The organism is Nitrincola lacisaponensis (assembly GCF_000691225.1).
GTDB classification, from domain to species: Bacteria; Pseudomonadota; Gammaproteobacteria; order Pseudomonadales; family Balneatricaceae; genus Nitrincola; species Nitrincola lacisaponensis.
In genome coordinates this window covers 230687-287444 of record NZ_JMSZ01000032.1, presented here as the reverse complement: position 1 = coordinate 287444, position 56758 = coordinate 230687, and the positions used below count along the sequence as shown (strand labels likewise).

General features: G+C 52.1%; 57 protein-coding genes and 5 tRNA genes (2 of these 62 cut by a window edge). 19 read left to right on the top strand and 43 right to left on the bottom strand.

All coding sequences use genetic code 11. The features are described 5' to 3' along the window. Positions 1–166, top strand: partial view of a protease HtpX gene (gene htpX / locus ADINL_RS11445; protein ID WP_036547918.1) — the 3' end only. The gene continues 719 nt to the left of window position 1, outside the view; 166 of the gene's 885 nt are visible here — the last part of the coding sequence; the start codon falls outside the window, past its left edge; the stop codon is at positions 164–166. Positions 167–229: 63 nt separating this feature from the next. Here htpX and ADINL_RS11440 read toward each other — a convergent pair whose 3' ends face one another. Then, complete coding sequence (locus ADINL_RS11440; RefSeq protein ID WP_036547916.1) at positions 230–1054, bottom strand: ATP-grasp domain-containing protein; 825 nt, start codon at positions 1052–1054, stop codon at positions 230–232. Between the two features lie 201 nt (positions 1055–1255). On the opposite strand from ADINL_RS11440, the gene ADINL_RS11435 reads away from it, so the two are divergent. Further along, positions 1256–3508 carry an arginine/lysine/ornithine decarboxylase gene (locus ADINL_RS11435; protein WP_036547914.1) on the top strand — a complete coding sequence of 751 codons (2253 nt, stop codon included), beginning with the start codon at positions 1256–1258 and terminating at the stop codon, positions 3506–3508. Positions 3509–3550: 42 nt separating this feature from the next. On the opposite strand, the gene ADINL_RS11430 is transcribed toward ADINL_RS11435, so the two are convergent. Beyond that, positions 3551–4684 (bottom strand): DUF5610 domain-containing protein, encoded by a 1134-nt coding sequence (locus ADINL_RS11430; protein WP_051632755.1) that lies wholly within the window; start codon positions 4682–4684, stop codon positions 3551–3553. Positions 4685–4736: 52 nt separating this feature from the next. Continuing rightward, the gene (locus ADINL_RS11425; protein ID WP_036548757.1) at positions 4737–5300 is read right to left on the bottom strand and encodes a DUF1285 domain-containing protein; all 564 of its coding nucleotides are present in this window, start codon (positions 5298–5300) and stop codon (positions 4737–4739) included. Positions 5301–5395: 95 nt separating this feature from the next. On the opposite strand from ADINL_RS11425, the gene ADINL_RS11420 reads away from it, so the two are divergent. Further along, positions 5396–6352 (top strand): hypothetical protein, encoded by a 957-nt coding sequence (locus ADINL_RS11420; protein ID WP_036547911.1) that lies wholly within the window; start codon positions 5396–5398, stop codon positions 6350–6352. Here the strand turns inward: ADINL_RS11420 and ADINL_RS11415 are convergent. Together ADINL_RS11415 and ADINL_RS11410 are read right to left on the bottom strand one after the other, a co-directional pair. Continuing rightward, positions 6306–7052, bottom strand: coding sequence for a retropepsin-like aspartic protease family protein (locus ADINL_RS11415; RefSeq protein ID WP_036547909.1), 747 nt, complete (start codon positions 7050–7052; stop codon positions 6306–6308). The two genes, ADINL_RS11420 and ADINL_RS11415, sit on opposite strands and share 47 nt — an antisense overlap. A gap of 65 nt (positions 7053–7117) precedes the next feature. Continuing rightward, positions 7118–7735: a LysE family translocator gene (locus ADINL_RS11410; RefSeq protein ID WP_036547905.1), complete on the bottom strand. Its 618-nt coding sequence runs from the start codon at positions 7733–7735 to the stop codon at positions 7118–7120. Between the two features lie 165 nt (positions 7736–7900). On the opposite strand from ADINL_RS11410, the gene ADINL_RS11405 reads away from it, so the two are divergent. The 3 genes from ADINL_RS11405 to ADINL_RS11395 all read left to right on the top strand — a co-directional run bounded on the left by ADINL_RS11405 (position 7901) and on the right by ADINL_RS11395 (position 13022). Then, positions 7901–9322: an aminotransferase-like domain-containing protein gene (locus ADINL_RS11405; protein ID WP_161667749.1), complete on the top strand. Its 1422-nt coding sequence runs from the start codon at positions 7901–7903 to the stop codon at positions 9320–9322. 94 nt (positions 9323–9416) lie between these two features. Then, positions 9417–10523: a lipid A deacylase LpxR family protein gene (locus ADINL_RS11400; RefSeq protein WP_036547902.1), complete on the top strand. Its 1107-nt coding sequence runs from the start codon at positions 9417–9419 to the stop codon at positions 10521–10523. Between the two features lie 213 nt (positions 10524–10736). Then, complete coding sequence (locus ADINL_RS11395; RefSeq protein WP_036547899.1) at positions 10737–13022, top strand: putative bifunctional diguanylate cyclase/phosphodiesterase; 2286 nt, start codon at positions 10737–10739, stop codon at positions 13020–13022. A 28-nt stretch (positions 13023–13050) separates the two neighbouring features. Here ADINL_RS11395 and ADINL_RS11390 read toward each other — a convergent pair whose 3' ends face one another. The 7 genes from ADINL_RS11390 to ADINL_RS11360 are packed head-to-tail and all read right to left on the bottom strand — an operon-like array spanning position 13051 to position 18401. After that, positions 13051–13425: a translation initiation factor Sui1 gene (locus tag ADINL_RS11390; protein WP_036547895.1), complete on the bottom strand. Its 375-nt coding sequence runs from the start codon at positions 13423–13425 to the stop codon at positions 13051–13053. Positions 13426–13439: 14 nt separating this feature from the next. Beyond that, the gene (locus ADINL_RS11385; protein WP_036548751.1) at positions 13440–14771 is read right to left on the bottom strand and encodes a deoxyguanosinetriphosphate triphosphohydrolase; all 1332 of its coding nucleotides are present in this window, start codon (positions 14769–14771) and stop codon (positions 13440–13442) included. Positions 14772–14788: 17 nt separating this feature from the next. After that, the gene (locus tag ADINL_RS11380; protein ID WP_036547892.1) at positions 14789–15148 is read right to left on the bottom strand and encodes a HopJ type III effector protein; all 360 of its coding nucleotides are present in this window, start codon (positions 15146–15148) and stop codon (positions 14789–14791) included. A gap of 14 nt (positions 15149–15162) precedes the next feature. Then, positions 15163–15681, bottom strand: coding sequence for a retropepsin-like aspartic protease family protein (locus ADINL_RS11375; RefSeq protein WP_036547890.1), 519 nt, complete (start codon positions 15679–15681; stop codon positions 15163–15165). A gap of 46 nt (positions 15682–15727) precedes the next feature. Beyond that, positions 15728–17137 carry a deoxyribodipyrimidine photo-lyase gene (phrB, locus tag ADINL_RS11370; RefSeq protein WP_036547887.1) on the bottom strand — a complete coding sequence of 470 codons (1410 nt, stop codon included), beginning with the start codon at positions 17135–17137 and terminating at the stop codon, positions 15728–15730. Between the two features lie 8 nt (positions 17138–17145). Continuing rightward, the gene (locus ADINL_RS11365; RefSeq protein ID WP_036547883.1) at positions 17146–17799 is read right to left on the bottom strand and encodes a ChrR family anti-sigma-E factor; all 654 of its coding nucleotides are present in this window, start codon (positions 17797–17799) and stop codon (positions 17146–17148) included. Continuing rightward, positions 17796–18401, bottom strand: a complete 606-nt coding sequence (locus tag ADINL_RS11360) for a sigma-70 family RNA polymerase sigma factor (protein WP_036547880.1) — start codon at positions 18399–18401, stop codon at positions 17796–17798. The genes ADINL_RS11365 and ADINL_RS11360 overlap by 4 nt, the downstream gene beginning before the upstream one ends. A gap of 141 nt (positions 18402–18542) precedes the next feature. On the opposite strand from ADINL_RS11360, the gene ADINL_RS11355 reads away from it, so the two are divergent. Genes ADINL_RS11355 through ADINL_RS11335 form a run of 5 tightly spaced genes read left to right on the top strand, consistent with a single transcriptional unit; the run spans position 18543 to position 23817 of the window. Beyond that, on the top strand, positions 18543–19913 hold the full coding sequence (locus ADINL_RS11355) for an NAD(P)/FAD-dependent oxidoreductase (protein ID WP_036547878.1): 1371 nt from the start codon (positions 18543–18545) through the stop codon (positions 19911–19913). After that, the gene (locus tag ADINL_RS11350; RefSeq protein WP_036547876.1) at positions 19910–20713 is read left to right on the top strand and encodes a DUF1365 domain-containing protein; all 804 of its coding nucleotides are present in this window, start codon (positions 19910–19912) and stop codon (positions 20711–20713) included. Before ADINL_RS11355 ends, ADINL_RS11350 begins: the two co-directional genes overlap by 4 nt. After that, positions 20710–21951: an SAM-dependent methyltransferase gene (locus tag ADINL_RS11345; protein WP_036547874.1), complete on the top strand. Its 1242-nt coding sequence runs from the start codon at positions 20710–20712 to the stop codon at positions 21949–21951. The genes ADINL_RS11350 and ADINL_RS11345 overlap by 4 nt, the downstream gene beginning before the upstream one ends. Further along, complete coding sequence (locus ADINL_RS11340) at positions 21948–23306, top strand: MFS transporter (protein WP_036547871.1); 1359 nt, start codon at positions 21948–21950, stop codon at positions 23304–23306. Before ADINL_RS11345 ends, ADINL_RS11340 begins: the two co-directional genes overlap by 4 nt. Next, on the top strand, positions 23251–23817 hold the full coding sequence (locus ADINL_RS11335) for a DUF3833 domain-containing protein (protein WP_084154487.1): 567 nt from the start codon (positions 23251–23253) through the stop codon (positions 23815–23817). The genes ADINL_RS11340 and ADINL_RS11335 overlap by 56 nt, the downstream gene beginning before the upstream one ends. A gap of 4 nt (positions 23818–23821) precedes the next feature. On the opposite strand, the gene ADINL_RS11330 is transcribed toward ADINL_RS11335, so the two are convergent. From ADINL_RS11330 to ADINL_RS11315, 4 genes are all read right to left on the bottom strand, one after another. After that, positions 23822–24268, bottom strand: coding sequence for a nuclear transport factor 2 family protein (locus ADINL_RS11330; RefSeq protein ID WP_051632754.1), 447 nt, complete (start codon positions 24266–24268; stop codon positions 23822–23824). An 11-nt stretch (positions 24269–24279) separates the two neighbouring features. Continuing rightward, positions 24280–25050 (bottom strand): SDR family NAD(P)-dependent oxidoreductase, encoded by a 771-nt coding sequence (locus tag ADINL_RS11325; RefSeq protein ID WP_036547865.1) that lies wholly within the window; start codon positions 25048–25050, stop codon positions 24280–24282. Continuing rightward, the gene (locus ADINL_RS11320; RefSeq protein ID WP_036547862.1) at positions 25043–25723 is read right to left on the bottom strand and encodes a DUF6134 family protein; all 681 of its coding nucleotides are present in this window, start codon (positions 25721–25723) and stop codon (positions 25043–25045) included. Before ADINL_RS11320 ends, ADINL_RS11325 begins: the two co-directional genes overlap by 8 nt. Before the next feature lie 65 nt (positions 25724–25788). Next, positions 25789–27468 (bottom strand): methyl-accepting chemotaxis protein, encoded by a 1680-nt coding sequence (locus tag ADINL_RS11315; RefSeq protein WP_036547858.1) that lies wholly within the window; start codon positions 27466–27468, stop codon positions 25789–25791. Positions 27469–27579: 111 nt separating this feature from the next. On the opposite strand from ADINL_RS11315, the gene ADINL_RS11310 reads away from it, so the two are divergent. Beyond that, the gene (locus ADINL_RS11310) at positions 27580–28155 is read left to right on the top strand and encodes a peptidylprolyl isomerase (RefSeq protein ID WP_051632753.1); all 576 of its coding nucleotides are present in this window, start codon (positions 27580–27582) and stop codon (positions 28153–28155) included. 11 nt (positions 28156–28166) lie between these two features. On the opposite strand, the gene ADINL_RS11305 is transcribed toward ADINL_RS11310, so the two are convergent. The 6 genes from ADINL_RS11305 to ADINL_RS11280 all read right to left on the bottom strand — a co-directional run bounded on the left by ADINL_RS11305 (position 28167) and on the right by ADINL_RS11280 (position 32852). Further along, on the bottom strand, positions 28167–28640 hold the full coding sequence (locus ADINL_RS11305) for a YiiD C-terminal domain-containing protein (protein WP_036547856.1): 474 nt from the start codon (positions 28638–28640) through the stop codon (positions 28167–28169). Beyond that, positions 28637–29194, bottom strand: coding sequence for a nitroreductase family protein (locus tag ADINL_RS11300; protein ID WP_036547853.1), 558 nt, complete (start codon positions 29192–29194; stop codon positions 28637–28639). The genes ADINL_RS11305 and ADINL_RS11300 overlap by 4 nt, the downstream gene beginning before the upstream one ends. A 12-nt stretch (positions 29195–29206) precedes the next feature. Beyond that, on the bottom strand, positions 29207–30034 hold the full coding sequence (gene queF, locus ADINL_RS11295) for an NADPH-dependent 7-cyano-7-deazaguanine reductase QueF (protein WP_036547851.1): 828 nt from the start codon (positions 30032–30034) through the stop codon (positions 29207–29209). Continuing rightward, the gene (locus ADINL_RS11290; RefSeq protein WP_036547849.1) at positions 30034–30807 is read right to left on the bottom strand and encodes an ABC transporter permease; all 774 of its coding nucleotides are present in this window, start codon (positions 30805–30807) and stop codon (positions 30034–30036) included. Before ADINL_RS11290 ends, queF begins: the two co-directional genes overlap by 1 nt. Beyond that, the gene (locus ADINL_RS11285) at positions 30804–31739 is read right to left on the bottom strand and encodes an ABC transporter ATP-binding protein (protein ID WP_036547846.1); all 936 of its coding nucleotides are present in this window, start codon (positions 31737–31739) and stop codon (positions 30804–30806) included. Before ADINL_RS11285 ends, ADINL_RS11290 begins: the two co-directional genes overlap by 4 nt. Before the next feature lie 63 nt (positions 31740–31802). Next, positions 31803–32852 carry an SO_0444 family Cu/Zn efflux transporter gene (locus ADINL_RS11280; RefSeq protein WP_036547843.1) on the bottom strand — a complete coding sequence of 350 codons (1050 nt, stop codon included), beginning with the start codon at positions 32850–32852 and terminating at the stop codon, positions 31803–31805. A 90-nt stretch (positions 32853–32942) separates the two neighbouring features. Between ADINL_RS11280 and ADINL_RS11275 the strand changes: the two genes are divergently transcribed. Next, on the top strand, positions 32943–33401 hold the full coding sequence (locus ADINL_RS11275) for a MerR family transcriptional regulator (protein WP_051632752.1): 459 nt from the start codon (positions 32943–32945) through the stop codon (positions 33399–33401). 25 nt (positions 33402–33426) lie between these two features. Here the strand turns inward: ADINL_RS11275 and ADINL_RS11270 are convergent. The 6 genes from ADINL_RS11270 to ADINL_RS11245 all read right to left on the bottom strand — a co-directional run bounded on the left by ADINL_RS11270 (position 33427) and on the right by ADINL_RS11245 (position 36550). Then, positions 33427–33502 (bottom strand) — tRNA-Glu (locus ADINL_RS11270). An 18-nt stretch (positions 33503–33520) separates the two neighbouring features. Continuing rightward, positions 33521–33596: transfer RNA gene (locus ADINL_RS11265), tRNA-Gly, on the bottom strand. Between the two features lie 115 nt (positions 33597–33711). Beyond that, positions 33712–36039, bottom strand: a complete 2328-nt coding sequence (gene metE, locus ADINL_RS11260; protein ID WP_051632751.1) for a 5-methyltetrahydropteroyltriglutamate--homocysteine S-methyltransferase — start codon at positions 36037–36039, stop codon at positions 33712–33714. 225 nt (positions 36040–36264) lie between these two features. Then, positions 36265–36340, bottom strand: a tRNA-Gly gene (locus ADINL_RS11255). Between the two features lie 18 nt (positions 36341–36358). Next, positions 36359–36434: transfer RNA gene (locus tag ADINL_RS11250), tRNA-Glu, on the bottom strand. Positions 36435–36474: 40 nt separating this feature from the next. Continuing rightward, a tRNA-Glu gene (locus ADINL_RS11245) sits at positions 36475–36550 on the bottom strand. A 225-nt stretch (positions 36551–36775) separates the two neighbouring features. Here ADINL_RS11245 and ADINL_RS11240 point away from each other — a divergent pair. Then, positions 36776–37492 carry a hypothetical protein gene (locus ADINL_RS11240; protein ID WP_036547840.1) on the top strand — a complete coding sequence of 239 codons (717 nt, stop codon included), beginning with the start codon at positions 36776–36778 and terminating at the stop codon, positions 37490–37492. Here the strand turns inward: ADINL_RS11240 and ADINL_RS11235 are convergent. After that, the gene (locus ADINL_RS11235) at positions 37465–38316 is read right to left on the bottom strand and encodes a pirin family protein (protein ID WP_036547838.1); all 852 of its coding nucleotides are present in this window, start codon (positions 38314–38316) and stop codon (positions 37465–37467) included. The two genes, ADINL_RS11240 and ADINL_RS11235, sit on opposite strands and share 28 nt — an antisense overlap. A gap of 13 nt (positions 38317–38329) precedes the next feature. Next, positions 38330–38929, bottom strand: coding sequence for an FMN-dependent NADH-azoreductase (locus ADINL_RS11230; protein ID WP_036547835.1), 600 nt, complete (start codon positions 38927–38929; stop codon positions 38330–38332). A gap of 109 nt (positions 38930–39038) precedes the next feature. Between ADINL_RS11230 and ADINL_RS11225 the strand changes: the two genes are divergently transcribed. After that, positions 39039–39926, top strand: a complete 888-nt coding sequence (locus ADINL_RS11225) for a LysR family transcriptional regulator (RefSeq protein ID WP_036547832.1) — start codon at positions 39039–39041, stop codon at positions 39924–39926. A gap of 93 nt (positions 39927–40019) precedes the next feature. Further along, positions 40020–40541, top strand: coding sequence for a glutathione peroxidase (locus ADINL_RS11220; RefSeq protein ID WP_204368236.1), 522 nt, complete (start codon positions 40020–40022; stop codon positions 40539–40541). A 38-nt stretch (positions 40542–40579) separates the two neighbouring features. On the opposite strand, the gene ADINL_RS11215 is transcribed toward ADINL_RS11220, so the two are convergent. Further along, a complete protein-coding gene (locus tag ADINL_RS11215; protein WP_036547827.1) occupies positions 40580–40894 on the bottom strand; it encodes an HPF/RaiA family ribosome-associated protein in 315 nt (104 codons plus the stop codon). A 197-nt stretch (positions 40895–41091) separates the two neighbouring features. Between ADINL_RS11215 and ADINL_RS11210 the strand changes: the two genes are divergently transcribed. The 3 genes from ADINL_RS11210 to ADINL_RS11200 are packed head-to-tail and all read left to right on the top strand — an operon-like array spanning position 41092 to position 44332. Then, positions 41092–41838, top strand: coding sequence for an ATP-dependent zinc protease family protein (locus ADINL_RS11210; RefSeq protein ID WP_036547825.1), 747 nt, complete (start codon positions 41092–41094; stop codon positions 41836–41838). 29 nt (positions 41839–41867) lie between these two features. Beyond that, on the top strand, positions 41868–43379 hold the full coding sequence (locus tag ADINL_RS11205) for a UUP1 family membrane protein (RefSeq protein WP_036547822.1): 1512 nt from the start codon (positions 41868–41870) through the stop codon (positions 43377–43379). Continuing rightward, complete coding sequence (locus tag ADINL_RS11200; protein WP_036547820.1) at positions 43379–44332, top strand: alpha-L-glutamate ligase-like protein; 954 nt, start codon at positions 43379–43381, stop codon at positions 44330–44332. Before ADINL_RS11205 ends, ADINL_RS11200 begins: the two co-directional genes overlap by 1 nt. Here ADINL_RS11200 and ADINL_RS11195 read toward each other — a convergent pair. The 12 genes in view from ADINL_RS11195 to ADINL_RS11140 are tightly spaced (at most 24 nt apart) and all read right to left on the bottom strand, a layout consistent with a single transcriptional unit that may run on beyond the window. Beyond that, positions 44329–44784, bottom strand: coding sequence for an ATP-dependent zinc protease family protein (locus ADINL_RS11195; protein WP_036547818.1), 456 nt, complete (start codon positions 44782–44784; stop codon positions 44329–44331). The two genes, ADINL_RS11200 and ADINL_RS11195, sit on opposite strands and share 4 nt — an antisense overlap. A 24-nt stretch (positions 44785–44808) precedes the next feature. After that, positions 44809–45411 (bottom strand): chemoreceptor glutamine deamidase CheD, encoded by a 603-nt coding sequence (gene cheD, locus ADINL_RS11190; protein ID WP_036547816.1) that lies wholly within the window; start codon positions 45409–45411, stop codon positions 44809–44811. 20 nt (positions 45412–45431) lie between these two features. After that, entirely contained in the window at positions 45432–47153 is a 1722-nt protein-coding gene (locus ADINL_RS11185; RefSeq protein WP_036547814.1) for an ATP-binding SpoIIE family protein phosphatase, read from the bottom strand. Then, entirely contained in the window at positions 47150–47422 is a 273-nt protein-coding gene (locus tag ADINL_RS11180) for an STAS domain-containing protein (protein ID WP_036548736.1), read from the bottom strand. The genes ADINL_RS11185 and ADINL_RS11180 overlap by 4 nt, the downstream gene beginning before the upstream one ends. Before the next feature lie 24 nt (positions 47423–47446). Then, positions 47447–48598: a methyl-accepting chemotaxis protein gene (locus ADINL_RS11175; RefSeq protein ID WP_051632750.1), complete on the bottom strand. Its 1152-nt coding sequence runs from the start codon at positions 48596–48598 to the stop codon at positions 47447–47449. An 11-nt stretch (positions 48599–48609) separates the two neighbouring features. Continuing rightward, positions 48610–49668, bottom strand: a complete 1059-nt coding sequence (locus tag ADINL_RS11170) for a protein-glutamate methylesterase/protein-glutamine glutaminase (protein ID WP_036547811.1) — start codon at positions 49666–49668, stop codon at positions 48610–48612. Continuing rightward, entirely contained in the window at positions 49668–50282 is a 615-nt protein-coding gene (cheD, locus tag ADINL_RS11165) for a chemoreceptor glutamine deamidase CheD (protein WP_051632749.1), read from the bottom strand. The genes ADINL_RS11170 and cheD (ADINL_RS11165) overlap by 1 nt, the downstream gene beginning before the upstream one ends. Continuing rightward, entirely contained in the window at positions 50279–51124 is an 846-nt protein-coding gene (locus ADINL_RS11160) for a CheR family methyltransferase (RefSeq protein ID WP_036547809.1), read from the bottom strand. Before ADINL_RS11160 ends, cheD (ADINL_RS11165) begins: the two co-directional genes overlap by 4 nt. Beyond that, a complete protein-coding gene (locus ADINL_RS11155; protein WP_051632748.1) occupies positions 51125–53347 on the bottom strand; it encodes a methyl-accepting chemotaxis protein in 2223 nt (740 codons plus the stop codon). Positions 53348–53362: 15 nt separating this feature from the next. After that, positions 53363–55753: a methyl-accepting chemotaxis protein gene (locus tag ADINL_RS16790; protein WP_036547806.1), complete on the bottom strand. Its 2391-nt coding sequence runs from the start codon at positions 55751–55753 to the stop codon at positions 53363–53365. Between the two features lie 18 nt (positions 55754–55771). Continuing rightward, positions 55772–56263 carry a chemotaxis protein CheW gene (locus tag ADINL_RS11145; protein WP_036547803.1) on the bottom strand — a complete coding sequence of 164 codons (492 nt, stop codon included), beginning with the start codon at positions 56261–56263 and terminating at the stop codon, positions 55772–55774. A 9-nt stretch (positions 56264–56272) separates the two neighbouring features. Then, positions 56273–56758, bottom strand: the 3' end of a protein-coding gene (locus ADINL_RS11140; RefSeq protein ID WP_036547801.1) for a chemotaxis protein CheW. 1665 nt of this gene lie beyond the right edge of the window; 486 of the gene's 2151 nt are visible here — the last part of the coding sequence; its start codon lies off the right edge, out of view; it ends in the stop codon at positions 56273–56275.

Sequence of the window (56758 nt, the reverse complement as noted above, 5' to 3'; positions counted from 1 at the left end):
CGCACTGCAACGCCTCAAGGCAGAACAGGGCATCCCCGATCAGATGCCGGACCAGATGCTGGCGTTCGGTATTAACAGCCATCTCAAGGACGGCCTGATGCGCATGCTGTCTACCCACCCACCGCTTGATGACCGTATTGCTGCCCTGATGCAGCGTAATCGCTGATCAGCACAGAAAATACAACAGGGCGCTTTAAAGCGCCCTGTTTTTTTATGCCATGCCTGCTTTTTATACTGCTATAGGCAATGGAGGTTGGGGTCGATCCGGGTCCTGAGGATCATCATCTTTTTCCACCTGACTATTCAGATACTGCTGGATGGCATCCGCCACCCGAACATGCAGATCCGCCAACCCGGTATTACCAAAGAGACGATTAAACTCCAACACATAAGGGTGATCGCCCACCATGGCAATATCGAAACCGGCATGATCGAGATCCAGCTTTTCTGCCAGTTCAAGCGCCAGCGAAACCGCAGCCGGATGCAGCGGGCTCACATCCACCTGCCCGCCACGCGAGACGTTGTTATGAAAACCATCCACCCCCTGTAGTCGCCAATAACCGGCAACCAGCTGTTTACCCACGATGATGATGCGCATATCCCGGTCAATCGGCAGATACTCCTGGGCATAGATCACGTCGGTACGTGCCAGGTATGCGTTCCAGTCAGCCCTGTTTTCAATCAGGAACACCCCCTCCCCCATGCTGCTTTTGGGGATTTTGGCCACGAACGGCAGATCCATCATCTCCCAAACAGCTTCGGCACGTGAAGGTGTGTTGGCATGAATCTCAGTAGAAGGAGTATGCTGGGGGATGAGCATACGAAAAGCACGCGTCATCTCAATTTTATTATGTCCCAGCAAGTAAGATGACAAGCTGGGGAATATTTTCTTTTTCAGTCCGAACACCAGTGCATTCACCTGCCAGTACTCCGGGAAAAGCACCCAGTCAGCAGCCAGAATTTCATCTTTTTGTCGGAACATGTTTTCAGGTTTGAGGATACTCACGCCAGAAAGACGCAGTGTGCGAAACGCATCAAAGGATACGAGCTTCATTCAGGATCATTCGGTAGTTGAATTGCGCGGATTTTACTGCCAGTTTTGTACGGCGTCGATCATTTTTTGCACTGGCCGTACAGTCTCGTATCTCTTACAATAGTGGCTTGCAGGAATCAGCCGGCCACGCGCCTCCCGCAACAGCATTGTCACACCCCGGTGCGACAATCTTCACTCACTTTGAACCACAGGCTGCCATTCATGAAGTTCCGTTTTCCCGTCATCATCATCGATGAAGATTTCCGTTCTGAAAACATCTCCGGTTCCGGTATCCGTGACCTTGCACATGCCATCAGCAATGAAGGGATGGAGGTTGTAGGCTTCACCAGCTACGGTGATCTGACCTCCTTTGCCCAGCAAGCCAGTCGCGCATCCTGCTTTATTCTGTCGATTGATGACGAGGACTTTGCCGAAGCCGGTGAAGACCCCTCTGGCTGTGCCTTGAATGCAGTACGTGATTTCATTATTGAAGTCCGCAAACGCAATGCTGACATTCCAGTGTTTCTGTATGGCGAGACACGTACATCACGCCATATCCCGAATGACATCCTGCGTGAACTGCATGGCTTCATTCACATGTTCGAAGACACGCCTGAGTTTGTTGCCCGTCACATCATTCGTGAAGCACGCAAATACCTGGAAAATCTGGCGCCACCCTTCTTCCAGGCGCTGATGGACTATGCCAGTGACAGCTCCTATTCCTGGCACTGTCCCGGTCATTCAGGCGGTGTTGCGTTTCTGAAAAGCCCGGTGGGGCAAATGTTCCATCAGTTCTTTGGCGAAAACCTGCTGCGTGCCGATGTCTGCAATGCGGTTGAAGAACTGGGACAGCTGCTGGACCACACCGGTCCAGTATCTGCCAGTGAGTCCAATGCAGCACGTATTTTCAATGCCGATCACCTGTTTTTTGTCACCAACGGCACCTCCACCTCCAACAAGGTGGTGTGGCATTCAACGGTCGCCCCGGGTGACATAGTGGTCGTGGACCGTAACTGCCACAAATCGATTTTGCACTCGATCATCATGACCGGCGCCATTCCGGTATTCCTGATGCCAACCCGTAACCATTACGGCATCATTGGTCCGATTCCAAAATCCGAGTTTGACCCCGAGACTATTCAGCGCAAAATCGAACAGAACCCGTTCGCCCGCGAAGCGCTGAATAAAAAGCCCCGTATTCTGACCATTACCCAAAGTACCTACGACGGGGTGTTGTATAATGTGGAAACCATCAAGTCCATGCTCGGTGACACCATCGACACGCTGCACTTTGATGAAGCCTGGCTGCCACACGCCTCCTTCCACGAGTTCTACAAGGATATGCATGCTATCGGCGCGGATCGACCACGCTCAGAGAACTCTCTGGTGTTCGCGACTCAATCCACGCATAAGCTGCTGGCAGGCCTGTCACAGGCATCCCAGATTCTGGTTCAGGACGCCAGCTCACGCAAACTGGATACGCACCGTTTCAATGAGTCCTACCTGATGCACTCCTCTACCAGTCCTCAGTACGCCATCATTGCATCCTGTGATGTCGCGGCTGCCATGATGGAGCCACCAGGAGGACATTCCCTGGTTGAGGAGTCGATTCTTGAAGCACTGGATTTCCGCCGTGCCATGCGCAAAGTCGATGAAGAGTTCGGCAGTGACTGGTGGTTCAAGGTTTGGGGACCAGACTATCTGGCCGAAGAAGGCATCGGAGATCGTGACGACTGGGTCATTCATGCAGGCGACACCTGGCATGGCTTTGGTGAAATCGAATCAGGCTTCAACATGCTGGATCCGATCAAAGCCACTATCATTACACCGGGGCTAAACCTCGCCGGTGAGTTTGATGAACAGGGCATTCCGGCTGCCATAGTCAGCCGCTACCTGGCGGAACACGGTATTATTATCGAAAAAACCGGCCTTTACTCCTTCTTTATCATGTTCACCATTGGTATCACCAAAGGGCGCTGGAACTCCATGGTGACCGAACTGCAGCAGTTCAAGGACGACTATGACCGCAACTGCCCACTCTGGCGCGTCATGCCGGAATTTGCGCAGAAGTATCCCAACTATGAGCGTATTGGCCTGCGGGATCTGTGTAACCAGATCCACTCGGTGTATAAAGCCTATGATGTCGCCAAAATCACGACTGAAATGTATCTGTCAGATATCGAGCCTGCAATGACCCCGGCGGATGCCTGGGCGCGCATGGCGCATCGTGATGTCGAGCGTGTTTCGATTGATGAGCTGGAAGGCCGTGTCACCGCCATGCTGGTCACGCCTTACCCACCGGGGATTCCACTCCTGGTACCAGGCGAACGCTTCAACCGGACGATTGTGCGTTACCTGCAGTTTGCCCGCGATTTCAACGCCCTGTTCCCTGGTTTTGAAACCGATGTACACGGATTGGTGAGAGAAAAAACCGCCACAGGCGACGCCTACTTCATTGATGTCGTAAAAGACTGAAGTGCCTGGACCGGCTTGCAATCGGCAAGCCGGTCCAGATATTCAGGAAGCAGATGTCTGATCCAGAGTCTGCAATAAACGCCCGAGATTATCCTGATATTTTGCCTGCTGTGGCGCATCAGCCTGCTTGAATCGAACATCCTGCTCTACCAGCGACTGCATCAGCGATTTGCCAAAACCTACCTGCTGCTCCACAAAAGCCAGTAATGGACTGTTGATCTGCTCTTTAAGCTGCTGCATCAATTGCCCCAGTCGGCGACCAGGACGCTCTTCTGCATCTGCATCAGTGAGCTGCTGCGTTTGCTGATATTGAGCAGCAACACTGCGCACCTCTGTACGCGACAGGCTTAAACTGAATGCACTGAGCTGGGTTGTATCCAGTGTTAATTCACCGACTTGCTCAAACGCACCCTGTACATCGCCTTTGAAGAAATCATCCGCCAGCTGACCGATATCACGTATCAGGTTCTGAATTGCGTCGATCTCTTCAACACTCAGGTTGCCTTCCACACTAAAGGAAAAACCGGAGCTTTGTGTACGACTCATATCAAACACCATCGCGGCATTACCCTGACCGTCCATGGCAGCTCCAAAGCCATATTGGAAACTGTCACTGCGATCAAAGCGAATACGAACTTCATCTCCTTCACGGGTGGTAATATTCAGCTCAAAGCTGTCTGCTCGCTCGTACCGCTGTGCGACTGACAGAGAGACCATCTCCATTGCCGTACGCTGTTCCGGTGACAGCGCCCGCAGCTTTTCAAATGTCAGCTCTTCTGTGCGTGCAACATCAGTTGCAATTTTGCCCTGCAACACCCCGAGCCCATTCAGAATTTCTTTTGCTTCACGGAATCCCTGTTCTACACCTTTCATGGCACGGTCATAGAGCTGCTGGATTTTCTCTTCAGACTCGCCACGCGCACGTGCCAGCTCCATACCATTGGCCACAAACTGGCTGATACGTTCAGCCACTTTTTCAGGTGTAAACTGGTTGGCATCCAGCTTTTTCATGCCATCCAGGCTCATGCCCGGTATATGCTGTGACAGGGTTTCCAGAATCTGTGTCTGTAACTGATTCAGTACCGGCCCGGAACCCGTGCGGTTTGCTGCAACAGCTGACTGCTTGCCATCGCCACTGCGCAAAAGGCTCGGTTGGTACGCATTGATATTGGTCATGACGCTACCCTCAGATTATCTATCAGGGTTATCGGCCGGCAGGCCTCACGCTTTAACCTTCTCCCAGATTAAACTGAACACCCTCACTGCTAACAGTCCAGACCTGGCGGCCATTAATCCTGTGAGACTCGGCCCACTCTGCCAGTTGATAAAACACGTTGCGCTGAAGGCGTCCCTCCATACCATAGCGAATCAGCAAATAAGGTGAGGGTTCTCCGGTAAGCGGATCCAGCTCAACACGAATCGGGTGCACTTTGCCAGCAACCACCTGTTCACCGGTTGAGGTCGTGAAGCTCAAGCACTCAGGTGACGCGCCGGTACGCTCGACAGAGATCACCTGAAAAGGCACGTCTTCCACTTCGATCCCGACCTTCTCGACCGGTGTTTTCAAAAAATAGCGATCCCCTTCCTTCCAGAGAATGCGGGAAAACATTTTTACCATCGCCGGACGGCGAATTTCACCGCCCTGATAGAACCAACGCCCATCCCGAGTGATGCGCATGGGGATATCACCACAGAAGTCCGGATTCCATTGTTCAAGAGGCGGTAGCGGGCGATCCGTATCTATCTGCTGTAACAGGGCTTCGGGTGATGAAACTGGCTCATTTTTACTCATAAACATTTCAACACAAAAGTGGGTTTATTGAATGCGATTCATTGATACACTAATCACGACTGAAACTTAATCCATTACGACAGATAGAGTAACACATGAAGCGCAGCCTTTCGGAAACACTTCAAGATCCCCAGCAGGGGGTTTATTTTATTGGTACCACACCTCCTCGTGCTGGCACTGATGATGAAATGATGGCCGAAATTGCGCAAAAGCTGCTCGGCCGTCTTAACAGTATTGAATACGATGGCGTTGTCGTCTACGACATTCAGGATGAAAGCAGCCGCATTGAACAACCACGCCCTTTTCCATTTATGGAAACCCGTGACCCGCGCGAATATGCCTGGCTGCTCTCCCGTCTGTCAGGTCGTGAAACCATCACCTATAAAAGCGTTGCCCAGCGGGACCGCAGCAGTTTTGAAGCCTGGCTGAAAGAAACACATGAACAATTCAGCCAGCAGCATCTGGTTCTGGTGGGTGCTCCCTCTTCAGAAGGCCAGGTGCATCTGAGCCTGAACGAGGCCTATAGTGCCCTGCGCGAAAGCGGTTTGCCCTTTAATCTTGGGGGAGTCACAATCGCGGAACGTCATGCTGTCAAAGGCAATGAGCACCTGCGCTTATTACAGAAAAGCGCCCAGGGTTGTGAGTTTTTCATTTCTCAGGCGGTATATAACCCGCAAGCCACCATCGACCTGCTGACCGGCTATGCGCGCGAATGCCGTCAACGTGGCGAAACGCCCAAACGGGTGATTCTGACCTTCACACCCTGTGGCAGCCAGAAAACCCTGGAGTTCATGCACTGGCTGGGTATTTCTGTGCCTGCAGCAACACGCTGGCGTATTCTGGATGCCGAAGCACCCTTGTCAGAATCCATTCGTATCTGTCAGAACAGTCTGGAGCAGATTCTCGAAGCCTGCCTGCCTCTGGGACTGCCACTCGGCCTGAACATCGAAAGTTTGACCAACCGCAAGGAAGAAATTGACGCCTCAATTCAGCTTTTCCGGCTGCTCAAGGCGACTCTGGAGCTTCAGCTGGCTCAGCGGTCGCTGTCATAGCTGCTTCCATTTCCTCTCGCATCTGTTGCAACGAAGCTAATCGGGCCGGATCCCAGATGATCCGGCTTGATTCAAAATCAATACGGTATTCAACCTGCCGCAGAAAATCCATGCCCAGCAAGCCATCATGCGCGGCAGCCCCCTGAAAATCGATCACCTCGGCACGTACACCATTCAGCTGGTATGGGCCTATCTCAATACGATCAAAGGGTGCGGAAAAGGTTTCAATCAGATCCCCACTGGCAATCTGGGCATAGCCGGATGGGCGTGCGTCCAGTGGCAACCCTGCCAGACGGGCACGATGAAACACGGTTGAGGTCGCACCTGTATCGAGTACCATCTGTGTTTGCGCACTGCGTCCTCGTACGGTCACCCTGACAGGTACCAGTACGGTATTACCTCGCAGATTAACCGGTGTTTGCAACGAGGCAATCAACTGATCCAGCTCACGTAACTGCTGCTGTTGCTGCTGCAGACTCAAGCGCTCGGTGCGCTGTAACTCAAGCGCTTCACGGCGCTCCGGTGTCATCGCCGAACCACGTACTTCCAGCTGATCACGGTAAGCCTGAGGCACTCTGGAAATGTGGTCAACATAGATACGACGCCCTGTTTCGTCGACATAATGATAAATCTGTGCCGACAGGGATACTGATACCAGACATCCGCAAAGTAACAGGATGCCTCTGTAGACTCGATTCATATTACCCCCATCAGGATCTTGACCTGATGGGGTTATAGCCCAGGCACCACTGCTTTACCAGTGATCTAGATCAAAATCATCACCACGCAGGATGCTGTCAACCCACCCATCAGTCGATTGAAGGTGCACCAGTGCCGTGGCGTTTTCAGAATGCGACCCAACAACACGCCAAAGCTGGCCCAGAGGGCGATCGAAGGCAGATTCACAATCGCCATTGCCAGAATGATCAGTATGACTGAAGCGATAAACGCATCGCCACTCAGGGTAAAGGAAGCCAGCGCCGATATAGCCATCATCCAGGCTTTTGGATTCACAAACTGAAACAGGGCTGCCTGAAAAAAAGTCAAAGGACGACTCTGTGTCTTGGTACGCAACTCTGGCGGTGGTGAATTAAAAATTTTCCACCCTAACCAGAGCAAATACGCACTGCCGAGCAATTTGAGCACCAGCATCAAGGCAGGCCAACGCTCGAACAAAACCCCCAGACCCAGCGCGACAGCAGACATCAGTAACATCACACCCACCGTAATACCCAGCATATGCGGGATACTGCGCATAAAACCAAAATTGGCACCCGATGCTGTCAGCATCACATTGTTAGGTCCTGGCGTAACCGACATGCTGAACGAAAACAGCAATACCGGCAGCATCAGGGTCAGCAGCTCATAGCCCGACAGCTCCATGGTGTCTCCTCCTCATAAAATTGCCTTGATACAATTATCAAAATTGACTTTAATTCTTGCAATTGCATCCGTACAATCAACCTTAATCGGCTCGATTAAACACCGCAATTGTTTAATTGTCTGGAAAACAATGCATTGTCTGCAGGACAATTCAGGAGGAAAACCGTGCGTATTCAGGAAAAGGCCCGCGCCCGGTGCCACTGGTTACCGGCACTGGACAAAAACCAGGACACCTTGTATCTGGCACTGGCAGACCATCTTGCTGCAGACATCGCGGCAGGCAAAATGAAGCCAGGTGACAGGCTGCCGCCACAACGTTTGCTCGCTGATGCGCTGGGTGTCACGCTGGGCACAGTCACCCGTGCCTATCGTGAAGCTGAACGAAGAGGCCTGACAGAAGCACGTGTTGGTAGCGGAACCCGAGTACGAGGCCAGCAGGCTGATGAGCCCAAATTCCATCATCTGTCACGCGCCAGTGCAGACAGCATTGATTTGTCACTCAGCGTGCCCATACCCAATCCTCAGCGCAGCCTGTTACTGTCAGAATGCCTGCAACAGCTTTCCAGACAACCTCAGACAATGCAGCTGATGCTGTCGTATCAGCCTGAGCAGGGAAATGCAGCACAACGTGAACTGCTGGCAGCCTGGATGACACAACATGGATTAACCGTCAGTGCTGAAGAGCTGCTGTTGACCGACGGTGGCCAACATGCCGACTACCTCGCCATGCAGGCACTGATCCGCCCGGGTGAGGCCGTAGCCTCTGCAGCGCTGACCTATCCGGGCATGATCGCTGTCGCACGGCAACTGGGCTTAAAGCATCTGCCCGTTGCTACAGATCACCAGGGTATCCGACCTGATGCGCTGGAACGACTCTGCCAACAGCAAAAAATTCGCTTGCTCTATATCATGCCGGAATACAACAATCCCAGCGGCGAACACATGTGCGAAGCACGACGCGAAGCCATCGTCAAAATCGCCCGTCGTCATGATCTGCTGTTACTCGAAGATGGTGTGCAGTATGTCATACCCGAACAACGCGGCACCCCTTTCTATCAGCTGGCACCTGAGCGTTCGCTGTATATCTTCAGTGTTTCAAAAATGATTGAGGGCGGGATGCGTTTTGGCGCTCTGCGTGCCCCGGGCAACCTGATGCCCAGGCTCTGTGCGGCCTTGCGTGCACAATGCTGGTCGGTTCCAGGTCTGATGGGCGCAGTCGTATGCCAGTGGCTGACATCAGGCAAGGTTGATGAACTGATCAATTGGCAGTGGCAGCAGGTCAGCCTGCGCCAGCAGCGTGTCAGCCACTGGTTGGGGGCCTATGAGCCTGTCGCACACCCTTATGGCTTTCATGCCTGGCTAAAACTGCCCGAGCCCTGGCGGGCCGTCGACTTTGTAGGCCAGGCCGCACAGCGTGGCGTGACACTCATCGCATCGGATCCCTTCTGTGTTGGAAGCCATCCTGCACCCCAGGCAGTGCGCATCTGTGTCACACCACCGGAATCGATTGAGCAGCTGGATAAAGGTCTGCAACAGCTTGCCAACCTGCTGGAAGAAGGCCCTTCGCACGCGGCTCCTCTGGTATAAGATTTAACCAAAACGTCTCTGGAACAGGCGCTTCCAGAGGCGTAGAATAGCAGGTTCAAATCTTCAGCTTCATTTTCAAATCAGGTACCTCATCATGTCATCACGCCGCGCAGTCTTATGTGTTGGCCTTACACTTGCGTCACTTCTTGGATCCCAAACGCTTCTGGCAGAGTCTGACGCGCCCGATACGGATGTCAGCCATACCGAGCAACAGGCCATTGAAGCGGTCAGAGAACGCTGGATGGTGAACCTGTTCTTTGAGAATGACCTGTTCAGCCGAACGGATCAGCAATACACCAATGGTGTACGCATTTCCTGGGTTTCACCGGACATTGACAGTTTTATCCACGATGACAGTCTGCCTCTGTGGATGCGCCAGGCTAACCGCCTGCTCACTCCGCTGGATCCGGTAGCCTCTGACAGTCAGGCAGAAGTCAGCCGTCGCGTGGTATTTTCTCTGGCACAGAAAATGTTCACGCCAGATGACCGGGAGCGCACCAGCATAGATCCGGATGACCGCCCCTATGCCGGCTGGCTATATGCCGGCATGGGATATCACACCCGTTCACTGGACCGCCTCAACTCGTTTGAAGTTAACCTGGGTGTGGTCGGTCCTGCCGCGCTGGCTCAGGAAGCCCAGGATTTTGTGCATGACTTGCGTGGCTTTGACCGCTTTAATGGCTGGGACAATCAGTTGCGTAACGAACTGGGGATACAGCTGGTGTATGAGCACAAAAACCGGGTTTATCGCCGACAGCTCGGCTCAGGCTGGCAACAGGATGCTATCCTGCATGCCGGTGGCAGCTTCGGTAATGTCGCCACCTACCTGAATACCGGTGGACAATACCGCATAGGTCGTAACCTGCCAGCCGACTTCGGTACTTCTGCATTGCGTCCAGGCGGAGACAACAGTGTGCCAGCCCCTGTCAACAATGGACAGAATGGCAGCGCCTGGGGAGTACATGGCTTTGTCTCCATGGATGGGCGCTGGGTGCTTCAGGATATCTTCCTGGACGGCAACACCTTTCGTGACAGCCACTCAGTCGATAAACGTGCACTGGTCGGCGACCTGTCGGTCGGTGTAGCCGCCAATTTTGATCGTTGGAAGGTTTCTTACGCGACCGTCTGGCGCAGCAAACAGTTTAAAACTCAAAATGGCACTCACAGTTACGGCTCTCTGGCCGTTTCCTATTCGCTCTAACGCTGTGCAAGGCAGCTCAGATCATCTGAGCTGCTATCTGTCTGCGCTCTCTTCGAACACAATCTCCAAAATAGATTAATTAAAGCTGGACGAACCCTGTCTTTATTACAACAATGAAGGCTCTTATTGCGACTGATGGGCAATAACTGAATCCTGTCTCTTACATAATAACAATTGGCAGAATTCTGACAGATATCATAAAAGGACAGCTTCATGGCACTCCTGAAAAAGAATTTGTGGTCGATCTTTTATCTGCTAACCCTGCTCTTTACCCTGTACTTCGCCTTTGTATCCTACGCCCAATGGCAACGTATTTATGCGCAAGCGGAAAGCTCACAGGAAAATACCGTCAGATTGATCGCCAACGCCACACAGGCCCTCTATCGCACCAATGAAGTTATGCTCGACATTCTGGGGCACCGCTTTCTCGAAGATACGGCCTATCAGGATAATCTGAGCGCCATGGATACCTTAAATGCAGCGCTGGAAGGCAGCCCGGCAATCATCTCGATTGCGCTGGTTGATCCTCTGGGAAATATGCTGTTTGCCACCAATAATCTGGATGTATCCCGCTTTCCCAATCTTCTGGAGCAACCCCAAACTCGTGATTCATTTATAGAGGTCATGAATTCAGACAGTATGCTGTTTGGACGCACCTATTTTTTTGAGCCCTTTCAGGACTGGATTGTACCGATTCGCAAAGCTGTACGGCACCCGGATGGCAGCGTATATCGCGTCATTACAGCCGCCTTGCGGCTGGATGACTCTTTTGGCCATATTATCAAGCATATCGATCAGGATAATCGTTACATTTCATTGATTGTACGTGAAGACATGCACGTACAATATGCCAGTAACAGTGGTGACAACGGCTATCAAATCTACCAGACCGAACTCTCCAGCCGCAAACAGGACGCCATCAGAACAGCGATTGCTCAAACGCATGGCGATATACTGGATAATTTATGGCATGCGAATACACCCATCTCGTTTGTATATGCATCCGACAACAGCCAACGCCTGGTGTCCTTACAGTACAACCCGGACTATAAGCTCTGGTTCCTGCTGATGACCGAGATGGAACTGCTCTGGAAAGACTTTACCAAGCTGCTGGTGACCTATTTTTTGATTTTCCTGTTTGTTCTGGGGACCCTGTACTTCCTGTTCCGTACTATTGCAACAGCGGAAGCCAAGCGGAATGCCGACCTGCTGTATCAGGCTACCCACGACCAACTCACCGGCCTGTTAAATCGAAGCTATCTGCAAAACCATGTGCAGCAATGGATTAACCCTGAGGCAGGGCCTTTTTCACTGCTCTACATCGATCTGGATAATTTTAAAAATATCAATGACAGTTTTGGCCATCATCACGGAGATCTGCTCCTTCAGGAGTTGTCTCAGCGTTTACTACTAACAGCTCCCGAAGATGGCGCATTACTGCGACATGGCGGTGATGAGTTTATCCTGCTGGTAAAAGAACATGACGATAATGCTCTGCTGGCATTGGCAACAAAGCTGATTGAAACCGCATCACAACCCTATCTGATCTACTCCATGCGCTTGCACGTCGGTGCCAGCGTTGGCATTGCCAAGTACCCCCAGCATGGCGAAACACTGGATGACTTGCTGCGTGCAGCGGACATTGCGATGTATGAATCCAAGCGTCTGAAAAATCGAGCCCATCTGTTCCAGAATCCAATGCAGGACAGTTACCTGCGCAACCTCCATATTGAGCAGGCATTACGTGGCGCACTTGAAAACCACGAACTCTATATGGTGTATCAGCCTCAAATCACTGGCAATGGCACCTTCTATGGCGTCGAGGCCCTGGTACGCTGGAACAGCCCTGTTTTAGGCAATGTCCCCCCTGATGCTTTTATTCCGGTTGCCGAAACATCCGGACAAATGCCCAGACTGGGACGCTATATTATTGAATCTGTTTTCAGAGACATCAAAAAGATACAGAACACACATCAGCTTATGTTCTATACCTCCATCAACCTGTCTGTCAGACAACTACTGGAAGCGGATTTTGCCACCTACTTTATATCCAGAATGCAGAAGGAAAATATCAGTGGCGTCTGGCTGACACTTGAGATCACTGAAAGCTTGCTGATAGAGGATATTCCCAGCGTACTGCCCCTGCTGCATACGTTGAAAAGTTATGGTGTCCAGCTCTCGATGGATGACTTTGGTACCGGCTACTCATCCTTGAGTATGTTACGCATGCTGCCGATTGATGAGCTTAAAATCGACAAAAGCTTTATGGATGCTGCTGTGGCCGACAGGAGTGCTCAGCAGATGGTGCAAAGCATTGTCACCATCGGCAAGAACCTGGAAATGGATGTGGTTGCAGAAGGTGTCGAGACACGGGAACAACTGGAAATGCTGACCCATTTGGGTTGTGATCGTTTTCAAGGCTACTATTTTGCCCGCCCTCTGGATACAGAGGCGCTGGTGCAGTTCATCACGGAACAGCAGACTTTTTTTGATACATAACCCTCAGAGTCGAAAGCCAACGGCAGGGTCAGCCCCCTGCCAGCTTCACCTTGAAGCCTTCTGCCTCTAGCAGGGTTTTGATCAAATCCCGCTGATCCCCCTGTATTTCGATCACCCCGGACTTCAGCGAACCGCCGGTACCACAACGCTGTTTCAGCTTTTTGGTCAAGGCTTTCAGCTCAGGCTCTGGCAAGGGAACACCGGTGATGGTGATCACCCCCTTACCTTTACGCCCTGCCACTTCGCGGCGGATGCGTACGATGCCATCCAGACTGGCGATGCGTTCAGCATCCGCCAACTGATCACAACGACACTGGGACACAGGCTCGGCACAGTCAGGACAATGCTGACCGGTTTCAGTGGAATACACCAGTCCACTCAACTGCTCTTTAAGTGATTTCATCTAATTCGTCTCGTTCACCCTGGCAGGTGCTGGCCCACACCACCACCGATCTGACGTGCCAGGTAGGTAGCATAGGTATCGGTCATCCCGCCAATAAAATCTACAGCACGCATGTAACTGTCATACAATGGCCAGTGAGCCGGTGGTGCATGAATCCCCAGCAGGGTCATGATTTTTTCGGTTCGATAGCCCAGCGCCTGTCCCTGCTGTTGATGCGATTCGAAGACGGCATCACAGAAAGCATCCAGCAATACGCCCAGGGTGGTATAGGCTCCAACTTCCAGCTCGGCCTTGCGATTATTCGGGAACACGCGCTCTCTGGCAATTCGCTTGGCGGTGCTCAGCCCCTCTGCCACCATGGGATCCCCCTCACCAAGCAGTTCGCCCTGAAAGCGCCCTTCCATAATGGCTGCGTATTGCTGGTGATAGGTCTGTACGGCTGAATTCACCATATTCTCCATCGCCTTGCCGCGCAAAGCCGAAATCTTTCGTCGGGCTGACGCCTGGGAGTTGAAGATGGCATCATCAAAGTTCAGGTCACCACACAGCTGCAACAGAATCGGTTTCACCTCATCAAAGGTGAGAATCTGCAATTCAATGGCATCTTCAAGATCAAGGATGGCATAACAGATATCATCTGCGGCCTCCATCAGCCAGGTCAGGGGATGCCGCGACCAGTGGTTCTCTCCCAACTGAATCAACCCCAGCTCATCACCCAGCGCATTCAGGATCTCCACCTCGGTCTGAAACACGCTGAATTTGCCCTTGTGACCACCCCGTTCGACGGTCCAGGGGTACTTCAGCAGCGTTCCCAAAGTCGGGTAGGTCAGACGCAATCCACCATCAAACAGGTTGTTTTCAATACGCGTCACCACACGAAACCCTTGGGCATTGCCTTCAAAGGTTTGCAAGTCGGCCAACTGCAGCGCAGTCAGTGAGGCAAAGCGTGGGTCTGTTGCATGACGCCGGAACCAGTCACGGATGGCATATTCACCCGCATGGCCAAAAGGCGGGTTGCCGATATCATGAGCCAGACAGGCAGACTGTACAATAGTGCCCAAATCATGAGGTGTCACCCAGGCTGGCAATTCATCCGCCAACAATTCACCTACCCGTATCCCCAGACTGCGGCCAAGGCTGCCCACTTCAATCGAGTGCGTCAGGCGGGTGTGTATATGGTCATTCAGCGCCAGTGGATGTACCTGCGTCTTGCGTCCGAGACGTCGGAAGGCACTGGAAAAGACAATGCGGTCATTATCCTTGTGGAAATGGCTGCGCCCCACCTCTTCCGGTATCAGTGATTCATGCCCGTAACGCTTGGTGGTCAGCAGACGTGACCATTGCATCGCTTCCGCCACAGCTGTTAACCCTGTTTCGGCGTCAAGGCAGGCGCAGCGAACTGCACCCCGGTCCAGCCCTGTTGCATAAAGTTACGGATATTCTGATGATCTTCAGCCTGAGGATGCTGTAATACATCCTGTGTATAGTAATCACCGAAAGCATTCAGTGTCGCTGTTTCTGTCAGGCCATGCAGCTGAGCAAATGCCAGAATTTTGCATGAGCCGTTATTGCTGCCCGCCGGATTGGCCAACGCCCCATTACGGAAGGCTGTGGGTGTGAAGGTATAGTAGTGGTCGATACACTGAATAACTGCATTAAAGTCTACAGGGCCCTGCTGCAGCGCGCGAACCAATTGTTCCGGAGTTATGATCTGTTGTGTCATGCGAGTGTGCTTCCTTAGGGAATACGCAACGTCAGCGTACCATCACGCTGAGTCATTTCAAGATTCTTCATAAAGCTCATGCCCAACAGCACCAGATCACTGGGCATGTGGGGATTGATATGAGCGGATACATGATGCATACGAATATTACCCAGCTGGACACTTTCCAGCTGGGTTTGATAAACCTCTACCACCCCACTGGCAGTCGTGACACGACTGGGACGCCCCGGCTGCAGTCCAGCTTGCTGGGCCACCCGCTCGGGAACACTGATTGTGGTTGCGCCGGTATCCAGTAAAAAGATGACTGCATGCCCATTGATCTGCCCCGGTGCCAGGTAATGACCACTCCGGTTACGTTGCAAAACCACCTCGGCAGGCCCTTGCGGATCGACCTGCAGCAAATGACGGTTTGGATGATCGCGGCGTTCAAGATAACCGCTGAAATACAGGGCAAAGGCCGTCATTAACAGTATCCAGAAAGACACCTGAAACAGTCGGGCCGTGCGGCGGCGGGTGATATCTGGATCATGCATACGGATAATTCACAGGCATTCTTGTCAGGATGAACCCAGAGTATACCTATCTATCCTGCTGATAGTCATCCAGTGCTGCTTGTCGGGCTGCTTTATAATCGATAATCGGTGCCGGTCGTCCCAAAGACTGTCCAGCACCCGGCAGATGACGTTGCCGAACAGGCAATGCAGCCAGTTCAGGCAACCAGGTCGCCAGGAAACGACCATCCGGATCAAATTTTTCACTCTGCAGCTGTGGATTAAAGATGCGAAAATAAGGTGCAGCATCGGCACCCACTGAGGCAGCCCACTGCCAACCACCCGAGTTGGAGGCAAAGTCGCCGTCCAGCAGGTGCTCCATAAAAAATGCAGCCCCCAAACGCCAGTCAACCCGTAACAGCTTCGTGAGAAATGATGCGACAACCATACGCAAGCGGTTATGCATCCAGCCAGTTGCCAGCAACTGTTTCATGGCGGCATCCACTATCGGAAAGCCGGTTTCACCACGACACCAGGCATCGAAACCTGCCGGATTATGTTGCCAGCTGATACGCGCATCAACCTCGGGACGAAATGGCTCAAGTCGGCTCAGGCCAGGCCAGGCAACCAATAGATGGCGGTAAAACTCACGCCAGATCAATTCGTTCAACCAGACACTGCTGAGCCAGCGCTCATCCGGGCTGGCAGACTTTAATGCCTGCACACACTGCCGTGGTGACACTGCACCTATCGCCAAATATGGGGATAAACGGGAAGTGCCGGGTATCGCCGGAAAATCCCGGCGGCTGGCGTAATCTGCTTCAGCTTGCTGAACAAAACCGGCCAGTCGTTGGTGAACACTGGCTTCGCCAACCGGCCAGGTGTGGATGCAATAGTGGCCCGCTGTCTGGTCAGCTGATAAGGCTGTCCAGCCGAGATCATCCGGCAGTGGCTCCTGCTCCGGTTTATCCGGCTGTATCGCAGGGATACCCAGCGGTTCAGGCAATTGCTGCAGATACACCTGACGCCAGCTGCGACTGAAAGGCGTGAAGACCTTGAACATGCCACCTTGGCCTGTGACGACCTGCCCCGGCGCCAGCACCAGCTCACCGTGATAGCCCTGGCACTGAATGCCTGCAGCTTCAAGCTGCTCGCACACCTGACGGTCTCGCCGACGCTCGTTCAGCGGGTACTCATAGTTAAAATAGAGTGCATCAGCCTGTAGCGACTGAGCCAGTGCCAACAAGCCGTCAGCCACCTGATCATAGCTGTGTAACTGCAAGACCCGAAAGCCGATATTGAGCTCAGCCAGTTGTGGCAACAGGCTGTTAAGCTGATCACGCCACAACGCCCAGCGTAGCGGTGAGTCCTGATGCTGCTGCCACTGTTCAGGGGTCAGGGTGACAACAACTGTGACACCCTGTTGTGCTTCAGACGCATAAAATAATGCCGGATTATCCAAACGACGCACATCATTGCGTAACCAAACAAGTTTCATCCGTGTGATCACATACCAATAAAGGGTTGTACCAACCGCCCCATCAGGCCGGTGAACTTCAATGGTGAATCCGTGGCAATCAGACAGATGCAATCCTGGTCAGTATCCACTATCGGCTGGTGATGCACTTCGCCATCCAGATCAGCCACATCTCCGGCACTGAAACGTCCGATTTCGTCAGAGTAGGAACCTCGCAGAATCAACGTCAGCTCATTACCCGTATGGGTGTGATGTGGTACAGAAACACCCGGTGCAATTTTTAACAACCGCGTGGTGCCCTTTCCACCCAGATTCAAATCAACATGGTGGACACCATAGCCCAGACGTTTCCAGGGCAGGTCATCCAGTGAACCGCGAATATAATGATGCAGCGGTGCAGGAACCCCTTCAGGTAACAGGGCGGGACTGACCAGTGACGACACTTCAGCCGCCATGTCATCATCAAGACGTGCCATCAACTGTTGCAAGGCATTATCTGGCATTGCCTGTGGTTCAATCTGCTCCAGCAAGGCACCGCCAACGGCTTCAGCCTGACGCACACGTTCACGACACTCGGGACACCAATGCAAGTGACAGGCGACCAGCAACGCCATTCCTTTTGGCAGACTGCCTGATGCATAGGCCATCAGTGTGGCATCATCAAAATGGTGGCGAATATTCATTCCTCCTCCCCCCAATGTGCCTTGAGTTTACTGAATGCCAGTCTCAGCCGCGATTTGACACTGCCGAGTGGAATACCGAGCTGATCCGCTATTTCAGAATGAGACTTGCCCTCGTAGTAGGACAGATGAAGTACTTGAGCCTGGCTTTCAGGCAAACTGGCAATGGCTACTTGCATACGTTCTTCTAACACTGAGTGTTCCGCCATATCGCGCTGATCGGGATCTGGCTCTTCTTCGGGTAATTCATATTCAACAGCTTTTTCGCGGCGCATGCGATCAATACACAGGTTTCGTGCCAGGGTAAAGATCCAGGTACTGGCGCTCGCTTTGGTGGAATTGAACAGATGAGCTTTACGCCAGACAGACAGCATGGCTTCCTGCGCGACTTCTTCAGCTGTCGCCAGAGGCATGCCCAGGCGAACGATGTAGGACTTTACGCGCGGTGCAAAATAGCCATAAATAGCCGCAAATTCAGCTTTATCACGTGTTTCGGCCAGAGAAGTCAGGCGTGCAGACCAGCTGTCACGCTGCTGTTTTTTCTTCTCTTCCGCGATCTGGATGACTGCGTTCACATCGCCTCCCGTGGGCTCATCTTCCTGCATTAATTGCTCCTACGCTGTCATGAGAGGGAATGGATCACCGGTCATATAGATGAATAAATTAAAAAACACGGATGATCTACAAGCTTATACTGAAACGTATGGGTTGAATATATCTGACATCCGGCATGAGGCCAGAGAAACATGAACATCAAAGTAATGCGTCCATTAAAGATCGCCGTGATCGGCTCCGGTATTTCCGGGCTGTCCTGTGCATGGCTGCTCAATCAGCACCATGATGTCACCCTGTTCGAAAAGGATGACCGTCCCGGAGGACACTCCAATACAGTATTACTGCAAGGTGCCAACAATGACAGTACTTATGTCGATACCGGCTTCATTGTCTTCAACCCGATCAACTACCCCAACCTGGTCGCCTTCTTTGATCACCTGAATGTTAAAAGTCGCAGCACTGAAATGTCTTTTGCCGTCAGTCTGGATGATGGACGGCTTGAATACAGTGGCACCGACCTGAATGGCTTGTTTGCCCAGCGCCGCAACCTGGTCCGCCCTGATTTCTGGCGTCTGATCCGTGATCTGCTGCATTTTTATCGTCATTCTGACCAGTTTGCCACTCACCCCGACCTGCAACACCTGTCATTGGGTGAACTCCTGTCACGTCAGGGCTACAGTCAGGCCTTTATTCATCAGCATCTGATCCCGATGGGTGCCGCGATCTGGTCCACACCGGTCGATAAAATGCTCGATTATCCGGCGCAAACCTTTTTGCGCTTCTGCCAGAATCATGGTCTGGTACAGTTAACTGACCGACCTGAATGGCGCACGGTTGTTGGTGGCAGTCGCCAGTATGTGGACAAAGTTCTGGACTCTCTCAAGCGCCCTCTCAGACTGAACAGTCATATTCATCGTATACACCGGCATCAGGGGCAGGTCGTGCTGGAAGACCTGCATGGCAAACGGGAAACCTTTGACCATGTTGTACTCGCTTGCCATGCTGATCAGGCACTGGAAATGCTGGCTCAGCCCACCGCTGAAGAATCATCCCTGCTGCGCCATTTTCCCTATCAGCGTAACCGCGCCATTCTGCACAGTGACAGCTCACTGATGCCAAAACGGCAGCGCGCCTGGGCCAGCTGGAATTATCTGGCCAACTCCTCAGCAGGACATACCGGAGAAGTCAGTGTCACCTACTGGATGAACAAGCTGCAGCATCTGCCCGATTCACAGCCGCTGTTTGTCACCTTGAATCCAATTCAGGAACCCGCGGCTGGAAGCATTCATCGCAGCTTCCTGTATGATCATCCGGCCTTCAATCTGGATTCAATTGAGGCTCAAACCCGTTTATGGGATCTGCAGGGTGTACAGAATACCTGGTATTGCGGCGCCTGGTTTGGTTATGGCTTCCACGAGGATGGCATTCAATCCGGCCTGGCCGTTGCAGAAGCACTGGGAGGAGCTCAACGCCCCTGGCAACTCAGCAATCCCAATAGCCGCATTCATGTCCGCCCCAGACCAAGACCGGTGACCAGAGAGTGCCGGGAGGCTGTCGCATGAACCTGCCGTTGCAGTCAGCCATCTATGTCGGCGAAGTGATGCACCAGCGTCTGCGTCCGGTCAAGCACCGTTTTGTCTATCGCGTGAGCACCTGGCTAATCGATCTGAATGAACTTGAGGTACTGCATCAGTTACCCGGATTTTCTGTGGATCGATTCAATCTGTTCGCCTTTTATCAGCGCGATCATGGTGATGGCTCAGACACACCGCTGGTACTGCAGATCCGTCAAATTCTGGAGACGCACGGTATTGCCATCGGTCAGGGAGCTATCCGCCTGCTCTGCTATCCGCGCATTCTGGGCTATGTCTTCAACCCCTTGAGTGTCTTTTACTGCCATGATGAGTCCGGACAGCTGCGCGCTATTCTGTACGAGGTTTCCAACACCTTCGGACAACGCCACAGCTATCTGATCCCGGTTGAGCAGCATGCCCGCTCTGCGGTGACACCGATCCGCCAGCAGGCCAGCAAAGACTTTTATGTGTCGCCCTTCATGCCAATGGAAACCGATTATCAGTTTCAGATGCTGCCACCTGAAAATAAGGTAGCTGTTCGTATCCGTCAGACAGACCCTGAAGGCACCCTGTTTGATGCCAGTTTTACCGGACAGCGCCTGGCACTGGAGCCTCGCTCAGTTATCAAAGCATTTTTGCGCCACCCCCTGATGACCCTCAAAGTGATTGGAGGCATCCACTGGGAAGCCCTGCACTTGTGGCGCAAGGGCATGAAACTTCAGCCTCGTCCGGAGCATCCGCCCTATCGTGTTTCGCTGGTCAATTCACAAGGAGTCAGTCTGTCATGAAGCCCTCTCAATACCAGACCCTGAGTAGCAATGATTTGCTGTCGGATCACAGCTGGTTAAACCGAAAGCTTTTTGCAGCGGTACTGAAGCGTTTGCCTGATCTGGATTACGGCACGCTGGATCTGCAACTGCCCAATGGTCAACAGATCCAGTTCGGTAAAGCCCGTGACGGCGCTCCACGTGCCGAAATTCGCCTTAATTCCTTGCGCCCGCTACGCCGTCTGTTAGTGGGCGGACAACTGGGCATGGCAGAAAGCTATATGGCCGGCGAGTGGGACAGCCCCGACCTGGTTTCGCTGGTGCGCTGGGTGCTGGGCAATGAGCAGCACATGCCTGATCTCAATCAAGGCAAACTCTGGCTGCGCTTGCTGAATCGTCTGACACATTGGCGACGTGCCAATACGCGTCGAGGCAGTCGACGCAATATTGCCTATCATTACGACCTGGGTAACGATTTTTATCAGCTTTGGCTGGACCCCAGCATGACCTACTCCGCAGCACTGTTCAGTCGCCCTGAACTGTCACTGTTTGAAGCCCAGCAAACCAAATACCGCCGGATTGCACAACTGCTTGACTTGCAACCTGGCCAAAGTGTGCTGGAAATAGGCTGTGGCTGGGGGGGCTTCGCTGAACTGGCTGCACGCGAATATGGTGTACAGGTATTTGGCATCACCCTGTCACGGGAACAGCTCGAGTTTGCTCAACAGCGTATCCAAAATGCAGGCCTGCAGGATCAGTGTCAATTCAGTCTGACAGATTATCGCGATCTGCAGGGCCAGTTTGACCATATTGTATCCATCGAAATGTTTGAAGCCGTGGGTGAAGAAAACTGGTCAACCTATTTTCAGACACTCAAGCGCCATCTGAAGCCAGGTGGTCGTGCGGTACTGCAAGTGATCAGTATCCAGGAATCCCGTTTTGAGTCCTACCGCCGCAATCCGGACTTCATTCAGCGTTATATCTTTCCCGGCGGTATGCTGCCCAGCCCGGAACGGCTGCAACAATCATTGGAGCAACAGGGTCTGCAGCTGACCGAACGACAGCTCTTTGGTCTGGATTATGCGCGCACCCTGGCCCATTGGCGACATCAGTTCCTGGAACAGTGGCCAAGGGTCCAGGTTCAGGGTTTTGATGAGCGCTTCCGGCGCATGTGGCTCTACTATCTGGCCTACTGTGAAGGGGGGTTCCGCCACCAGGCTATTGATGTCGGCCTGTATCAGCTATCTCATCCGGCATGAGCGGACTATCCCGGCGGCAGCTGCTCAACTATGCACTGCCCGCGCTACCGCTTGCAGTGCCGACAGTGGCGGTCTATATCCTGCTGCCAACCTATTATGTGGAGGAGATTGGTCTGCCGCTGTTGTTGACTGGTCTTCTGCTGATGCTGGCCCGACTGTCGGATGTATTCACTGACCCGTTAATTGGGCGCTGGCTGGACCATGCAACAGCTTCGCAGTTTAAGCGCACCTTGGCAGGCGGCGGGTTACTTTGTATCCCGGCGCTGATTCTGCTGATTCAACCCCTGAGTAGTGCTCCAGCAGTGTCATTGCTGTTGGGTTCCATGCTGCTCTATCTGGGCTGGACGCTGGTTCAGGTTCCCTATATCAGCTGGCTCAGCCATCTCAGTCGTGACAGCCATCAGCGGGCCCGGGCCGTCTCGCTGAGAGAAGGGCTGGCCCTGCTTGGTTTGCTGCTATCCGCTTGTATCCCCTTGCTGCTGGTGCTGGGATTTTCTACCCAACAGATGCTCTGGTGTATGGCTCTGGTGACACTGATACCCGGCGCAGTGTTTCTGTTCCGGCTACTGAATCGTCTGCCTGCACCACAACCGGAACCTTCTTTGTCTCCTGGAAAATGGCAAGCACTGCGTCAAAACCGACCAGCCATGCGCCTCGTCTCTGCCTGGTTCATCAATGGTATGGCCAACGGGATTCCGGCTGTATTGTTCCCTTTGTACGTGACCTCGGTATTGGGTCTGGAAGCCTCACAGAGACCCCTGTTTATTCTGGTCTATTTTCTGTCTGCCTGCTGTGCCCTGCCGCTCTGGCTGTCGCTCAGCCAGCGTTACGACAAAATCACACTTTGGCAGAGTGCGATGACGCTGGCATTGCTTGCATTTATTCCGGCAGCCTGTCTCGGCCCCGGTGACACCTATCTGTTCATACTGATCTGCATCCTTACAGGTGCCGCGCTGGGTGCTGATCTGGCATTACCTCATGCCATACAGGCAGAAGTGACGGACTGGGACAGATTTCGCTTTCGTCGCCGTCAGACCAGCCTGTTATTCGCCGTCTGGAATGCAGCCACCAAGATGGCACTGGCACTGGCGGCACTGGTAGCGCTGGGGCTACTGGAGGTGACCGGTTTTTCAACCGACTCAGTCGCTCCATTTGCAGCATTAGGCATGATCTATGCGCTGCTGCCCGGCGTACTCAAAGGAGTCGCGGTACTGATTTTGTGGCGCTTCCCGCTGCGAAGCTACCATCACCGGGCAATTATGAACCGTCTGAAACAACGTGAACACTGGAGTGCGCCAGATGAAACAACTGAGCCTGTTGTGCTTGGCCCTGCTGTTACTGCTAACCGGGTGTAGTCATATGAAAATTGATGATTTCAATAACCGGGAACCTCAACTGGTACTGGAAGAATACTTTTCCGGACGTATCTATGCTTGGGGTATTTTTGAAGATCGCTTTGGCAACCTGAGGCGCGAGTTCGTGGTTGAAATTGATGCCAGGATGGAGGATGGGATTCTGATTCTGGATGAGTACTTCCTCTATTCTGATGGCGAGACTGATCGCCGGGTATGGCGTATCACGCCCGAGGAAAACGGCCGCTATCTGGGTCAGGCTGATGATATTGTCGGTGTTGCTGAAGGCCAGGTCAGAGGTAATGCGCTGAACTGGCGTTATCGTATGGATCTGAAAGTGGGTGACGGTCACTGGCGCGTCAGCTTTGATGATTGGATGTATCTGCAACCAGGTGGTGTCTTGATCAATCGAGCCAGCGTACGTAAATGGGGTGTCGAACTGGGACAGGTGACCCTGTCATTTATCCCCGGAGATCAACTCAACAGCCCGCCGTTCAGTCTGATCCCTGAATAACAGTCTAGACGCTGGCAGACGCAGACATGCGACGGCGAATACGACGTAACAGTGCGCCAAGCAATGGCAATCGCAGGTACACAGGCGCACTGTCCCAATAATCGATATGCTCGGTGACCAGGCCACTGTAATGATCGAATGCCAACCGCGTGGCACCCTCAACAGACAGCAACCCAATCACGGGGACTTGTGCAGTGAACTGCCAGCGCAACCAGGCATGATCCTGAAACACACTCTGCTCCAGTACATTGAAGGATGGCTTCTGCGTATGATGAAACATCTCTTCCAGAATCCGGCGCATTTTGTCAAAACCACGCACATCATTGAACGGATCACGAAAATGTATCTGCTCCGTGACCAGTGCGCTGAAATCACCAATCGTATCAGGCCGCAATGTTGAAAAGACATCGCAATAACGTTGGCACAGCTGGGTGGGTGTCAAATCGGGCATAGGGTGTAACCTCAGGAGAGCAGTTTACGGGTCAAGCGAAAATATAATGCGTCAGGTAACCACTTCAGACACTTCAGCAGCAACACAAACCGGTACGGGAACGCAATTTCAAAACGCTTTTGCTGCAGTCCCTTGATTATCAGATTAGCTGCCGATGGCGCATCTATCAAAAAAGGCATGGCAAAGCGGTTACGATCTGTCAGGGGTGTACGGACAAACCCCGGATTAATCAGCGACAAGACAATACCACGCTGCTGCAATTCAGGATATAACGCCTCACAGGCATTAATCAACGCGGCTTTGCTGGCACCATAGGCAGCTGCTGTCGGCAGGCCGCGGTAACCGGCAACCGAAGCGACAACACCTATCTGCCCGGTTTGTCTGCTTAACAGGTCTGGCAACAGTGCTGCCAGACAGTTCACTACCCCGTGAAAATTCACTGACATCAGGCGCTGAAAAACGGCTGGATCGAAGTCATCCAGCGTCACCGGCTGATGATCACCCGCATTGAGCAGTATCAAATCAGGTATACCATAGCAGGTGACCAGCTGTTGCCAAGCCTGCTGCACTGAATCCGGATCTGTCACATCACAGCTAAGCGCATGTAACTGACCGGATACGGAGGCTGCTGTCATCACCTGCTGACAAGCCTGATCCAGTTTTATCTGGTCGCGTCCACTAATGATCACGCAGGCACCCTCGCGGACTAGCTGTTCAGCCACCGCAAGGCCAATACCACTGCCACCACCGGTAATCCAGACACAGCGCCAGTACTCAGCCATCTTGCCCTCCTCGCTTGACCAGACGGATGCGCGAGTCATCCCGCGCACTGAATTCCATACCCAGCCAGCGCCCTTCGCTGTCGTACCAGGTTTGGGTATCCTTCAGTTCACCGCCAAGACGGTAAAGCCGTACCGGGACTTCCTGAGTTCCGACAGGAGCTTGTGCTTCTCCGAGATACTCCACTGACAGCTGACTGGACTCACCGGTGAGGGTGTTCAATACAGTTTGCTGAGCCAGAATCGCACTGTTCCAGTGATTGGTCGTCAGCAAGTCACCTGGCAACCAGCGCGTTTGTTCACCTTCCGTCAAACGCAATTGATCTCCTTCTGCGACAGCCGTTATGCGGGTTTCATCACCATTATCATTTACCCACACCTGGAGGCGCTGCAGCACACCTTCCCGCCACCATTCAGTCGCCTGATAAACATAACGATAGGAAAACAGGCCCAGTACGCGAATATTGAGGTTCATCTCCACATCCACACGAAGCTGCTCATTTTCCTCGCTGAAGATCAAATGATGGTTGCCGATTGACCGGCCACTGCGTTGAACATCAAACTCAACACGCTCACCGTACAAGGCAAGCACCTGATTCGGTGACAAGAGATCGGCTGCCTGAACAGGCAGCACCAGACAACTTAAGATAAACCAAAGACAAGCAGACCTGAACATGACTGAGCCCCTTTTAAATACCTTTAATCGGTACGCAAAGGGCACTCAGCCGGTTCAGTTGGAGATTAAATCCTGAAGCGTGTGACCAATTGGTTGAGGCGTTTTTCCAGTGACGTCATCCGCTGTGATGTTTCTGACAGCTCATCAGCATTACGCTTGCCATGTTCCGCCGTATCCGCAATTTTTTGAATGCTCTGGCTTACCTCATTGGCAACCGCGGTTTGCTCCTCCGCAGCACTAGCGATCTGTGTGTTCATCTCGGTGATCGTACCCACTGAACGGGTGATGGTATCCAGCGAGTCATTGGCCCTGGCCGCTCGCTGTACCGTTTCAGTGGTCGTCTCACGACTGCGCTGCATCACAGCCACAGCATCTCGGGTGCCGGTTTGCAATGCATCGATCATCTGCTGGATTTCATCTGTGCTTTCCTGTGTCCGGTTTGCCAGTGTACGCACCTCATCCGCAACCACTGCGAAACCACGACCATGTTCACCTGCCCGGGCGGCTTCGATGGCCGCATTGAGTGCCAACAAGTTGGTCTGATCAGCAATATTCTTGATCACACTTACCACAGTACCTATCTGCTCGGCATTGGCCCCCAGGTGTTCAATCACGTCAGCCGCCTGATTGACATCGGCAGCCAGACGGTTGATGGCATCAATGGTCTGGCTGACCACTTTCTGTCCATCTGATGCCTCACGATCAGCCTCCAGCGCAGCAGCGGCTGCTCGCGAAGCGCTGCCAGCCACCTCTTCAACCGCTGCCGACATTTCATGAATGGCAGCAGCCACCTGCGTTGTTTCACTCTGCTGCAACATGGAATCTTCATGACTGCGTGTGACAACAATCTTCATTACTTCTGTGGATTCGGTCAGCGCTTCCACCGACTCTTTCACTTCCCGGACCAGAAGCTGTATCTTGTCCGTGAACAGGTTGAACTCCTGGGCAACCTGTCCAATTTCATCCTGACTGACCACTTCAAGACGTCGGGTCAGATCGCCTTCCCCTTCAGCAATATCCTTTAATGCACTGGATGTTTGCTGAGCGGGTCTGACAATTCGGCTACCGATAATCCAGACAGTCACACAGGCTAACACCAGAATCAACAGCGCACTTAACAGAATACGCGTCAGTGTTGCATTGACCTGTGCATCCAGCAACGCCTGTTGTGCAGCCACGGCAACGTCTATGTCATCAATATAAAAACCTGTACCGAGAATCCACTGATTACCCAGCATCGCTTCAGCATAACTCAGCTTGGGCGTCAGACCATTTCGTGTCGGCTCATCCCAGATATAGGCAACATAGCCTCCACCCGCCAGACCTTCACGAATCAGATCACGTACCAGAAACACGCCCTCCGGGTCCGTCAGGTCATACAGGTTACGGCCTTCCAGTTGAGGCGACATACCGTGAACCAGTGTGGTACCACGCTGGTCAAACACAAACATATAGCCATCCGGTCCGAAGCGCATGCTGCGTAACACCGCTTTAGCCGCTTCGAGCTGACGCTCGGAAGGGTTCGCTTCAGTTAAGTAGGGTTTGACCGAGGTAATGGCAATTTCAACATGATGGAGTAGCGCTTCACGCTTGGCGTCCATCATGGAGTCGCGCACGCGTTCAATTTCTTCATGCCCGGCCTCACGCATCTGGAAATTAACCAGCAACAGCAACGCCAGAGTAATCATCAGCATTGGCAGCACGGCCATCAGCAGTAACTTGGACTTCAGTTTCAAGGACTTCATCGGGTGGCTTCCTGATTCAAGCAATTAATTCGCATCACTGGCACTGGGGTGTCACAACGCAGTACTATGTTATTGATTAACCTATTCTATAATGTATACAGGTATTCCACTATGAAATTAAGGGCTTTTTCTATCATACTTTTGTCCCTGGTGCTGTCATTGCCACTCCAGGCTCAGGAGCAGTTTATCGATGTGCGCATGATTACCAGTGAAGGAAATATCGAGTTACGCCTGGATGCTGAAAAGGCCCCGGTGACCGTAGAAAACTTTCTGACCTATGTCGATCAGGGCTTCTACAACGGATTGATTTTTCACCGTGTGATTCCCAACTTCATGATTCAGGGAGGTGGACTGGATGCCAATTTGCAACGTCAGGATACTGCAGCGCCCATTATCAATGAATCCACCAATGGTTTGAGTAACCGTCGCGGCACTATTGCCATGGCGCGCACCAATGATCCTGACAGTGCCACATCACAGTTTTTTATTAATGTCGCGAATAACGCCAATCTGGACGGGCACCCGCTACGTCCGGGATATGCCGTCTTTGGTGAAGTCACTGCCGGACTGGATGTGGTGTTTGCCATCTCCCGCATGCCCACGCGTCCGCGTGGCGGGCACCAGAATGTCCCCACTACACCCGTTATCATTGAGCGTGTGGAACGCGTGGTCTTGACGGAAGAGTAACGCTTAAGCGTTCAGGAAATAGCCGGGGGAGTTTTGTCCTGCTTCAGACGAGCCAGATACTCGCCGTCCAACAGCAAGACTGGCTGCCCCTGCTCCTGTATCGACACCTCCAGCGTTAGACGTGCCTTGCCACGCTGCTGGAGCTGTTGCAGAAAACCGCGGCATGTCTCCGCATCCGGCAAACAGACACTGGCAGTAAAATCGGCTGTCACCGGGCGCAAATAGCGTACCTGGCTTTCAACAATCATCACTTCGGCCTCAAGGCCTGAATCCTGAGTATAACGTGTGATTAACGACCAGCCCGCCAGAGTCGCCAGCGCAGTTGTGGCGCCAGCAAACCCGGTCCCTTTATCGTTAATATTGACCGACAGTGGTGCTGACAAGGTCAACTGTCCAGAATGGTATTGACAGCTGGATATCCCCATTACCCGGGTCAACGGAATATTTTCATTCAACCAAACCAGAAAAGGGTCTGCCTGACTCACCCTTTACCCCACTTCTGGACAAACTCACCTGGTTGGGGACAGGGTACGACACGGTGTTTGCGTGCCTTACCCAAATAGATAAAGCCGATGATCTGTTCATTCTCGGCAAGTCCGAGACGCTGTTTTACACGCGGATTGAAGGCCATTTCGCCACTGCGCCAAATGGCATCAACACCCTGAGCAAACGCCGCCAGTATCATGCTGTGTGCAGCGCATCCGGCGGTAATCTGCTGTTCAATTTCGGGAACTTTGGGATGTGACTGCAAAGAAGCAATCACCACCAGCAGCATCGGCGCACGTAATGGCGCCTGACGCAGCTTCTGTTCTTCTGCATCGCTGAGTTCGCGTTCGGCACTGGCGGCCTCGACAAAAACCTGCCCCAGTTTTTCACGCCCCGATCCCTCTATCTGCAAAAAACGGTAGGGGCGTAAGCTGCCATGATCAGGTGCACGCAAGGCTGCACGATAAAGAAGATCCAGCTGTTCCGGTGTCGGAGCAGGCTCTTCCAGTACAGGTGAAGACACCCGATTCAGCAATAACTCAACAGCATCCATCAGTCCAGTCCATCATTGGCGCGACAAGCGCGGGTTATTGGGTTCTCCTGCCAGGCTGGAGCGGTAAGGATTGATATCCAGCCCCCCTCGGCGCAGATAGCGGGCATAGACAGTCAACTTCTGCGGCTTGCAGCGTTGCCAGATATCCATAAAGATATTTTCAACACACTGCTCATGAAAATCGCCTTTTTCCCGATAAGAAATCAGATACGCCAACAGTCCGGTGTGATCTATAGCGGTCCCTTTATAGCGTATCTGAATACTGGCCCAATCAGGCTGTCCGGTTACCGGGCAGTTGGATTTCAGCAGATGACTGACCAGACTCTCTTCAACAATGCGATGACCACTCGTCTGCAAAAGTTCAGGTGCAGGGGTGTAATGGCTGACCTTCAGCGGTAACTCATCCAGGCACTCACCCTGTAAACGCTCGATCGGAGCAGCGTCATTCACCTTCATCAGGCGCACGCTGACAGCCCCTCCGGCCGCCTGACTCAGGTCCTGTTGCATGCGACTGACCACCTCGGTTTCAGTCGCAAAACGCGTCAGATTGAACGAGTTCAGATACAGCTTGAAGGACTTGGACTCGATGATGTGGCTGGAGTTTGCCGGAATGCGGAATTCACCGATACGCACCAGCGGCTTGCCATCCGTATTCAGCCAGGAGATTTCATAGGCATTCCACAGATCAACACCCTTGAACGGCAGGCTGTCACGCTGAACACCCCGCGCGTCCCAGTTCAGATGGCGTGCAATCGGGTAAAGCAATGAGGGGTCATACTGGTTGGCATAGACCGTTTCCTGCCCCAGCGGTGAATGGATCACCACATCATTTTCAGTCATTAACTGCGAATCCCCTTTCCGGTGTTGAGCAGGTGCATGGCATAGGCACCCAGCAGCAGAATAAACACTGCAATCATAGCAAAAGCGAAGCCTATGTTGATATCACTGACACCCAGAATCCCGTAACGGAAGCTGTTCACCATATACAGAATCGGATTCAACTGGGATACCCCCTGCCAGAATCCGGGCAGCAGCGAGATGGAGTAAAAGACCCCTCCCAGGTAGGTCAGGGGTGTCAGTACAAACGTAGGTACGATGGAGATATCATCAAAACTGTTTGCATACACCGCATTGATAAAACCACCCAGTGAAAACACTATCGCTGTCAGGATGACAGTGCTCAACGTAATCCACAGATGACTGATCTGCAACTGGGTAAAGAACAGCGACAGGATGGTTACAATAATACCCACACCCAATCCCCGTGCAGCACCACCGGTGACATATCCAGCCAGAATCACCCAGTTAGGCACTGGAGCAACCAGCAACTCCTCGATATTTCGTTGAAACTTGGTGCCAAAAAATGAAGACACCACATTGCCATAGGAGTTGGTAATCACCGACATCATGATCAAGCCGGGCGCGATATACTCCATGTAACCAAATCCCTCCATGTCACCGATACGGGAACCAATCAGATTACCGAAGATAATAAAATACAGTGTCATGGTGATGGCAGGTGGCAACAGGGTTTGTACCCAGATACGGGTAAAACGGCGAATCTCCTTGATCACAATGGTCCAGAAGGCAGTGAAGAGCAGGCGTGAGTTCATGCGACATCCTCCTTCACCAGCGATTTTTCGACCAATGATACAAACAGCTCTTCCAGTCGATTAGCCTTGTTGCGCATACTGCGGACCTCTATCCCCTGCCGGGATAACTGGAGAAATACCGGATTCAGCCCTTTCTCTTTTTCAACATCGATTTCCAGCGTATGGGTATCGACCTGACGAACCGAATAGCCAGGCAAACTGGGCAACTCAACCAGATCATCCGACAGATCGAGTATGAAGGTTTCCGTATTCAAACGTTGCAACAATGACTTGATGCTGGTGTTTTCGACAATATTGCCCTGATCAATAATGGCAATATTGCGACATAAGGACTCGGCTTCTTCAAGATAATGAGTCGTCAGAATGATGGTCGTACCCTTTGCATTCAGCTCACGCAGAAAACTCCACATTGAGCGACGCAGCTCAATATCAACACCCGCTGTTGGCTCATCCAGTATCAACAACCGCGGCTCATGCACCAGTGCACGGGCAATCATCAGGCGCCGTTTCATGCCGCCGGACAACATCCGTGCCGGAACATCTCGTTTTTCCCACAACCCCAGCTTTTTCAGATACTTTTCTGAACGCTGCAGTGCAGTTTTACGCCCAATGCCATAGTAACCAGCCTGGGTAACAACAATGTCCTGCACCCGCTCAAACGCATTAAAATTGAACTCCTGCGGCACAACACCCAGCTGCATTTTGGCAAGTGCTTTTTGCGAATCCAGATCATAGCCAAAGACACTGACCTGTCCGGATGTTTTGTTCACCAGAGAGGATACGATACCCAGGGTAGTCGACTTGCCTGCACCATTAGGCCCCAGCAAGGCAAAGAAGTCGCCTTCCTGAACATCAAGCGAAATACCTTTAAGCGCCTCGAAACCATTTTGATAGGTTTTCCGGAGCCCTTCTATTTTCAAAGCGGGAGTCATAAGGTTTCCTTCAACGAAGTAAGGTTGAATATATGCGGCTAAGGCGATCTGTTTTCAACCCTTTCAAAAACCAAACAGTCTGTGCCGAACTGGACGCAGTGTCAGCAGCAAAAACACGACCAGTGCCGGAATCTCCAGCCACAGCGGTATCAGCTCCTGTATACGCTCAGCCTGTACCATCAGATCGATCTCCATCCAGTGAACCATCTGATTCAACAGCAGCCCCAGCAACACTGTCACGATCAGTATTCCACTGATATAGACCGCCAGTGCGGCAGCACCCATCTCCCGCTTCAAAATTCCCAGCGTTGCCAGGCTGGTCACCGGACCAGCCAACAGGAAAACCAGCGCCATACCCGGCGAAATACCGCTGACCAGTAAACCTGCTGCAATCGGCGTCGCTGCGGCTGCGCAGATATAAAGCGGAATACCCAGCACAGCCATCAGCACCAACGGTAGCAGGCCTTCCGAAAATCCACGCAACGCTTCCGGCGACACCAGCGTCACCAGGACTCCCGCAAACACTAATCCGGCAACCAGCCAACGACTGATATCATCGAGCAAATCGCCAAAAGCATACTTCAATCCGGCAACCAGACCCGACGCCTCTGCCGATACATGCTCATGCTTTGCATCAGGTTCAGCGGTATCACTACATCCACCGCAACAACCTGTATGCTGCACGGAAGGCTCCACGACCCTGGTTTCACGACCTGCTTCAGTCAGAGACACCAGCCAGCCGGTAGTTATGGCAGTTACCAGCGCACCCAGCACCCTGGCCACTGCCATAAAGGGTCCCAGCAGCACACTGGTCAGCAAAATGGAGTCGATCCCCACACTGGGTGTTGATATCAGAAAGCTGGTCGTTGGTCCGCGCCCTGCACCACCGCGATGCAATGCCAAGGCTGTTGGAATTGCCCCGCAGGAACACAGCGGCAGAGGCACACCGATCACCGCTGCCCGGCCAATACTTGCAAAACCCCGACCGCCCAGCCAACGCTGTAACAGGGTTTCAGGAATAAAGGCTTTGATCAGCCCCGCCATCAATAAACCCAATAACAACCAGGGTGCCGCGCTCAGCGCAACACTGAGAATTGAATAGAGCCATGCCATCACGCACCTGCCTTTTACCGCTTGTTGAGATTGATGTTTTGCATCGATGGCTTTAGCCTAAACCCTGTAATCATTACAGGGTCAAGAAAAATGTCAGACATATTGCGCATAGGTCAGGTTGCCGGTCTCACTGGCTGCTCTGTCGAGAGTATTCGGCATTATGAGAAACTGGGACTGCTTCGGCCGCCAAAGCGAAGTGCTCAGGGATACCGCTATTACGATCAGCACAGTGTCGAACGTATCGGATTCATTCGTCATGGGCGTGCACTGGGTCTGGATCTGCACACTATTCAGGCGTTATTAAATCTGGCAGATAATCCGGATGCGGACTGTACGGCTGCGGACGATATTGCCAGTCACCATCTGGAACAACTGGAACAACGCATCGAAGCACTTCAGGCACTTGCGGATGAATTACGCCAGTTGGTGCATCAATGCCGGGGAGGACACACGCGTGATTGCCGTATTATTCAGACGCTTTTTCAGCCCACGGAAACAACAAACAAGACGGGGTTCAGAGAATCGGAATTTGAACAAGGATTAAGTTAACTACGAGAGATATAGCAGAAGAAAATGGCGTCCCATAGGGGGTTCGAACCCCTGTTACCGCCGTGAAAGGGCGGTGTCCTAGGCCACTAGACGAATGGGACGTAAGGATATCAAACACTTGGAGCGGGAAACGAGACTCGAACTCGCGACCCCAACCTTGGCAAGGTTGTGCTCTACCAACTGAGCTATTCCCGCGTCGTGTTTAAGTGGTGCGTATTCTACGGATTTGTCGGTGCCCGTCAACACTTTTGTGTAATAAAATTACCGGTAATGTGCTGCCATCCCTGGCAGCCAAGCATTCACCCTGAATTCAATGCGCAGCAGCAACCGCGTCAGCTGTTTGGGATTGATATTCTGCCCGTAACTGGCGCGCAGCCTCGACCATGTTAGCCAGTGCTGGCAACACCTCATCCCACTGACGCGTTTTCAAACCACAGTCAGGATTGACCCATAAACGCTCCACCGGAATACGTTCAGCCGCTTTGCGCATCAGCTCAACCATATGCGCCTGAGACGGAATGTTCGGAGAGTGGATATCATAGACTCCCGGCCCTATCTCATTGGGGTAGTTGAAATGATCAAACGCATCCAGCAACTCCATATCAGAGCGTGACGTTTCGATGGTGATCACGTCAGCGTCCATATCTGCAATGGATGCAATAATGTCATTAAATTCCGAGTAGCACATATGTGTATGAATCTGCGTGTCGTCGGCAACGCCATTCGCCGTAATCCTGAAAGCCTCTACCGCCCAGTTCAGGTACTCGGCCCATTTTGACCGGCGTAATGGCAGCCCCTCACGCAAGGCGGCTTCATCGATCTGAATGACTCGTACACCGGCCCGCTCCAGATCCAGCACCTCCTCACGAATCGCCAGCGCCAGCTGCTGACAGGATACCGAACGGGGCTGATCATCCCGGACAAACGACCAGTTCAGAATCGTCACCGGTCCTGTCAGCATTCCCTTCATCGGTTTGTCTGTCAGCGACTGCGCATACACAGTCCAGTTGACGGTCATCGATTTGGGACGACTGATATCACCGAACAGAATGGGTGGTTTGACACAACGCGAACCATAAGACTGCACCCAGCCGAACTGGCTGAACACATAGCCCTCCAACTGCTCACCAAAGTACTCCACCATATCGTTACGTTCGGCTTCGCCATGCACCAATACATCCAGCTGCAACCCCTCCTGCTCAGCCACACATTTGGCAATTTCATCACGCATGATCTGGGTGTACTTCACCTCACTGATCTCACCGGCCTTGTACTGCTTACGCGTCTGACGTATCGCTGCTGTCTGCGGGAAGGAGCCAATCGTAGTAGTCGGAAAAGCAGGCAATTGCAGCAGGGAGGCCTGTTTTTTCGCACGCACAGCATAGCTACTCTGGCGTCTGCCCAGTTCTGGTGATATCTCACGCACAGCCTGCTGCACGACAGGATTATGTACCCGGGCCGACTGGCGTCGTGCCGTCAGGGATGCCTGATTTGCGGTCAACTGCTCAGCGACCGCTGAACGTCCCTGATTCAGCGCCGTGGCCACACATTGAAGTTCATCCAGCTTCTGTAACGCAAAGGCCAGCCAGTCACGCACCTCAGCATCCAGCACCTGCTCACTGTTCAGGTCTACCGGCACATGCAGCAACGAACAGGATGGTGCCAGCCACAGGCGATCCCCCAAGCGCTGATGCAGCGGCTCCAGCCATTCCAGCAGTGCGTTCAGATCAGTTTTCCAGATGTTGCGCCCATTGATGATCCCCAGAGACAGGACCCGGTCTTGCGGCAGCAGACTTACCAGCGGTTCCACTTCACGACGCGCACTCAAAGCGTCCAGATGAACGCCCTGCACTGGCAACTCACTGACCAGCACCAGATTCTCTTGCAGTTCACCAAAATAGGTTGTCAGCAGCAGCTTCACCGCAACACCCGACAGCTGTGCATAAGCGGTTTTAAATGCAGCCTGCCATTCTGGCTCAAGCTCGGTTACCAGCAACGGCTCATCAATCTGCACCCACTCCACACCTTGGGCTGCAAGGGTTTCCAGCAACTGAACATAAACGGGCAGCAAACGCGGCAACAATGCCAGACGATCAGAAGCATCCTTGGACTTTCCAATACCCAGATAAGTCACTGGACCTATAATCACCGGTTTGGCACTGACACCCTGGCGCTGCGCCTCATGCAGTTGATCCAGCAACCGTGAAGCATCCAGAGCAAACTCAGTGGCGGCACTGAACTCCGGGACGATATAGTGATAATTGGTATCAAACCATTTGGTCATCTCACCTGCCGCTACACCACCGCAACAACCACTGTGGGATTCAGCTTCGAGAGAAGAGCGTCCGCGCGCCACACGGAAAGTATTATCCAACAGGTCACCCTGAAAATGCTTCACCCGTGACGGTAGATGCCCCAGCGTAAAGCTCATATCCAGCACCTGGTCATAAAAGGAGAAATCCCCTACAGGTGCCCAGTTCAAAGCAGACTGAGCACGCCAATGACGTTCGCGCAACTGTGCACCAACAGCCTTCAGTTCATTCAGGGAAGACTGGCTTTTCCAGTAAGATTCCAGTGCAAATTTCAGTTCACGCTTGGCGCCAATACGCGGAAAACCAAGATTATGGGTAATAGCCATGCAATATTCCTTTTCATGGAGGGTTAGCTTGCATGACATGTTAGAGACACTATAACATGAAGTAAAATGGTGAATAATCAATTTAAATTGAATTAAATTAATAATTAGAGATCACAAAAACAGCAAAACAAGAGCTGGAACCATCAAGAACAGACGGAATGACAGAAAAATTCTGAACCAGGGAAAGCAAAAGATATGATTAAGAAGGTACAACAGACATGAAACTGGAGCGGGAAACGAGACTCGAACTCGCGACCCCAACCTTGGCAAGGTTGTGCTCTACCAACTGAGCTATTCCCGCTTGGTGCGTCTGCAAGATTGGCGTCCCATAGGGGGTTCGAACCCCTGTTACCGCCGTGAAAGGGCGGTGTCCTAGGCCACTAGACGAATGGGACGTCGCGTATTGCAGTGTTTTGAAAGTGCTTGTAAAGAGAGTGGCGTCCCATAGGGGGTTCGAACCCCTGTTACCGCCGTGAAAGGGCGGTGTCCTAGGCCACTAGACGAATGGGACGCAATCAACACTTTCGTGCTTCTCCTGAAACAGGCCGTGCTCCAGAAGAGGCGCAAATAATACGTAGACGAACTATCTACGTCAACACCCAATCCCAAAAAAAATCCAAAACACGAAAAAAAACCTGTTTGCTTCAAGTGATTAAGCCTGGCACGGTGCGAGAAGCTGACGACTGGGTTAGTATTAAGCTAAACAAACCCGTGGTACAGCAAGCCCCAATCAATTATGACTCCAACTGAAACCGCTGCCATCATCCTGACAGGCGTCTTTTTTATGGCCATGGTCGCCATTGCCATACAGTCAGCAGAAAATCAGCGACGTGAGCGCCAAATGCAGCTCCTGTCTATCCGTAATCGCATCCGCGGCACTGAACATCTGCTGGACAACCTGCCCGCTGAGTTTCAATCAAAAGCCTTGCGCAGCCTGTTAATTCAAGCACTGAGAAATCTCTGGGTCAGCGCTGCACGCCTGGATCGCAACCCCGGAATTCAGGAGGCTTTACAAAAACTGGATGAACGCGAGAAAGAACCCTTCACTCCCCCCGGTTTTCCTGCCAACCAGATCACGCTATTTCAGGATCGTAATACAGCGCAGCGAAACCGCTCTCTGGTCAGAGAAACGGCTCAGCTGATTATGGAATTGAAACAGCAGAATGCGCTGAGCAGCCAGGCCGCACAGCAACAGTTAGTGCAGCTAAAAGTGGCTTATCAGCGCTGCAGTTGTGACTTGCTGATTATGGAGGCCCAGCACGCATTGAATGATCGGGGCCCCCAGGTTGCCATCCACAAGTTTCGCAGCGCAACCATGCAGCTGAGACGCCTCAATCACCAGCAACAGCTGGAAGCTCAACTAAGCCGACTGAACACCCTGATTCAGGAACTGGAAACACAACTGCATACGGATTCAGACTCTGCTCAGTCAGTACCCGTGAGCCGCCCCTGACGATAATCCATCAACGCCTGATCGATCTCTGCCAGCGTATTCATTACAAAAGGCCCATACTGGACCACTGGTTCATTCAGAGGCTCAGCGGCAATCAACAAAAACCGTGCTGGCTGATCGCCGGTTTTCAGGCTGACTTGATCACCCTCTGCCAGTTCTACCGCTGCTTCTGCAGGCACAGCCGTTTCATTCAGCCGGACGGCACCTTCAAACAGATAGACAAAGCCATGCAAGCGGCTGTCCAATGGCAGGGTCAAGGATGCATCAGGTTGCAGTGTCACATCCATAAACACAGGATGTGTTGATATACCAGTAACCGGTCCCTGATAGCGCTCACCTCTCCAGTGCAGCTCCCCCGCCACCAGACGCACACACATTTGCTCATCGCTGATTTCAGTAACGGCCTCAGGCTCAATGTTCTGATAGGCTGCAGGCTTCATCTTTTCGGCTGCCGGAAGGTTCACCCAGAGCTGAAACCCGCGCATCAATCCCGATTCCTGCTGCGGACGTTCTTCATGAATCACACCGCGACCGGCCGTCATCCACTGCACACCACCACTGGAGAGCAATCCTTCGTTACCCATATGATCACGGTGTAACATCTTGCCATTGAGCATATAGGTGACTGTCTCAAACCCCCGGTGCGGATGTGGTGGAAAGCCGGCAATATAATCATCCGGGTTATCGGACGAAAACATATCCAGCATCAGAAAGGGATCAATTCGCACATTCTGACGCTGACCTATGCTGCGCTTCAATCTGACACCCGCGCCATCCTGGCTGTCAATCGCCGGGATAATACGCTTAATCTCGCGGGTTACCATACTGACCTCCTGCTTACGCCAATGCCAACGCATCAAGTTCAGACTGAGCCTGAGCAAGTGATGCCTGGGAATCGGACATATTCAACCCTTCGGCATAAATCACTTCAACCTGCTTAATGCCGACAAAACCCAGTATCAACTTGATCCAGGGCACCTGGAAATCCAGCCCAACATCCCGATACAAACCACCCCGAGTCGCCAGCACATACACCGGTTTGTCCTGCAGCAACCCTTCAGGCCCCTGTTCAGTATAGCGGAAGGTCACGCCATTTCGGGCGACCTGATCAAACCAGGCTTTCAGCTGACTGGGTACCGCAAAGTTGTACATCGGGGCACCCAGTACCACTGCATCAGCCTGCTGCAGTTCAGCTATCAGCGTATCTGACAACTCAACAGCAGCCTGCTGTTCCGGAGTCCGCTGTTCAGCTGGAGTCGACAATGCCGCAATACTGCCTGCATCAAAATGTGGAATGGGGCTCGCGACCAGATCACGCACCACAACCTGACCATCAGCATTATCTGCCAGCCAGCGCTTGATCAAACGCTCAGCCAACTGTGCAGACTGCCCCTGGTCACCAAATACACTGCTTTTTACATGAAGTAAGGTTTTCATTTCAGTATTCCTCTCTTTGAGTAGATGATGTTGCATATTATGTAATTTGATAAATCGATAATACACAGCAATAATTGACTTAATTTGATCGAATAATTGGATAATAAAAATGCAAGTAACCCTGGATCAATGGCAAGCCTTTATCAGCGTTGTGGATGCAGGCGGATACGCTCAAGCGGCAGAAGTACTGAACAAAAGCCAGTCATCAATCAGCTATGCAATTAACCGGCTGGAACACAGCCTGGGCACTACCCTCTTCCGCCTGGAAGGACGACGTGCACGCCTGACCGAGGCAGGTGAAGGCCTGCTGAGACATGCCCGTCAACTCACTGAACACGCCCAGCAGATTGAAGCACTGGCAACACACTTTGCCCAAGGCTGGGAAGCCGAGATACGCCTGGCCGTCGACAGTATCTTTCCCGAGTCACTGATACTGCATGTGTTAAACCAGTTTGCTGAAGAGCAGCCCCAAACCCGTATTTTACTGACCGAAACAGTGCTCAGCGGTACGGATGAAGCCTTATTGAGGCGAGAAGCCGATCTGGTGATTGGTGGACGCGTCCCTCCCGGTTTTATAGGCCAGGCACTGATGAATGTAGAGTTCATTGCTGTCGCTCACCCACAGCATCCATTACATCAACTCAACACACCACTGACACTGGAGCATTTACGCCCTCACCGACAACTGGTCGTGCGGGATTCTGGCAGTCGACGCCTGGATGCAGGATGGCTCGGTGCTGATCAGCGCTGGACTTTCAGTAATGCCAGCACCTCCATTCAAAGCGCCTGCCTCGGATTGGGGTTTGCCTGGTATCCCAAACTGAAAATTGCGGCTCAACTGAATCGTGGAGAGCTCAAACCACTACCGATGGAAACAGGCGCCAGCCGCTTTGCGCAGCTGTATCTGGTACTCAGTGAAGGCGAGTTTGCCGGCCCGGGTACCAGGCGCCTGGCTCAACTCATAGAGGCAGAAGTGAAACTCAGGGGCTACAGTTAATCAGACAGATCCGGTTGTACTGTCCCTGACGTAAAGTCATCAGGTATTCAAGTATCGAGGTGTATCATGTTTCGCATCACAGGATGGTTACTCATGTTCAGTTTTCTATTCGGCTCATCGGTACAGGCCGATCCCCGGCCCGAACAGTTACTCGATCACCAATTGAGGCGGCTCCACACTGACGAGGTGGTGGATTTAAAGGACCGTTATCAGGGCCAGCCTCTATTGTTTGTCAACACAGCCAGTCATTGTGGCTTTACCGGTCAGTTTGAGGGACTTGAGGCCCTGCACCAACGCTACAAGGATCGTGGACTGATAGTGGCGGGCTTTCCGTCCAACAGTTTCAGACAGGAAGCGGATGACGAAGCCGAGACAGCGCGTGTCTGTTTCTTCAATTTCGGTGTGACGTTTGACATGTTTGCCCCCATCAATGTCAGAGGTGATGAGGCACATCCGATTTTTGCCGAACTGGCCCGGCAAACGCGCGCGCCACGCTGGAATTTCTACAAATATCTGATTGATCAGGAAGGTCGGGTGGTCGAGGTTTTCCCCAGTACAACACGCCCGGATTCCACGACTGTCCGTCGGGCAATTGAGGCTCTGCTGGACGGCTGATGATCAGAACTGCCTCAGCCGTACAGCGGATACAAGCCTTAGTGCTGGTTCAAACGACCGAGCAGGCTTTCCAGCAGGTTTTTCATTTTATCACAGGCACCTGCAATCGCTTTGTGAGTCGTATCCGCATGCTGGGTAACAGCCTGAGGCTGCAGACCAGCCAAACGCACTTCAAGCAGACAACGCTTGTCATGTTCACCCGGCTTGTGAGCGTTCTCATCATGCAAGTGTACTTCCACACGCGTAATTTTATCGCCAAAGCGGCTCAATGCTTTTTCCACAACAGACTCAACATGCGCGGTCAATGCGCTGTCATTTTCAATACTGCTGTCAGTGTTCACCTGAATAATCATTCAATTCTCCATCCGATACAGGTCAGCGCCAATAAAACACCGCTGAAAGCAGTGGTTAATGGCAACACAGGAATTCTAACCTGTCCGTGGTTCAGGTGCTACAAAGACGACCTGACTCTCGCGAATCAATTTTATCTTATGTCAAAATCGCGTAATATTGCCGACTCGCCAGCAATAGCCAACATCGGAGCAGTTTCATGTTGAAATGGTCAATCCCCCTATTCACTGCAGCACTTCTTAGCGGCTGTGCACCGGGCCACCTGTATATTGAAGAAGGTGTTGTTGAATCCATTGATCAACGTCTGGCAGGTCAGGACGAACAACTGAATGAACTGTCAGGTGGACAACAGCGTGTTCTGGAGCAGTTGGTCGCGGCACAGGAAACGGTCATCAGTCGTCTGCAAGACACGATTACAGAACAGGTTAAACCACCCGTGTGTGAGCCTGTTCCCAGACTGGTCTGCCCTCCTCCAGCCAATGGCGGAACCATGATGCTGGGTGGCCAGGAAAAGCAGCTGGTTGGTGAAGCCGAGAAAGTACATCTGTCCCCTATGGATCTGGTATTTAACGCACGTATCGATACCGGCGCAACAACCTCCTCTCTGGATGCCCGAAATATTCAGCACTTTGAACGAGATGGTCGTCGCTGGGTACGCTTCGACACACTGCACCCGGAATCAGGTGAAGAACTGACTTTCGAACGCCCGGTTGTACGCCGTGTCAGGATCAGCCAGTCAATCAGTGAAGACTATGAACGTCGTCCTGTTGTCGAGCTGCACTTTACGCTGGGGGGAATCAGTCACACAGCTGAATTCACCCTGAGTGATCGTAGTCACCTGGATTTTCCGCTGTTGATAGGCCGGAATATTTTACGCGACCAGATGATTGTTGATGTCAGCAGACAATACATTGCACCCATTGACTTTCTCTTCCGGTCAGAATAATTCTGCGCTGAACTTAAGGACGCTCCTCAATGGTTTCCCGAGTCCCGTTTTACACGACTGTTGCCATTTTGATTATTACCGGCCTCAGCCTGGCGATGATGCGCCATTTACAACTGGGCATCCCCTTCTGGCCCGGTGAGCAAAAACAGGCCTGGTTGATTGAAGCACGTGTAGACTTTGTCAGTTTTGACCAACCGGTGCTGGCCAGCTTGAAGCTACCACACAACCCACCGGGCTTTACACTACTGAATGAAGTTGCCGCTTCTCCGGGATACGGTTTTGCCATCATTGAGCATGATGGTCAACGGCGAGGGGAGTGGTCCAAAAATCAGGCAAATGGCCAGCAAACTCTCTACTACAAAGCTCAGCTGATACCTGATAAAAACACCCTGGAGACAACAACAGAGCCCAGACCGCTGGCGCGTCAGGTCTTATGGAGCGACGCTGAAGCCATTGCGGCCAGCGATATTCTGACTCAGGCAAGAAGCAAGTCCAGCTCCGCCGAGAGTCTGACCCGAGAGCTGTTGCGACTGTTACGTAATCCTGAACCTGGACAAAACACAGCACTTCTGTTGACAAATCATTCGATTGCGTCCGCGCTGGACAAGCTCCTGAACCAGGCTGGCATTCCAACACGTGTATCTGTCGGCCTCTACCTTGAAGATGCCCGCCGTCGCCAGGGGCTGACTCAGATGGTGGAAATCTATACCGATGACCGCTGGCTGGCCTTTGACCCTCAAACAGGATTTCAGGGGCTCCCTGAAAATCTGCTGCTCTGGCAACGTGGCGGCGACTCATTGCTGGATGTTGTGGGCGGTCAAAACTCACGCGTGAGCTTCTCCATGATTGAGCAGACACTACCCTCTATTGAACTGGCTCAGTCACAGTTTGCCGGACAAGGCCTGTCCTGGCTGGGTGTACACACTCTGCCAATTGAAGAACAGAGCATGTTCAAGCTGCTGTTTTTGTTACCTCTGGGTGCCATGGTGGTGGTCTTCATGCGTATCATCATCGGATTAAAAACATCCGGCACATTTATGCCTATTCTGATTGCACTGGCCTTTCTGCAAACATCGCTGGGCCTGGGCCTGATCAGCTTTATCAGTATCGTTGCCATGGGGTTGATTATCCGCACCTGGCTATCACGCCTGAACCTGCTGCTGGTATCCCGAATTGCAACGCTGGTCGTTCTGGTGGTATTTCTGGTGTCGTTACTCAGCCTGGTCGGCTATCAGCTTGGCTTCAGTACCGGAATGACGATCACCTTCTTCCCGATGATCATTATTGCCTGGACGATTGAACGCATGTCGATTCTGTGGGAAGAAGAGGGCCCCAAAGAAGTATTGATTCAGGGCGGTGGCAGCCTGCTGGTGGCAGTCTTTGCCTACCTGATTATGCAGCTCCCGCTGTCAGGACATCTCACCTTCAACTTCCCGGAACTCAACCTGGTGATACTGGCTGTTATCATGCTGATGGGACAATACACTGGTTATAAACTGTCTGAGTTGCGACGTTTTCGTGCCATGCTGGAGCAACGCTGATGCGCTGGGCCAGCCCTTTCAAACTCTATAAGGCAGGCATTCTGGGGATGAACTGCCGTAACGTTGATTTTATCGGACGTTACAACCTGCGCCGTTTTTATCCGCTGGTGGATGACAAGCTCAAGACCAAACTGCTGGCCGAGGAGTATGGTGTCGCCACGCCGGCACTCATCTCGGTGGTGCGAACCCAACATGAAATCAGTCATGTTGAGGAACGCTTGATGGCACTGCAAAGCTTTGCCATCAAGCCCTCACGAGGATCAGGCGGGAAAGGTATTCTGGTGATTACGGGTCGCCGGGATGACTATTTTGTGAAATCATCCGGAACCGAAATCACCCTGGAAGACATCAAACGCCATCTGACCAACACACTGGCAGGCCTCTACTCCCTGCGCGGAAATCCGGATGTTGCGATCATTGAAGACCTGATCGAGTTTGATGATACCTTCGAAGGTTACTCATATGAGGGTGTCCCGGATATCCGCATCATCGTGTTTCGTGGATATCCAGTCATGGCAATGCTGCGCCTGGCGACCCACAGCTCAGACGGTAAAGCGAATCTGCATCAGGGAGCCGTCGGAGTCGGACTGGACATCGCCACTGGCAGAAGTCTGAAAGCAGTACAATTTGCAGTGCCGATAGAGCGACACCCGGACACAGGCAAGCCACTAATCGACATGGAAATACCTGACTGGGAAAACATGCTGTTACTGGCATCACGTTGCTATGAAATGAGCAATCTTGGATATATCGGTACCGATATTGTTCTGGACAAATCCAGAGGTGCACAGCTGCTGGAGCTGAATGCACGCCCCGGGCTTTCAATACAGGTTGCCAATGGGCGAGGACTCTTACCCCGTCTGAGACACATTGAAAGAATCCGAAAACCACATAAAACGGCTGAAGAGCGCGTAGCCTATGCCATGCAAACTTTTTCAGCCAGTGGTCTTTAATCCAGCGGTTTTTTACCCTGACGATACGACACTGCCGGGTTGACGCTAAAACGCCCTTTCATCGCCTCGCGTCCTAACAGCATCCGGAACAGCATGGTATCCCGATTGGTCAGAGACATACTGATCGGGAACACCTGAGTACCGATTTGCAGTTCCGTGGTGATGAAGTAACGCTCTGTCGTATGCCCACCCGAATCAGTGACCTGACGTACATCACTGACCGGCGCTTCACACCAGATGACCTGCTCATTATCATGCTGGCGTGGATGCAGTCCAAAACGCACCCAGCGTTCACCATTCTTGTCAAACTCCTCCACGGCAAACGCATGCAAGGCAGAGCTGCGAGCACCGGTATCCACCTTGCATTTCAATGCCGGAATACCCAGTTGAGGTAAAGCTACCCATTCACGCCACCCCAGCTCCAACAAAGGCTGTTGAGTTTTTTCAGTCATGCCGGTCAGTTTCCATCCAGTAAATTAGAAAAGATCTACATCGCCCGATACAGGTCGCGTTTCAATTTCATGCAGATAGGCTTTTTCACGATCCAGAATCGTGGTGTTATGCAGTGAATGAATTTTTTTCAGCATCACTTTGCCTGTCTGTGGAAAGAAATACACTTTGCGTGGATAAATATCCAACACATCCTGACCGATGACAGGAATCGCTTCCTGCTTCAGATGCTCCAGAACAAAGGATACATTACGCTGACCAATGTTGATAAAGTTCATGTTTTTAAGCACCTGTCCACCACCAAACACCTTGGCTTCCAGGCGATTGCGGTTAGCACCCAGCTTCAGCAGATGATTAACCAGCAACTCCATGGCATAGAGCCCATAACGTCCCGAAGCGGCTACAACACTACCTGCTTCAGCACTGGAGTCATGTGGCAGCATGAAATGATTCAAACCACCAACCCCGGTTAATCTGTCTCGCAAACACACTGAGACACACGAACCCAGCACCGTCACGATCATCGTGTCATCAGAGGTCGCGAAATACTGCCCTGGAAGCACCTTGACCGCATGAGTATCAAAATAGCGGTCATAATAGCGATTAGTAGCCTCATGGCTATGACTCATAGTAAATCCCTGTTGAGCAACTAGCGCAATATGGCACGCACAAAGGTACCATGTTGACGGATTTCAACCGAAGACGACAGCCGCTGCACCAGGGACAGGCCTCGCCCAAATGCATGTGTATCGCTGACGTCAGCTTGCTGGCTCTGCTCAGCCAGATAACCTTTACCACTGTCCTGCACCTCAATCTGCAAAGCCAGTCCCTGATCATCAATACACCACTTCAGCCGCAATCCCAGACGGTCCTTGTCAGTCAAACCAGCCAGACGCTGCTCACGCTCCTGATAGTATGCCATAAACCCTTCAGCACCGACTTTCAGCAAAGAGGTGAGCTGCAGGATGCCGTGATCGATGGCATTGTTTACCAGTTCGCTGACGATGGTGAAACAGCGCTGGCAAATCGACTGATCAAACCCCATACCGGATAAAAACTGATTGCACATGGAAGGCAACTCCTGATGTGCAACCTGGGCTCCCACCAGCTCCAGAAACCATTCGAAGGGTGCAATAGTTTTCATATCCTGGGTCAGGCTTTGTATCGGCTTCAACAGTAGATGGGGATCCGCCAGCTGATGAAAGCGTAGCTCATACATGGATACGTCATCATCAAAGTGGTCTGATCGCACATGTGAAAACAGTGCTTTCATCAGTGGTTGCAACAGGTCCGCCTCGCTTTCCCGAATACTGCGTAACAGTCTGCCAACACCAAAGCTGCGACCTACCGAATCACGCTGCTCAACCACCCCGTCACTGTAACCCAGCAGATACCCATCACTGGGCAATTTGCAGTGTTCTGCTCTGACCTCAAAGGCACTGTCAGGCAAAATACCCAGCGCCATATGTGCAGAACAAAATCTATGGCTGATCTGATGCTGATCATCCAGCATCAGCAGCTCCGGCATTCCGCCATTCCAGACCTTGACATCAGCATGGTGCAGATCGATCTCGACCATTGAGGCTGCAACAAAACGATCTGATGGCAACTGTTCCAGAAGTCGGGTATTGATTTCACGTATAATCGGCTCCAGACGATAGCCCTTATGGACCATCGCCTTGAAAATGGCGACCATTGGCATCAATGTAATCGTGGCGGATAAACCATGCCCGGTCGCATCGGCATGTAAAATAAAAATGCTGCCTGATGGTGCATAGCGGGCCAGGATAATATCACCACTGAAACCTCCCGAAGACTTCAGGTAATGATTGAAGCCTTTTACAGCACGCGTCTGACGACTGAGCAAATGATTATAAAAAATATGCGAAGCCATCTCTTCTTCAAGACGAGCCTTGGTAATCAGATTCTGGAGCTGCTCATTTTTTTCAGCAATAATTTTGGCCAGACGGACGTTATATACCAGAGAGTCTATTTTCAGGCTCAGTAGCAAAGGGTTGACCGGTTTCACAACATAGTCATCCACCCCCAACTCAAAACACTGCTGCAAAGCAGACTGGTCACCACTGGAGCCCAGTACAATGACCGGGATGTGCTGCTGAATTTCCCTGTCCTGAAAATGCGCAATCAGATCCAGGCCCTTGCGATCTCCCAGATCGTAATCTATAAGCGCGATGTCAATCGATTCTTTGGAGGCGATAACGGCCATTGCCTCATCGAAGTCCAATGCCGTCAGTACTTTGAACTGCTGCTGTACAAGGTAGTTTTTGAACAAGGCATTCAGTGCCGGGTTGTCTTCAACCACCAGTAGTGTCACACCTGCTCGGTCTGCATCCACATCACGATACTTCATCGAATATCAACTAGCTTGTCCATATTCGCAATTTGCAGGATTTCAGCTGCCACGCCGGAGACATTGATCACAACCACACGTTTATTCACTTCAGCACATTTTTTTTGCAGCATCACCAGCATGCCCAGTGCCGAACTGTCGAGATACTCAACCTGGGAAAAGTCCATTTGCACTTCTTTCAAAGAGCTCTTGGCCAGTATATCGGCGGTATGGTTGTAGAAATCCTTGTGATAACTGAAATCAAACCTTTCCGGCAGTTTGATTGTCATGCTCGCTTCTTTCACACAAATCTCCTAAAACAGATCAATGTCACCGCTGCTCATTGAGCTGGCCGAAACAGGATTGGATTTACGTGCTTTCCGATCTTCACGAAACTGCTGCACACTGTCACGTAACGCTTTTTCGTTCAGGTTTTTGTGTTCGTTTTTCAATACCTCAGCAAGCAACAGCAAATGCCGCTGTTCAGCCGTGGTATGTTCAATCGTCTGACTGCTCATGTCCTGAAACTGCATGGCACGCATGGCGTCAAACAGGGCTTCCATCAGATTTTGAGAAACCGACTCCATACCCTGAGTAATCGACTGGTCCTGACGGGATTTTTGCATCAACTGCTCAATCGCCTGCTGCACCTCTTTTTTCGCTTCAAGAATAAAGGTCATATCCTGAGAGGCGATACGACTGACATCATCCACCAGGGTGGCAATCTGTTTATTCATCATATTCAGGTTATCCTGAATAGTATGGCTGAAGCTTGCTGAGCGATTAGACAATGCCCGGACCTCTTCCGCAACCACGGAGAACCCTCGGCCACTTTCCCCGGCACGTGCGGCTTCAATGGCCGCATTCAGGGCCAGCAAGTTGGTCTGTTTGGCTATATTGTCGATATCATCCAGCGTTTTCATCAAGCTGGGCATCTGATCAGACAGATGAGACACCCGCTCAAGCATCTCCATAGAGTCCGCACTCATACGCACAGTCGATTCGACAAAATGGTTCATAGTATTCAGCGTACTCTGTGCAAAAGCCCCCAGATGATTTTCGTCTTTGGAGGCAGACGCAAGAGCACCTGCTTCCCCATAGAGCAGCAAAGCCACATCCGCCTGTTGACGCTCGATCTGCTCTTTCAGAGTCACAAATGCCTGAGACAGGGTATTCATGGCATCACTCTGCATACTCTTCAGGGCATCCATATCGCTGACAATTTCAGTAACTACCTGCTCGATACAGCCGCCAATTTCCTGCAGGTCATCGACAACATCATCACTACTGACCGGCAAAACAGCGGACGCTCTGCTTTCCTCAGTCGAAGAAGCCGGACCAACAAACTTTGTAGAAGCTGCTATCAGTAAAGACACCAACACACCCAGTATCGGGTACACCCAATGTGCCAACGCTGCACCGCTGATAAGTGCCAGAAGCCAGATCGACAGTTTTTTCATGTTCATTTGTTTCATCCTTAGACCCGATTTGTCCGTTGCCCGACACGTTCGATCACTCGCTCAGGCAAAGCATCCAATGGCAACACCTCATCGACAACACCCAGTGCAATCGCTTCTTTTGGCATCCCGAATACCACACAACTCTGTTCATCCTGGGCCAGTGTCACAGCACCGGCCTCTTTCATCGCCTTCATACCCAGTGCACCATCTTTCCCCATACCGGTCAGAATCACGCCCAGGGCATTGGCACCTGCCACCCGTGCTGCTGACAAAAACAGCACATCGACTGAGGGGCGGTGACGATTGACCAGAGGCCCTTCATTTAACGCTGTCATATAGTTCGCACCGCTGCGGACAATTTCCAGGTGCGCATTGCCGGGAGCGATGTAAACATGTCCAGGCAATATACGTGTATTATGCTGAGCCTCTACCACGTGCAGTGTACATAACTTGTCCAGCCGTTCAGCAAAGGTCCGGGTAAAGTGTTCCGGCATGTGCTGGGTAATCATAATGGCTGGCATATCCGCCGGTAAGGGTTGTAGAAATCGCCGAATAGCCTCCGTACCACCGGTGGAAGCACCGACAAAAATCACTTTTTCCGTAGAGGCATAGCCCTTGCCTAAAAGATGCCGTGGTGCAGCTGGCATCATCCGCTGGCGACTGCATACTTTTGCGGCTGCACAAACTCGCAGTTTTTCCGCGATCAAGTCGGAATAACGTTTTAACCCGGCTGCTATATCAACCTTAGGCTTGGCGATAAAGTCTACCGCTCCAAGCTCCAACGCTTTAAGGGTTACATCCGATCCGGCTTCCGTCAAGGAAGAAACCATCAACACCGGCATGGGCCGCAAGCGCATCAGACGCTCCAGAAATTCCAGGCCATCCATGCGCGGCATTTCAACATCCAGTGTCAGTACATCAGGGTTATGCAGTTTGATCAGATCCCTGGCAATAATTGGATCAGGAGCACAAGCCACAACCTGCAAATCATCATGACTGTTAATGATCTCTGTCAGCAGATGTCGAATCAGTGCTGAATCATCAATCACCAGTACTTTGATCTTTGCCTCAGCCATTAAGGATACATCTCCATTTCATCTGATAACTCCAGGTCAGATAAACGCCGGTAGTAATCGGCCTCCCTATCCAGCAAGGTGGTGTTGTTCAGCTTTTTAAGCTTTTTCACCAGAACACGCCCGGAACGTGGAAAAAAATACACTTTGCGCGGATAGACATCCATCAGATCCGTCGCCAGTACCGGGATACCCTGTTGTTGCAGATACTGCACGACAAACCGACTGTTATAGAGCCCCATTTTTTGCCCACCCGGTGATTCCAGTGCATTACAGGCACCAAATACCTTTGCCTGCACCCTTTCGGGTCGGGCACCGCTTTTGCGCAGCTGTTCCAGTAAGGTGGTCATGGCATGACGGCCATAGCGCATGGAGATATCCAGCCACTCCTGGTTCGGCTGTCGCTCCGGCAACATGAAATGGCACACGCCGCCAACACCTGACTGGGCATCACGTAAACAGGCACAGACACTGCTTCCCAACACAGTTACCAAAATCATGTCCCGTGCCGTGACATAGTAACCACCGGGTAGCACTTTAACCGCATCCTGCTCAAAATACGGGTCAAAATAGACTTCCGGCAAGATTTCGGGTGAGGTGCGAGCCGAAGCATTCACGCCCTGCCTCCAGTTTTTGCCCGTGCAGATACCGGCTTGAAAATGGTCTGCCCCTGAGAGCGGAACAGGTCAGCAGCGTGCTGAAAGCTTTCTGAATGTCCGGCGTAGAGTAAACCGCGCTCAATCAGCAGCGGATGAAAATGTGACAGAATCCGGTACTGAGTCGCCTTATCGAAATAGATCATTACATTACGACAGAACACCGCATCCAGGGGTCCCTTGACCGGCCAGGAGGGTGTCAGCAGGTTAAACGGCTGGAAGCGAATCAAAGCCTGTACCTCTGGCCGGATACGTACACTCCCCTGGCGTGCGCCTCGACCACGAAAGAAAAAACGACGGATACGAGCCTCTGTCATTTTTTCCAGCCGTTCCATACCGTAAATCCCCGCTTTTGCATGCGCCAAAACATGCGTATCGACATCTGTTGCCAGGATACGTACCGGTGGATCCCAGCAACCAAAGGTTTCAATCGCCGTCATGGCCAGAGAGTAGGCTTCTTCACCGGTCGAACAGGCGCTCGACCAGATCCGAAAAGGCTGACGTACACTGGCTTCAGTTGCCTGCATCTGTCTGGACAAATGTTCAAAATGATGCGGCTCACGGAAAAATGCCGTCAGATTCGTCGTCAGTGCATTAATAAAATCCTGCATCTCTGATTCATGCATCACCAGGTAGTCCAGATATTCGGCAAACTGCTTCAGCTTGAGCGCCCGCAAACGTCGGGCAATACGGCTGTAGACCAGATCCCGTTTTCTGTCAGACAACGAAATTCCAGCCCGTTCACGGATCAGTGACCTGATCCGTTCAAAATCCGCTAGGGTAAAGGCGAATTCGCGCTCCACTCAGAAAGCTTCCCAGTCATCCGCATCTGCTGAAGGTGGCAACTGAGGTACTCTTTTGACCGTCGCTGGTGGTCTCGGCAAGCCTCTGGGATTCGCTGTTGATGCCAGACGAAACACCGACACAGCCTCCGCCAGGGTAACCGCCTGCTCTTCCAGCGATTCAGCTGCAGCTGCCGCTTCCTCAACCAGGGCCGCATTTTGCTGTGTCACATCGTCCATTTGCACAACTGCTTGATTGATCTGTTCAATTCCCTGACTCTGCTCTTCTGATGCCGCTGAAATTTCGCCCATTAAATCGGTCACCTGGCGGACTGAGTCGAGAATTGCCTGCATTGCGTCACCAGCTTCCTGTACCAGCTTGCTCCCCTGCTCAACAATCTCGCCATCTTCCTTGATCAGCGCCTGAATCTCTTTAGCCGCAGCCGCCGAACGCTGTGCCAACGTACGTACCTCACCCGCAACAACCGCAAAACCCCGACCCTGCTCGCCTGCACGGGCAGCCTCAACAGCTGCATTCAATGCCAGAATATTGGTCTGGAAGGCAATACCATCAATGACACTGATGATGTTGGTGATTTTTTCAGAACTATTGGTCAACTCATGCATGGTCGCCACCGCTTCCTGCACCTTGACGCCACCCGCTTCAGCGACCTGGTTGGCCTGTCCCGCCAGCAGATTCGCCTGACGAGCATTATCAGCATTCTGGCGCACAGTACTGGTCAGCTCTTCCATACTCGAGGCCGTTTCTTCCAGACTGGAAGCCTGCTCTTCAGTACGCTGAGACAGGTCGGTATTACCCGCCGAAATTTCAGTGGCAGCTGTGTTCACATTCTCAACCGCCTGGTGGATACGCTGAATAACATCTGCCAGCTGGCTCGCTGTCGTATTGGCCGCTTGTGCCAGCACACCCAGGTCACCCGGGTACTCCCCTTGTACCCGATCCGTCAGATCACCCTGCGACAGAGCCTGCATTACCCGGCGTATTTCAGCAAAAGCCGTTTCAAGTGAATCGACAGTCTGGTTAATCATGTTCTTCAACTGCAGCATTTCACCAGACGCTTCAGCATCCACCTGATGTGCGAACTCCCCTTGTGCGACATGGGTCATCACACTGACGATTCCGGACACACTGCCTTTCAGTTGCTGCATACCCAAAGCGGCATTTTCCAGCATACGGCGATAATCGCCACGTACCAGTGCAGGGTTGATTGATACACTAAACTCACCCTGACGAATGGCCTGCATCACTTTGGACAGTTCATCCATGGTGACCCGAATCGATTCAGCACTGCGGTTAACTCCCTGTTTCAGGGTATCCAGATCTCCGGCATAGTCCCCCTGAATACGGGCAGCACTGAAATCGCCAGCAGCCAGGGCTTCTACCGTAAGGTTAGCCTCTTCCAGCGCATGTTTCTGGGCATCCAGCAAGGTGTTAAAGGCGCTGATGACTTGTCCTATCTCATCTTTCTGAGCGTAGCTGACCTGCAGGTTGAAATCACCGCTATCCCGCACACGTTCTACCGTTTCAACGAGCAATCCCAGAGGGCGGGTAATGCCTCGCGTAATCACTACCCCCAGTACAGCGGCCAGCAATACACCCAGCAACATGGCCAACAAACTGACCCGTTCCAGTATCACCGCCTGATGCAAGCTGGACTCAACCTGCTGCGAAGCTGCCTGCATATTCAAACGTACCACCCGATCCAGCGCTTCAAGCGCAGATTCCTGGTAGCGCAGGGTTTCACCCATGGTTTCTTCAGCAATACGACGCTGCAGGTCTTCAACATACGCCAGCGGATTGTTCCGACGACGCTCATCCAGCTGTTGATGCAATTCCATAATGGCATTATTGGCTGCCAGCCAATCTGGCAAAGTGGTCTGAAATACTTGCCAGGCCTGTGCTTCCTGAGCCGACTTGGGCAGCGCGTCATAGCGACTGACCAGAGCTCTATAGGCCTCGCGCCCATTCTGAATCGCCTGGTATTGGCGTTCACGGGCCGTACTATCTGCCGTTTGATCCATCAAGGTCCGAAAACCGGTAACCACATCATTCAACGCCACCTGCATTTCCAGCACTATCTGTACCGCAGGTAGACGTCTTTCACCCAGCTCGGAAACCGTTGCTTCACTGCGAACAGCGCCCCAGTAGCCCAAACCACCCAATACCAGTGCTATCAGTGCAACGGCTGCAAAGCCAGCAGATATTTTTGCCTTGATTGTCATGTCTCAATCCCTTTTTTAGAACTCTTCCCACTCATCTTCATTCGGCCGAGAGGGAGGTGGGCTCAAGCGAGCTGCTTTTTTGGCAGCCGCCGGATGGTGTTTAGGTGCTTTTTTCAAAACAGGCTTAACAACTCTACTTTCACGCTGTGGAGCACGAAGCTGACGCTGTGACTGCTCATCCAGTTTGAATACCGCAACAGAAGCAGCCAGTGCAGCAGCCTGCTCTTCAAGCGATTCCGCAGCCGCTGCGGCTTCTTCCACCAGCGCAGCATTCTGCTGAGTCACATCATCCATCTGAGTCACAGCCTGATTGACCTGTTCAATACCCTGGCTCTGCTCTTCAGATGCAGCGGATATTTCACCCATCAGATCCGTCACGCGCTTGACTGAGGTCACTATTTCTTCAATCGTCTTACCGGTTTCAGTGACCAGTTCACTGCCTTCATGCACGATATCTACAGAGTTATTGATCAACTCCTTGATTTCCTTGGCTGCCGCGGCAGAGCGCTGTGCCAGAGAACGCACCTCACCTGCGACAACCGCAAAACCACGACCTTGCTCTCCGGCACGAGCAGCTTCCACCGCAGCATTCAGCGCCAGGATATTGGTCTGGAAAGCGATACCATCAATCAAGGTCGTAATATCGGCAATCTTGCTGGAACTGGCGCTGATGGCATCCATGGTTTTAACAACACGACGTGCCTTCTCTCCGCCAGACTCAGCTACCTGAGCGGCACTCTGTACCAGTTGGTTAGCCTGTTTGGCATTATCTGCGTTCTGACGCACAGTCGAGGTCAGCTCTTCCAGACTGGACGCGGTTTCTTCAAGACTGGACGCCTGCTCTTCGGTACGTTGTGACAGGTCAGTATTACCAGCAGCAATTTCCTGCGCCGCTGTATTGATAGCATCTACCGAGGTTTTGATTTCGCCTACCAGACTTTTCAACTGATCAACGGTTGCGTTAGTGCTGGCCTGCAATTCACCAAATACTCCCTGATAACTGCCTGTTACCTGCTCGGTCAGCTCGCCTCGCGACAGATGATTCATTACCCGCATCACTTCTTTCAGTCCCGTATCGGTTACTGACATCAGCTGATTGACGCCTTCACCCAGACGCTTGAAGAAACCTTGAAGATCATCAACTTCGATCCGTGCGGTAAAGTCTCCGCGTACCGCTTTTTCAACCAGCTCAGCGACATCCTCTTCAACGGCCACTTCCTGTGTACGGTCTTTCCACTCCACAACCGAGCCGAGACGCACTCCTTCATCATTAATGATGGGATTGGCTACCAGATCGAAAATACGCCCACCAATTTTCACTGTTGTTTCATGCTTGGTCTGCAGCGCCGCCAACATCTGACGTTGATGAGAAGGATTTTTATGGAACAGATCAATACTGCTGCCTACCAGCGTGTCCACATCAAAACGGGGCAATTCCTTGCGGATATCCTTGGCAGCTGTGCGGAACATATCCAGAACAGCCGGATTCATATAAATAATGTCAAAGTTGGCATCAGCAACCATCACATTGGCTGATACACTGTCGAGAGCATTTTTAATCCGTAAATTGATATCAGCAACACGCTTGGATTCAGTGATATCGGTATTCAACCGTGTTTGCATACGATCCAGTGCCACCAGGACCTGACCAATTTCATCCTGATGATCCACCTGAATAGCATTATCCAGCTTGCCCCGGGCTATCTGATCGAAGTAGCCAATCGTGCGGTTCAGTGGCAATACGATGGCACGAATCAGCAGCCAGCCAATAAAAGCTGATACCAGCACACCCAAGGCAATCACCAGCATCGCAATGCTGCGAATGCGCTCATAGTCTGCCAGCGCGGCCTGATACTCCTGTTCAGCAACCTCAGCCTGAAGATCCATCAACTCTGTTGCCAGATCATAGGCCTTGTTGAAAGCCGGATTAACGACCCTGATCATGTGCATATTGCCCTGGCGAAAGCGTTCTGACTCAAACAACTCGATGGCAACCAACAGGCCATTTTGTACAAACTCCCGCCGCGCAACAGCAAAGCTGTCTGCCAACTGGCGCTCTTCGGCCGTCAGCGTCGTTTGCATGTAAGCTTCCCAAATCTGGGTAATCTCATCGATATTACGTCGCACACGATCGGTATGCAGCTGAATCGGATGATCGTGAAGGGTATGCTCCTCAAGACGGGGATCATGCATGCCTGCCAACTGTAGTTCGATAATATTGCGCTGCATGCGGTATTCAATATCTGCCAGCTGATGCGATGGAATAAGACGGTCTTCGTATACAGATGCGAGACGCAGCTGAACCGAATGCATGCCGTTGAGACCCATGGCACCTATGATGATGAGCAACCCTGACAGCAACCCGATGACAAATATCAGACGGGCTTTCACACTGACGTTTTTCATTACCGACTCCTCGAAAACTTACGCTTCGGCCAACTGATCGATTAACCCCATGTCCTGGCTGGTCATGAGTTTTTCTATATCTACAACGATGGCCATACGCTCACCAACACTGGCTAAACCCAGCAGATACTGGGTATCAAAGGTTGAGCCAAAGTCAGGTGCAGGACGAATCTCTTCCGGGTTCAACGCAATCACATCAGAAACTGAATCCACCACCATTCCCACAATACGCTGTCCAAGATTCAGAATAATCATCACGGTAAACTGGTCATAAGTCGCATTACCCAGATGAAATTTGAGGCGCATATCTACGACCGGCACAATCACACCGCGCATATTAATCACACCCTTGATGTAATCCGGTGTATTGGCAATACGGGTCACCGCATCATAACCACGGATTTCCTGAACCTTGAGGATATCAATGGCATACTCTTCCTCACCCAATGTAAACGTCAGAAATTCCTGCATCAGGTTCTGGTTTATCGAGTCTTGTGCTATGTCTGTCATGCGGCTACCTCAATAAAATCTGTCTGCGGGTGACTGTTGACTGTTCATGCGCGCCAGCCGGTCTATATCCAGTATCAAAGCTACCCGACCATCGCCCATGATGGTTGCACCTGAAATACCATCAACTTTGCGATAGTGCGTCTCCAGACTCTTGATCACCACTTGCTGCTGGGCAATCAATTCATCGACAAATAACGCCACTTTGCCACTGTTGGTTTCCACAACTACCAGGATTCCTTTCTGCGGATCAGTCACTTCAGGTTTCAAATGCAGCACTTGATACAGGGGCAATAAAGGCAAATACTCACCGCGTATTTGCACAACACGCCCTTTACCGGAAATGGTTTTCAGTTGTTCGGCCTCGGGTTGCAGGGACTCCAGTATGCGTGTCAGTGGCAGAATGAAAATCTCATCACCCACCCTCAATGTCATCCCGTCCAGTATTGCCAGCGTTAACGGCAATCGCAGGCCGATGGTGGTTCCCACGCCAGGTAC

Excerpts from the sequence above, each read along its gene's own strand:
- ADINL_RS11215 (WP_036547827.1), bottom strand. The coding sequence starts at position 40,894 with ATGATTATTCAGGTGAACACTGACAGCAGTATTGAAAATGACAGCGCA.
- ADINL_RS11200 (WP_036547820.1), top strand. The coding sequence starts at position 43,379 with ATGCGCTGGGCCAGCCCTTTCAAACTCTATAAGGCAGGCATTCTGGGG.
- ADINL_RS11435 (WP_036547914.1), top strand. The coding sequence starts at position 1,256 with ATGAAGTTCCGTTTTCCCGTCATCATCATCGATGAAGATTTCCGTTCT.
- ADINL_RS11210 (WP_036547825.1), top strand. The coding sequence starts at position 41,092 with ATGTTGAAATGGTCAATCCCCCTATTCACTGCAGCACTTCTTAGCGGC.
- ADINL_RS11325 (WP_036547865.1), bottom strand. The coding sequence starts at position 25,050 with ATGGCTGAGTACTGGCGCTGTGTCTGGATTACCGGTGGTGGCAGTGGT.
- ADINL_RS11240 (WP_036547840.1), top strand. The coding sequence starts at position 36,776 with ATGACTCCAACTGAAACCGCTGCCATCATCCTGACAGGCGTCTTTTTT.
- ADINL_RS11315 (WP_036547858.1), bottom strand. The coding sequence starts at position 27,468 with ATGAAGTCCTTGAAACTGAAGTCCAAGTTACTGCTGATGGCCGTGCTG.
- ADINL_RS11175 (WP_051632750.1), bottom strand. The coding sequence starts at position 48,598 with ATGAACATGAAAAAACTGTCGATCTGGCTTCTGGCACTTATCAGCGGT.
- ADINL_RS11340 (WP_036547871.1), top strand. The coding sequence starts at position 21,948 with ATGAGCGGACTATCCCGGCGGCAGCTGCTCAACTATGCACTGCCCGCG.
- ADINL_RS11285 (WP_036547846.1), bottom strand. The coding sequence starts at position 31,739 with ATGACTCCCGCTTTGAAAATAGAAGGGCTCCGGAAAACCTATCAAAAT.
- ADINL_RS11300 (WP_036547853.1), bottom strand. The coding sequence starts at position 29,194 with ATGGATGCTGTTGAGTTATTGCTGAATCGGGTGTCTTCACCTGTACTG.
- ADINL_RS11205 (WP_036547822.1), top strand. The coding sequence starts at position 41,868 with ATGGTTTCCCGAGTCCCGTTTTACACGACTGTTGCCATTTTGATTATT.
- ADINL_RS11180 (WP_036548736.1), bottom strand. The coding sequence starts at position 47,422 with ATGACAATCAAACTGCCGGAAAGGTTTGATTTCAGTTATCACAAGGAT.
- ADINL_RS11345 (WP_036547874.1), top strand. The coding sequence starts at position 20,710 with ATGAAGCCCTCTCAATACCAGACCCTGAGTAGCAATGATTTGCTGTCG.
- ADINL_RS11230 (WP_036547835.1), bottom strand. The coding sequence starts at position 38,929 with ATGAAAACCTTACTTCATGTAAAAAGCAGTGTATTTGGTGACCAGGGG.
- ADINL_RS16790 (WP_036547806.1), bottom strand. The coding sequence starts at position 55,753 with ATGAAAAACGTCAGTGTGAAAGCCCGTCTGATATTTGTCATCGGGTTG.
- ADINL_RS11185 (WP_036547814.1), bottom strand. The coding sequence starts at position 47,153 with ATGAAGTATCGTGATGTGGATGCAGACCGAGCAGGTGTGACACTACTG.
- ADINL_RS11335 (WP_084154487.1), top strand. The coding sequence starts at position 23,251 with ATGAAACAACTGAGCCTGTTGTGCTTGGCCCTGCTGTTACTGCTAACC.
- ADINL_RS11320 (WP_036547862.1), bottom strand. The coding sequence starts at position 25,723 with ATGTTCAGGTCTGCTTGTCTTTGGTTTATCTTAAGTTGTCTGGTGCTG.
- ADINL_RS11360 (WP_036547880.1), bottom strand. The coding sequence starts at position 18,401 with ATGCAGGAAGATGAGCCCACGGGAGGCGATGTGAACGCAGTCATCCAG.
- ADINL_RS11395 (WP_036547899.1), top strand. The coding sequence starts at position 10,737 with ATGGCACTCCTGAAAAAGAATTTGTGGTCGATCTTTTATCTGCTAACC.
- ADINL_RS11170 (WP_036547811.1), bottom strand. The coding sequence starts at position 49,668 with ATGGCTGAGGCAAAGATCAAAGTACTGGTGATTGATGATTCAGCACTG.
- ADINL_RS11420 (WP_036547911.1), top strand. The coding sequence starts at position 5,396 with ATGAAGCGCAGCCTTTCGGAAACACTTCAAGATCCCCAGCAGGGGGTT.
- ADINL_RS11145 (WP_036547803.1), bottom strand. The coding sequence starts at position 56,263 with ATGACAGACATAGCACAAGACTCGATAAACCAGAACCTGATGCAGGAA.
- ADINL_RS11375 (WP_036547890.1), bottom strand. The coding sequence starts at position 15,681 with ATGCATGATCCAGATATCACCCGCCGCCGCACGGCCCGACTGTTTCAG.
- ADINL_RS11220 (WP_204368236.1), top strand. The coding sequence starts at position 40,020 with ATGTTCAGTTTTCTATTCGGCTCATCGGTACAGGCCGATCCCCGGCCC.
- ADINL_RS11330 (WP_051632754.1), bottom strand. The coding sequence starts at position 24,268 with ATGCCCGATTTGACACCCACCCAGCTGTGCCAACGTTATTGCGATGTC.
- ADINL_RS11280 (WP_036547843.1), bottom strand. The coding sequence starts at position 32,852 with ATGGCATGGCTCTATTCAATTCTCAGTGTTGCGCTGAGCGCGGCACCC.
- ADINL_RS11310 (WP_051632753.1), top strand. The coding sequence starts at position 27,580 with ATGAAATTAAGGGCTTTTTCTATCATACTTTTGTCCCTGGTGCTGTCA.
- ADINL_RS11225 (WP_036547832.1), top strand. The coding sequence starts at position 39,039 with ATGCAAGTAACCCTGGATCAATGGCAAGCCTTTATCAGCGTTGTGGAT.
- ADINL_RS11400 (WP_036547902.1), top strand. The coding sequence starts at position 9,417 with ATGTCATCACGCCGCGCAGTCTTATGTGTTGGCCTTACACTTGCGTCA.
- ADINL_RS11430 (WP_051632755.1), bottom strand. The coding sequence starts at position 4,684 with ATGACCAATATCAATGCGTACCAACCGAGCCTTTTGCGCAGTGGCGAT.
- queF (WP_036547851.1), bottom strand. The coding sequence starts at position 30,034 with ATGACTGAAAATGATGTGGTGATCCATTCACCGCTGGGGCAGGAAACG.
- ADINL_RS11195 (WP_036547818.1), bottom strand. The coding sequence starts at position 44,784 with ATGACTGAAAAAACTCAACAGCCTTTGTTGGAGCTGGGGTGGCGTGAA.
- ADINL_RS11155 (WP_051632748.1), bottom strand. The coding sequence starts at position 53,347 with ATGACAATCAAGGCAAAAATATCTGCTGGCTTTGCAGCCGTTGCACTG.
- ADINL_RS11290 (WP_036547849.1), bottom strand. The coding sequence starts at position 30,807 with ATGAACTCACGCCTGCTCTTCACTGCCTTCTGGACCATTGTGATCAAG.
- ADINL_RS11235 (WP_036547838.1), bottom strand. The coding sequence starts at position 38,316 with ATGGTAACCCGCGAGATTAAGCGTATTATCCCGGCGATTGACAGCCAG.
- ADINL_RS11275 (WP_051632752.1), top strand. The coding sequence starts at position 32,943 with ATGTCAGACATATTGCGCATAGGTCAGGTTGCCGGTCTCACTGGCTGC.
- ADINL_RS11355 (WP_036547878.1), top strand. The coding sequence starts at position 18,543 with ATGAACATCAAAGTAATGCGTCCATTAAAGATCGCCGTGATCGGCTCC.
- ADINL_RS11350 (WP_036547876.1), top strand. The coding sequence starts at position 19,910 with ATGAACCTGCCGTTGCAGTCAGCCATCTATGTCGGCGAAGTGATGCAC.
- ADINL_RS11365 (WP_036547883.1), bottom strand. The coding sequence starts at position 17,799 with ATGAATATTCGCCACCATTTTGATGATGCCACACTGATGGCCTATGCA.
- ADINL_RS11390 (WP_036547895.1), bottom strand. The coding sequence starts at position 13,425 with ATGAAATCACTTAAAGAGCAGTTGAGTGGACTGGTGTATTCCACTGAA.
- phrB (WP_036547887.1), bottom strand. The coding sequence starts at position 17,137 with ATGAAACTTGTTTGGTTACGCAATGATGTGCGTCGTTTGGATAATCCG.
- ADINL_RS11410 (WP_036547905.1), bottom strand. The coding sequence starts at position 7,735 with ATGGAGCTGTCGGGCTATGAGCTGCTGACCCTGATGCTGCCGGTATTG.
- ADINL_RS11380 (WP_036547892.1), bottom strand. The coding sequence starts at position 15,148 with ATGACACAACAGATCATAACTCCGGAACAATTGGTTCGCGCGCTGCAG.
- metE (WP_051632751.1), bottom strand. The coding sequence starts at position 36,039 with ATGGCTATTACCCATAATCTTGGTTTTCCGCGTATTGGCGCCAAGCGT.
- ADINL_RS11415 (WP_036547909.1), bottom strand. The coding sequence starts at position 7,052 with ATGAATCGAGTCTACAGAGGCATCCTGTTACTTTGCGGATGTCTGGTA.
- ADINL_RS11425 (WP_036548757.1), bottom strand. The coding sequence starts at position 5,300 with ATGAGTAAAAATGAGCCAGTTTCATCACCCGAAGCCCTGTTACAGCAG.
- cheD (WP_036547816.1), bottom strand. The coding sequence starts at position 45,411 with ATGAGTCATAGCCATGAGGCTACTAATCGCTATTATGACCGCTATTTT.
- ADINL_RS11385 (WP_036548751.1), bottom strand. The coding sequence starts at position 14,771 with ATGCAATGGTCACGTCTGCTGACCACCAAGCGTTACGGGCATGAATCA.
- ADINL_RS11440 (WP_036547916.1), bottom strand. The coding sequence starts at position 1,054 with ATGAAGCTCGTATCCTTTGATGCGTTTCGCACACTGCGTCTTTCTGGC.